The sequence below is a fragment of the Streptomyces sp. NPDC031100 genome, from assembly GCF_055570785.1.
The window spans coordinates 100,914-158,355 of record NZ_JBVIGN010000005.1 but is presented as its reverse complement, the minus strand read 5'-3'; the positions used below and the strand labels follow the sequence as shown (position 1 = coordinate 158,355).

The 57,442-nt window shown below is 71.4% G+C and carries 53 protein-coding genes and 1 pseudogene (1 of these 54 running past the window's edge); 46 read left to right on the top strand and 8 right to left on the bottom strand.

The features are described from left to right. A protein-coding gene (locus ACZ5DS_RS16490; protein ID WP_468238558.1) for an ATP-binding protein crosses the window boundary here: on the bottom strand, nt 1-2,096 show its 5' portion. 70 nt of this gene lie to the left of the window's left edge; 2,096 of the gene's 2,166 nt are visible here — the first part of the coding sequence; it begins with the start codon at nt 2,094-2,096; its stop codon lies off the left edge, out of view. A 153-nt stretch (nt 2,097-2,249) separates the two neighbouring features. Between ACZ5DS_RS16490 and ACZ5DS_RS16485 the strand changes: the two genes are divergently transcribed. From ACZ5DS_RS16485 to nusB, 13 genes are all read left to right on the top strand, one after another. Continuing rightward, on the top strand, nt 2,250-2,696 hold the full coding sequence (locus tag ACZ5DS_RS16485) for a DUF948 domain-containing protein (protein ID WP_468238556.1): 447 nt from the start codon (nt 2,250-2,252) through the stop codon (nt 2,694-2,696). Between the two features lie 12 nt (nt 2,697-2,708). Continuing rightward, nucleotides 2,709-3,056, top strand: coding sequence for a hypothetical protein (locus ACZ5DS_RS16480; RefSeq protein WP_468238554.1), 348 nt, complete (start codon nt 2,709-2,711; stop codon nt 3,054-3,056). Further along, nucleotides 3,056-5,728: an alanine--tRNA ligase gene (gene alaS / locus ACZ5DS_RS16475; protein ID WP_468238552.1), complete on the top strand. Its 2,673-nt coding sequence runs from the start codon at nt 3,056-3,058 to the stop codon at nt 5,726-5,728. Before ACZ5DS_RS16480 ends, alaS begins: the two co-directional genes overlap by 1 nt. Before the next feature lie 25 nt (nt 5,729-5,753). Further along, nucleotides 5,754-6,218, top strand: a complete 465-nt coding sequence (gene ruvX, locus ACZ5DS_RS16470) for a Holliday junction resolvase RuvX (RefSeq protein WP_468238550.1) — start codon at nt 5,754-5,756, stop codon at nt 6,216-6,218. A gap of 122 nt (nt 6,219-6,340) precedes the next feature. Continuing rightward, nucleotides 6,341-8,014, top strand: coding sequence for an endolytic transglycosylase MltG (gene mltG / locus ACZ5DS_RS16465; protein WP_468238548.1), 1,674 nt, complete (start codon nt 6,341-6,343; stop codon nt 8,012-8,014). 2 nt (nt 8,015-8,016) lie between these two features. Further along, a complete protein-coding gene (locus ACZ5DS_RS16460; protein WP_468238546.1) occupies nt 8,017-8,856 on the top strand; it encodes a shikimate dehydrogenase in 840 nt (279 codons plus the stop codon). A 175-nt stretch (nt 8,857-9,031) separates the two neighbouring features. Beyond that, nucleotides 9,032-10,216, top strand: a complete 1,185-nt coding sequence (gene aroC, locus ACZ5DS_RS16455) for a chorismate synthase (protein ID WP_468238544.1) — start codon at nt 9,032-9,034, stop codon at nt 10,214-10,216. A 5-nt stretch (nt 10,217-10,221) separates the two neighbouring features. Then, entirely contained in the window at nt 10,222-10,731 is a 510-nt protein-coding gene (locus tag ACZ5DS_RS16450; protein ID WP_468238541.1) for a shikimate kinase, read from the top strand. Continuing rightward, nucleotides 10,728-11,819, top strand: a complete 1,092-nt coding sequence (gene aroB, locus ACZ5DS_RS16445) for a 3-dehydroquinate synthase (RefSeq protein WP_468238539.1) — start codon at nt 10,728-10,730, stop codon at nt 11,817-11,819. Before ACZ5DS_RS16450 ends, aroB begins: the two co-directional genes overlap by 4 nt. Before the next feature lie 165 nt (nt 11,820-11,984). Then, nucleotides 11,985-12,854: a Pro-rich N-terminal domain-containing protein gene (locus ACZ5DS_RS16440; RefSeq protein WP_468238537.1), complete on the top strand. Its 870-nt coding sequence runs from the start codon at nt 11,985-11,987 to the stop codon at nt 12,852-12,854. Nucleotides 12,855-13,021: 167 nt separating this feature from the next. Then, entirely contained in the window at nt 13,022-14,128 is a 1,107-nt protein-coding gene (locus ACZ5DS_RS16435) for an aminopeptidase P family protein (protein ID WP_468238534.1), read from the top strand. 49 nt (nt 14,129-14,177) lie between these two features. Further along, a complete protein-coding gene (gene efp, locus ACZ5DS_RS16430) occupies nt 14,178-14,744 on the top strand; it encodes an elongation factor P (RefSeq protein WP_468238532.1) in 567 nt (188 codons plus the stop codon). 2 nt (nt 14,745-14,746) lie between these two features. After that, the gene (gene nusB, locus ACZ5DS_RS16425; RefSeq protein WP_468238530.1) at nt 14,747-15,178 is read left to right on the top strand and encodes a transcription antitermination factor NusB; all 432 of its coding nucleotides are present in this window, start codon (nt 14,747-14,749) and stop codon (nt 15,176-15,178) included. A gap of 167 nt (nt 15,179-15,345) precedes the next feature. Here nusB and bldD read toward each other — a convergent pair whose 3' ends face one another. Further along, nucleotides 15,346-15,849 carry a transcriptional regulator BldD gene (bldD, locus tag ACZ5DS_RS16420; protein ID WP_014671524.1) on the bottom strand — a complete coding sequence of 168 codons (504 nt, stop codon included), beginning with the start codon at nt 15,847-15,849 and terminating at the stop codon, nt 15,346-15,348. Between the two features lie 251 nt (nt 15,850-16,100). Between bldD and pyrR the strand changes: the two genes are divergently transcribed. From pyrR to metK, 13 genes are all read left to right on the top strand, one after another. Further along, nucleotides 16,101-16,673 carry a bifunctional pyr operon transcriptional regulator/uracil phosphoribosyltransferase PyrR gene (pyrR, locus tag ACZ5DS_RS16415; protein ID WP_468238528.1) on the top strand — a complete coding sequence of 191 codons (573 nt, stop codon included), beginning with the start codon at nt 16,101-16,103 and terminating at the stop codon, nt 16,671-16,673. 92 nt (nt 16,674-16,765) lie between these two features. Continuing rightward, a complete protein-coding gene (locus tag ACZ5DS_RS16410) occupies nt 16,766-17,764 on the top strand; it encodes an aspartate carbamoyltransferase catalytic subunit (RefSeq protein ID WP_468238527.1) in 999 nt (332 codons plus the stop codon). A 5-nt stretch (nt 17,765-17,769) separates the two neighbouring features. Next, complete coding sequence (locus tag ACZ5DS_RS16405; RefSeq protein ID WP_468238526.1) at nt 17,770-19,056, top strand: dihydroorotase; 1,287 nt, start codon at nt 17,770-17,772, stop codon at nt 19,054-19,056. Further along, nucleotides 19,053-19,613: a PH-like domain-containing protein gene (locus tag ACZ5DS_RS16400; RefSeq protein ID WP_468238525.1), complete on the top strand. Its 561-nt coding sequence runs from the start codon at nt 19,053-19,055 to the stop codon at nt 19,611-19,613. Before ACZ5DS_RS16405 ends, ACZ5DS_RS16400 begins: the two co-directional genes overlap by 4 nt. Continuing rightward, nucleotides 19,610-20,752 (top strand): glutamine-hydrolyzing carbamoyl-phosphate synthase small subunit, encoded by a 1,143-nt coding sequence (carA, locus tag ACZ5DS_RS16395; protein WP_468238523.1) that lies wholly within the window; start codon nt 19,610-19,612, stop codon nt 20,750-20,752. The genes ACZ5DS_RS16400 and carA overlap by 4 nt, the downstream gene beginning before the upstream one ends. Further along, nucleotides 20,745-24,053, top strand: a complete 3,309-nt coding sequence (gene carB / locus ACZ5DS_RS16390; RefSeq protein WP_468238521.1) for a carbamoyl-phosphate synthase large subunit — start codon at nt 20,745-20,747, stop codon at nt 24,051-24,053. Before carA ends, carB begins: the two co-directional genes overlap by 8 nt. A 51-nt stretch (nt 24,054-24,104) precedes the next feature. Further along, entirely contained in the window at nt 24,105-25,211 is a 1,107-nt protein-coding gene (locus ACZ5DS_RS16385; RefSeq protein ID WP_468238519.1) for a quinone-dependent dihydroorotate dehydrogenase, read from the top strand. Then, nucleotides 25,208-26,053, top strand: a complete 846-nt coding sequence (gene pyrF / locus ACZ5DS_RS16380) for an orotidine-5'-phosphate decarboxylase (RefSeq protein ID WP_468238516.1) — start codon at nt 25,208-25,210, stop codon at nt 26,051-26,053. The genes ACZ5DS_RS16385 and pyrF overlap by 4 nt, the downstream gene beginning before the upstream one ends. Nucleotides 26,054-26,352: 299 nt before the next feature. Further along, entirely contained in the window at nt 26,353-26,676 is a 324-nt protein-coding gene (locus ACZ5DS_RS16375) for an integration host factor (RefSeq protein WP_003977346.1), read from the top strand. Nucleotides 26,677-26,736: 60 nt separating this feature from the next. Further along, nucleotides 26,737-27,294, top strand: coding sequence for a guanylate kinase (gene gmk, locus ACZ5DS_RS16370; protein WP_468238514.1), 558 nt, complete (start codon nt 26,737-26,739; stop codon nt 27,292-27,294). 38 nt (nt 27,295-27,332) lie between these two features. Beyond that, a complete protein-coding gene (rpoZ, locus tag ACZ5DS_RS16365) occupies nt 27,333-27,605 on the top strand; it encodes a DNA-directed RNA polymerase subunit omega (protein ID WP_003982715.1) in 273 nt (90 codons plus the stop codon). Nucleotides 27,606-27,703: 98 nt separating this feature from the next. Continuing rightward, on the top strand, nt 27,704-28,906 hold the full coding sequence (gene coaBC / locus ACZ5DS_RS16360; protein ID WP_468238510.1) for a bifunctional phosphopantothenoylcysteine decarboxylase/phosphopantothenate--cysteine ligase CoaBC: 1,203 nt from the start codon (nt 27,704-27,706) through the stop codon (nt 28,904-28,906). A 261-nt stretch (nt 28,907-29,167) separates the two neighbouring features. Continuing rightward, on the top strand, nt 29,168-30,391 hold the full coding sequence (metK, locus tag ACZ5DS_RS16355; RefSeq protein WP_468238508.1) for a methionine adenosyltransferase: 1,224 nt from the start codon (nt 29,168-29,170) through the stop codon (nt 30,389-30,391). Nucleotides 30,392-30,455: 64 nt separating this feature from the next. Here metK and ACZ5DS_RS16350 read toward each other — a convergent pair whose 3' ends face one another. Then, nucleotides 30,456-30,710 carry a S1 RNA-binding domain-containing protein gene (locus ACZ5DS_RS16350; RefSeq protein WP_468239296.1) on the bottom strand — a complete coding sequence of 85 codons (255 nt, stop codon included), beginning with the start codon at nt 30,708-30,710 and terminating at the stop codon, nt 30,456-30,458. Further along, a pseudogene (locus ACZ5DS_RS16345) lies at nt 30,705-30,914 on the bottom strand (S1 RNA-binding domain-containing protein); the annotation flags it as partial. The pseudogene ACZ5DS_RS16345 and the gene ACZ5DS_RS16350, both read right to left, overlap by 6 nt. A gap of 345 nt (nt 30,915-31,259) precedes the next feature. Between ACZ5DS_RS16345 and ACZ5DS_RS16340 the strand changes: the two are divergent. Next, the gene (locus ACZ5DS_RS16340; RefSeq protein ID WP_468238505.1) at nt 31,260-33,407 is read left to right on the top strand and encodes a primosomal protein N'; all 2,148 of its coding nucleotides are present in this window, start codon (nt 31,260-31,262) and stop codon (nt 33,405-33,407) included. A gap of 96 nt (nt 33,408-33,503) precedes the next feature. On the opposite strand, the gene ACZ5DS_RS16335 is transcribed toward ACZ5DS_RS16340, so the two are convergent. Further along, nucleotides 33,504-34,046, bottom strand: coding sequence for a hypothetical protein (locus ACZ5DS_RS16335; protein WP_468238503.1), 543 nt, complete (start codon nt 34,044-34,046; stop codon nt 33,504-33,506). 347 nt (nt 34,047-34,393) lie between these two features. Between ACZ5DS_RS16335 and fmt the strand changes: the two genes are divergently transcribed. The 9 genes from fmt (at nt 34,394) to ACZ5DS_RS16290 (ending at nt 43,548) form a co-directional block, all read left to right on the top strand. After that, nucleotides 34,394-35,326 carry a methionyl-tRNA formyltransferase gene (gene fmt, locus ACZ5DS_RS16330; RefSeq protein WP_468238501.1) on the top strand — a complete coding sequence of 311 codons (933 nt, stop codon included), beginning with the start codon at nt 34,394-34,396 and terminating at the stop codon, nt 35,324-35,326. Nucleotides 35,327-35,430: 104 nt separating this feature from the next. After that, entirely contained in the window at nt 35,431-36,858 is a 1,428-nt protein-coding gene (locus ACZ5DS_RS16325; protein WP_468238499.1) for an RsmB/NOP family class I SAM-dependent RNA methyltransferase, read from the top strand. 132 nt (nt 36,859-36,990) lie between these two features. Further along, complete coding sequence (gene rpe, locus ACZ5DS_RS16320; RefSeq protein WP_468238496.1) at nt 36,991-37,677, top strand: ribulose-phosphate 3-epimerase; 687 nt, start codon at nt 36,991-36,993, stop codon at nt 37,675-37,677. A gap of 90 nt (nt 37,678-37,767) precedes the next feature. After that, nucleotides 37,768-38,811: a sugar-binding transcriptional regulator gene (locus tag ACZ5DS_RS16315; RefSeq protein ID WP_468238494.1), complete on the top strand. Its 1,044-nt coding sequence runs from the start codon at nt 37,768-37,770 to the stop codon at nt 38,809-38,811. 82 nt (nt 38,812-38,893) lie between these two features. After that, complete coding sequence (locus ACZ5DS_RS16310; protein WP_468238492.1) at nt 38,894-39,367, top strand: guanyl-specific ribonuclease; 474 nt, start codon at nt 38,894-38,896, stop codon at nt 39,365-39,367. Further along, on the top strand, nt 39,364-39,693 hold the full coding sequence (locus tag ACZ5DS_RS16305; RefSeq protein WP_468238489.1) for a barstar family protein: 330 nt from the start codon (nt 39,364-39,366) through the stop codon (nt 39,691-39,693). The genes ACZ5DS_RS16310 and ACZ5DS_RS16305 overlap by 4 nt, the downstream gene beginning before the upstream one ends. Before the next feature lie 134 nt (nt 39,694-39,827). Continuing rightward, nucleotides 39,828-41,270 (top strand): GuaB1 family IMP dehydrogenase-related protein, encoded by a 1,443-nt coding sequence (locus tag ACZ5DS_RS16300; protein WP_468238487.1) that lies wholly within the window; start codon nt 39,828-39,830, stop codon nt 41,268-41,270. Between the two features lie 345 nt (nt 41,271-41,615). Further along, complete coding sequence (locus ACZ5DS_RS16295) at nt 41,616-43,085, top strand: amino acid permease (RefSeq protein WP_468238485.1); 1,470 nt, start codon at nt 41,616-41,618, stop codon at nt 43,083-43,085. Between the two features lie 10 nt (nt 43,086-43,095). Continuing rightward, nucleotides 43,096-43,548: an Lrp/AsnC family transcriptional regulator gene (locus tag ACZ5DS_RS16290; RefSeq protein ID WP_046726552.1), complete on the top strand. Its 453-nt coding sequence runs from the start codon at nt 43,096-43,098 to the stop codon at nt 43,546-43,548. 4 nt (nt 43,549-43,552) lie between these two features. Here ACZ5DS_RS16290 and ACZ5DS_RS16285 read toward each other — a convergent pair whose 3' ends face one another. Beyond that, on the bottom strand, nt 43,553-43,996 hold the full coding sequence (locus tag ACZ5DS_RS16285; protein ID WP_468238481.1) for a hypothetical protein: 444 nt from the start codon (nt 43,994-43,996) through the stop codon (nt 43,553-43,555). Between the two features lie 11 nt (nt 43,997-44,007). Next, nucleotides 44,008-44,748: a GntR family transcriptional regulator gene (locus ACZ5DS_RS16280; RefSeq protein WP_468238478.1), complete on the bottom strand. Its 741-nt coding sequence runs from the start codon at nt 44,746-44,748 to the stop codon at nt 44,008-44,010. Between the two features lie 215 nt (nt 44,749-44,963). On the opposite strand from ACZ5DS_RS16280, the gene ACZ5DS_RS16275 reads away from it, so the two are divergent. The 8 genes from ACZ5DS_RS16275 (at nt 44,964) to ACZ5DS_RS16240 (ending at nt 53,858) form a co-directional block, all read left to right on the top strand. After that, complete coding sequence (locus ACZ5DS_RS16275) at nt 44,964-46,124, top strand: ABC transporter substrate-binding protein (protein ID WP_468238475.1); 1,161 nt, start codon at nt 44,964-44,966, stop codon at nt 46,122-46,124. Beyond that, nucleotides 46,121-47,020, top strand: coding sequence for an ABC transporter permease (locus tag ACZ5DS_RS16270; RefSeq protein WP_468238472.1), 900 nt, complete (start codon nt 46,121-46,123; stop codon nt 47,018-47,020). Before ACZ5DS_RS16275 ends, ACZ5DS_RS16270 begins: the two co-directional genes overlap by 4 nt. Next, nucleotides 47,005-47,823, top strand: coding sequence for an ABC transporter permease (locus tag ACZ5DS_RS16265; RefSeq protein ID WP_468238469.1), 819 nt, complete (start codon nt 47,005-47,007; stop codon nt 47,821-47,823). Before ACZ5DS_RS16270 ends, ACZ5DS_RS16265 begins: the two co-directional genes overlap by 16 nt. Nucleotides 47,824-47,840: 17 nt before the next feature. Beyond that, nucleotides 47,841-48,899 (top strand): ABC transporter ATP-binding protein, encoded by a 1,059-nt coding sequence (locus ACZ5DS_RS16260; protein ID WP_468238467.1) that lies wholly within the window; start codon nt 47,841-47,843, stop codon nt 48,897-48,899. A 14-nt stretch (nt 48,900-48,913) separates the two neighbouring features. Beyond that, entirely contained in the window at nt 48,914-50,380 is a 1,467-nt protein-coding gene (locus tag ACZ5DS_RS16255; RefSeq protein WP_468238465.1) for an HAD-IA family hydrolase, read from the top strand. A gap of 92 nt (nt 50,381-50,472) precedes the next feature. Then, the gene (locus ACZ5DS_RS16250; RefSeq protein ID WP_468238462.1) at nt 50,473-53,040 is read left to right on the top strand and encodes a sensor histidine kinase; all 2,568 of its coding nucleotides are present in this window, start codon (nt 50,473-50,475) and stop codon (nt 53,038-53,040) included. Next, nucleotides 53,030-53,467 (top strand): roadblock/LC7 domain-containing protein, encoded by a 438-nt coding sequence (locus ACZ5DS_RS16245; RefSeq protein ID WP_468238460.1) that lies wholly within the window; start codon nt 53,030-53,032, stop codon nt 53,465-53,467. Before ACZ5DS_RS16250 ends, ACZ5DS_RS16245 begins: the two co-directional genes overlap by 11 nt. Before the next feature lie 7 nt (nt 53,468-53,474). Further along, nucleotides 53,475-53,858, top strand: a complete 384-nt coding sequence (locus ACZ5DS_RS16240) for a DUF742 domain-containing protein (protein ID WP_468238458.1) — start codon at nt 53,475-53,477, stop codon at nt 53,856-53,858. A gap of 59 nt (nt 53,859-53,917) precedes the next feature. Here ACZ5DS_RS16240 and ACZ5DS_RS16235 read toward each other — a convergent pair whose 3' ends face one another. Beyond that, nucleotides 53,918-54,469 carry a Repetin gene (locus tag ACZ5DS_RS16235; RefSeq protein ID WP_468238455.1) on the bottom strand — a complete coding sequence of 184 codons (552 nt, stop codon included), beginning with the start codon at nt 54,467-54,469 and terminating at the stop codon, nt 53,918-53,920. A 306-nt stretch (nt 54,470-54,775) separates the two neighbouring features. Here ACZ5DS_RS16235 and ACZ5DS_RS16230 point away from each other — a divergent pair, with 306 nt between their 5' ends. After that, on the top strand, nt 54,776-55,564 hold the full coding sequence (locus tag ACZ5DS_RS16230) for a carbon-nitrogen hydrolase family protein (RefSeq protein ID WP_468238453.1): 789 nt from the start codon (nt 54,776-54,778) through the stop codon (nt 55,562-55,564). Nucleotides 55,565-55,616: 52 nt separating this feature from the next. Continuing rightward, the gene (locus ACZ5DS_RS16225; RefSeq protein ID WP_468238451.1) at nt 55,617-57,314 is read left to right on the top strand and encodes a flavin monoamine oxidase family protein; all 1,698 of its coding nucleotides are present in this window, start codon (nt 55,617-55,619) and stop codon (nt 57,312-57,314) included. Nucleotides 57,315-57,442 lie beyond the last annotated feature (128 nt).

The window sequence follows — 57,442 nt, the reverse complement described above, 5'->3', positions numbered from 1 at the left end:
GCGTGCGGCACCGGCCCGCGCAGGGCCGGCAGCCCCTGCAGCGGCCGTACACCGTCATGGCCCAGCGCCCGTGCCACGGCCGCCTCCCGGTCCAGCCGCGCCCCCTCGCGCACGCACTCCGCGTACCGGTCGTCGCCCAGGGCCTGCCGGGCCGTCGCCTCGCACAGCTCGTGCGGGGCGTTGAAGTAGGCCGAGCCGAACAGCGGCAGCCCCACCGACGGCCACAGCCGCTCCGCGGCACCCTGGAGGACCGCGGCCTCGGCCGGTTCGCCCTCGGACGCCGCCACCAGGGCCAGCAGCTCCAGGGCCAGCACCGAGCCGAGCAGATCGCGGAACGCGTGCGCATGGCCCAGACACTCCGCGAGCAGCTCCCGCGCCCCGCACGGATCCCCGTCCCGCCAGGCCGCGTACGCCAGCACGTACAGCGCGTACGACCGGGCCCACCGCTCCCCGCGGTCCTCGCACACCCGGCGCACGTCCTCGCACAGCCCCACCGCCTCCGCCAGGTCCCCCTGGAACGCGCGGGCCATCGCCAACTCCACCTGGGCCATCAGGACGTTGCTGTTCAGCTCGCCGATCTCGCGATAGCGGCCCAGCGCCGAGCGCAGCAGCGTTTCTGCGCGCGCCATGTCGTCCGTGACCAGGGCCAGACAGCCGGTGCGGTGCTCCGCGTACGCCACCGCCGTCGCATCCGCGACCCGCTCCGCCTGCTCCCGGCACTCCCGCAGCGCGGCCAGCGCCGGCACGGTGTCACCCTGCAGGATCGCCACATAGCCGAGCACCCACAGCGCCTTCAGCCGTGACTGGTCGTACTCCGAGTCCAGCTCCACGCTGCGCTCCAGCCAGCGGCGCCCCTCCGACAGCCGCCCGCAGCCCGCCCAGCAGAACCACAGCGAACCCGCCAGATACTGGCCGAGATACGCCTCGTCCGGCTCGGTCAGACAGAACTCCAGCGCGCCCCGCAGATTCGGCAGCTCGGCCTCGACCCGCGCGGCCACCTCCCGCTGGCGCGGCGAGAACCAGTCCAGCTCGCACCAGGTCGCCAGCCCGAGATACCAGTCGCGGTGCCGCCGCCGCAGCCGCGGCGCGTCCCCGATCGCCTCCAGCCAGTCGGCGCCGTAGGCCCGGATCGTGTCCAGCATCCGGTAGCGGGAGCCCGTCGGGGTCTCCTCGCGGGAGAGGACCGACTGGGCGAGCAGCTCCGTGAGCACGTCCAGGACGTCCTCGGCGGGCAGCCCGTCCCCGCTGCACACGTACTCGGCCGCCTCCAGATCGAAGGTCTGCGCGAACACCGAGAGCCGTGCCCAAAGCAGCCGCTCGCCGGGCGTGCACAGCTCATGGCTCCAGCCGATCGCCGTGCGCAGTGTCTGATGGCGGGGCAGAGCGTCGCGGTCGCCGCCGGTCAGCAGCCGGAACCGGTCGTCCAGCCGCTGCAGCAGCTGCTGCGGGGACAGGGCCCGCAGCCGGCCCGCGGCCAGCTCCAGCGCCAGCGGGATCCCCTCCAGCCGGGCGCACAGCTCCCGCACCGCAGGACAGTCGGCCACCGCCGGGCCGTGCTGCCGCGCCCGGTCCGCGAGCAGCTCCACCGCCTCGTCCTCGGCCAGCGGAGCCAGCGGGAACAGCCGCTCGCCCGCCAGCCCCAGCGGGCGCCGGCCCACGGCCAGCACCCGCAGCCCCGGCAGCTTGCGCAGCAGCTCCGCGACCAGCTCGGCACAGGACTCCACCAGGTGCTCGAACCCGTCCAGCACCAGCAGGACACGGCGGTCGGCGAGATGCCCGAGCAGCGTCTCGACCGGCAGCCGGGTGGTGTGGTCGGTCAGCCCCAGCGCCTCCACCACCGCGTACTCCACGAACTGCGGATCCCGCACAGCCGCCAGCTCGACGCGCCACACCCCGTCCCGGGGCGCGGACCGTGCCGCCGCCCGCGCGGCCAGCCGGGACTTGCCCACACCGCCGACGCCGGTCACCGTCACCAGCCGGGCCGCCTCCATCGCCTGGGCCAGCTCGGCGAGTTCGGCCGAGCGCCCGACGAATCCGGTCGGTTCAAGGGGCAGATTGCCGTCCGCGGAGGGGCCGGGGCGCTGAGGACCTCGCATGGGACACGGAGCGTACTGAACCGCTTTCGTTCCGTACAATCGCTTCTCGTAACTCCACCGCTCGCCGACCGTAATCCGGTACGGAGCCCCACCCCCGGCGCGATAGGCTCGGTGCACGACTTTTTCGATGTTCAGGCACGTTTCAGGGAGCGGGTGCGCACAGTGTCCGGTGGAGAGGTGGCCGGGATTCTGGTGGCCGTCTTCTGGGCGATCCTGGTCTCCTTCCTCGCCGTCGCGCTGGCGAGGCTGGCCCAGACGCTCAAGGCGACCACCAAGCTCGTCGCGGACGTGACCGACCAGGCTGTCCCGCTGCTCGCCGACGCCTCCGCGGCCGTGCGCTCCGCGCAGACCCAGATCGACCGGGTCGACGCGATCGCCACCGACGTCCAGGAGGTCACGTCGAACGCCTCCGCGCTCTCCACCACCGTCGCCTCCACCTTCGGCGGCCCGCTGGTCAAGGTCGCGGCCTTCGGCTACGGCGTCCGCCGGGCGCTGGGCGGCCGCAAGGAGGACGTGCCCGCGAAGGCGCCCAGGCGTACCGTGATCGTGGGCCGGACCGTCCCGGCCGCGCGGCGGAGCAAGCGGAACCGCGGAGAGTAGGGGCCACAGCAGATGTTCCGCCGTACGTTCTGGTTCACCACGGGCGTCGCCGCCGGTGTGTGGGCCACCACCAAGGTCAACCGCAAGCTGAAGCAGCTGACCCCCGAGAGCCTCGCCGCGACCGCGGCCAACAAGGCCCTGGAGACCGGTCAGCGCCTGAAGGACCGCGCGGTCGGCTTCGCGCTCGACGTCCGCGACAACATGGCGCAGCGGGAGGCCGAGCTGGAGGAGGCGCTGGGCATCCACGACAGCCCCGAACTCCCCGCGCCCCGGCGGCACGCCGCCATCGAGAACAACCGCAGCACACCGAAGTACATCGAGAACACGACGTACTCGTACAACCGGAATGAGGACCACTGATGGAGTCGGCCGAGATTCGCCGCCGCTGGCTGAGCTTCTTCGAGGAGCGCGGGCACACCGTCGTCCCTTCGGCGTCGCTCATCGCGGACGACCCGACTCTGCTCCTCGTCCCCGCCGGCATGGTGCCCTTCAAGCCCTACTTCCTGGGTGAGGTCAAGCCGCCGTTCCCGCGCGCCACCAGCGTGCAGAAGTGCGTGCGCACCCCCGACATCGAAGAGGTCGGCAAGACCACGCGCCACGGCACGTTCTTCCAGATGTGCGGCAACTTCTCCTTCGGCGACTACTTCAAGGAAGGCGCCATCAAGCTCGCCTGGGAGCTGCTCACCAGCCCCCAGGACAAGGGCGGTTACGGCCTGGAGCCGGAGAAGCTCTGGATCACCGTCTACCAGGACGACGACGAGGCCGAGCAGATCTGGCACGAGGTCGTCGGCGTGCCCAAGGAGCGCATCCAGCGCCTGGGCATGAAGGACAACTTCTGGTCCATGGGCGTCCCCGGCCCCTGCGGCCCCTGTTCCGAGATCAACTACGACCGCGGCCCCGAGTTCGGTGTCGAGGGCGGCCCCGCCGTCAACGACGAGCGGTACGTGGAGATCTGGAACCTCGTCTTCATGCAGTACGAGCGCGGCGAGGGCACCGGCAAGGACAAGTTCGAGATCCTCGGGGACCTGCCGAGCAAGAACATCGACACGGGCCTCGGTCTGGAGCGGCTCGCCATGATTCTGCAGGGCGTGCAGAACATGTACGAGATCGACACCTCCATGGCCGTCATCGGCAGGGCCACCGAGCTGACCGGCGTCCGCTACGGCGACGCCCACGACTCCGACGTGTCCCTCCGCGTGGTCACGGACCACATGCGCACGGCCACGATGCTCATCGGCGACGGCGTCACCCCCGGCAACGAGGGCCGCGGCTACGTCCTGCGCCGCATCATGCGCCGCGCCATCCGCAACATGCGCCTGCTCGGTGCCACCGGTCCGGTAGTCAAGGACCTGATCGACGTCGTCATCGGCATGATGGGCCAGCAGTACCCGGAGCTGGTCACCGACCGCGAGCGCATCGAGAAGGTCGCCCTCGCCGAGGAGAACGCCTTCCTCAAGACGCTGAAGGCCGGCACCAACATCCTCGACACGGCCGTGACCGAGACCAAGCAGGCCGGCTCCACGGTCCTGGCCGGCGACAAGGCCTTCCTGCTCCACGACACCTGGGGCTTCCCGATCGACCTCACCCTGGAGATGGCCGCCGAGCAGGGCCTCTCCGTGGACGAGGAGGGCTTCCGCCGCCTGATGAAGGAGCAGCGGGAGCGCGCCAAGGCCGACGCCCAGGCCAAGAAGACCGGCCACGCCGACATGGGTGCCTACCGCGAGATCGCGGACACCGCCGGCGAGACCGACTTCATCGGCTACTCCGACACCGAGGGCGAGACCACGATCGTCGGCCTCCTGGTCGACGGCGTCTCCTCCCCGGCCGCCACCGAGGGCGACGAGGTCGAGGTCGTCCTCGACCGCACCCCGTTCTACGCCGAGGGCGGCGGCCAGATCGGCGACACCGGCCGGATCAAGGTCGACTCCGGTGCCGTCATCGAGGTCCGCGACTGCCAGAAGCCCGTCCCGGGTGTCTACGTCCACAAGGGCGTCGTCCAGGTCGGCGAGGTGACCGTCGGTGCCAAGGCCCACGCCTCCATCGACTCCCGCCGCCGCAAGGCCATCGCCCGCGCCCACTCGGCCACCCACCTGACCCACCAGGCCCTGCGCGACGCCCTCGGCCCGACAGCCGCCCAGGCCGGTTCCGAGAACCAGCCCGGCCGCTTCCGCTTCGACTTCGGCTCCCCGTCCGCCGTCCCGACCGCCGTGATGACCGACGTCGAGCAGAAGATCAACGAGGTGCTCGCCCGCGACCTCGACGTGCACGCCGAGATCATGGGCATCGACGAGGCCAAGAAGCAGGGCGCCATCGCCGAGTTCGGCGAGAAGTACGGCGAGCGGGTCCGCGTGGTGACCATCGGCGACTTCTCCAAGGAGCTGTGTGGCGGCACGCACGTGCACAACACCGCCCAGCTGGGTCTGGTGAAGCTGCTCGGCGAGTCGTCGATCGGCTCGGGTGTGCGCCGTATCGAAGCTCTCGTCGGTGTGGACGCCTACAACTTCCTGGCCCGCGAGCACACGGTCGTCGCCCAGCTCCAGGAGCTGATCAAGGGCCGTCCGGAGGAGCTTCCGGAGAAGGTCTCCGCCATGCTCGGCAAGCTGAAGGACGCCGAGAAGGAGATCGAGAAGTTCCGCGCCGAGAAGGTCCTGCAGGCCGCCGCCGGTCTCGCCGAGTCCGCCAAGGACGTCCGCGGTGTCGCCGTGGTGACCGGCCAGGTCCCGGACGGCACGACCCCCGACGACCTGCGCAAGCTGGTCCTCGACGTGCGCGGCCGCATCCAGGGCGGCCGGGCCGCCGTGGTCGCCCTCTTCACGGTCAACAACGGCAAGCCGCTGACCGTCATCGCCACCAACGAGGCCGCCCGCGAGCGCGGCCTCAAGGCCGGTGACCTGGTCCGCACCGCCGCCAAGACCCTCGGCGGCGGCGGTGGCGGCAAGCCGGACGTCGCCCAGGGCGGCGGCCAGAACCCGGCCGCCGTCGGCGAGGCCGTCGAGGCCGTCGAGCGGCTCGTCGCCGAGACCGCCAAGTGACAGCCAAGTAAGGAAACGGTCGGAAATGCGCAGAGGACGTCGACTCTCGATCGACGTCGGGGATGCCCGGATCGGGGTCGCCTCGTGTGACCCCGACGGGATCCTCGCCACCCCGGTGGAGACCGTCCCCGGCCGGGACATCCCGGCCGCCCACCGCCGGCTGAGGCAGCTGGTGGAGGAGTACGAACCGATCGAGGTCGTCGTCGGACTCCCTCGCTCCCTCAAGGGGGGCGAGGGCCCGGCCGCGCTGAAGGTCCGCACCTTCGCGCAGGAACTCGCCAAGGGCATCCATCCCGTGCCGGTCCGGCTGGTGGACGAGCGGCTGACGACCGTGACGGCCAGTCAGGGACTCCGCGCTTCGGGGGTGAAAGCGAAGAAGGGCCGCTCGGTCATCGACCAGGCCGCCGCCGTCATCATCCTGCAGCAGGCCCTCGAATCCGAACGGGTGTCAGGTAAAGCACCCGGCGTGGGCGTCGAAGTGGTCATCTGATCGCGATACGGTAACGTTCCGCGCGATGCGGCGGTGTTCGAACAGCCACCGCACAGCAAGAGGCGGAACGGAAGCCGGTCCACGGGCCGCGCGACCGTCGGCCTCGCGGCTCTAGGGGATAGATGACTGAGTATGGCCGGGGCTCTGGCTCCGAACCGTGGCATCTGGAGGACCCGTTGTTCGGGGACGGCGGATGGGGAGGACAGCAGGCCCAGTCGGGTCAGCCGTCCCCCTACGGCGGCCAGCCACAGCAGCACCCGCAGCCGCAGTACGGCGACTGGGCCCAGGGGCAGCAGCCCGGGTACGACCAGCAGCAGTACCACCAGTACTACGACCAGCAGGGCCATCCGCAGTACGCCGGCCAGGACCCGCAGTACGCGGCGCACGTCCAGCAGCAGTACCAGCACCAAGGCGGCTGGGACGCGACCGGCACCCACGGCCATGTGCCGTACGCGGCCGACCCCGGCGACCCGTACGGCCAGCAGCCCGTGGCCTACGGTGCCGAGCAGCCCGACACGTACGGCACCGAGGACGCCTACCCGCCGCCGCAGCCGCCCGGCCGCAGGCGCCCCGAACCGGAACCGGAGCCGACGGCGCCTGCCGAGGAGGAGCACGCCTTCTTCGCGGGAGGCGGCGGCGATGACGAGGACGACGACGAGGCCGAGAGCCGGAGCGGCCGCAGTGACCGCCGTGGCCGCAAACCGGTCAAGGACAAGAAACGGCGCACCGGCTGCGCCTGCATGGTGGTGGTGCTCGTCTTCGGCGGCGGCCTCGGCGGAGTCGGATATTTCGGGTACCAGTTCTACCAAAATCGTTTCGGCGCGGCCCCGGACTATGCGGGCAGCGGCAACGGCGAGCAGGTCACGGTCGCCATCCCGCAGGGCGCGGGCGGCTGGGCGATCGGGGAGAAGCTGAAGGAGGCGGGCGTCGTCGAGAGCGCGGCCGCATTCGTCTCCGCGCTGCAGGCGAACCCCAGGGGCAAGTCGCTCCAGGACGGTGTCTACACCCTGGAGAAGCACATGTCCGCCGCGAGCGCGGTGGAACTGATGCTCAGCCCGAAGAGCCGCAGCAACCTGATCATTGCCGAGGGTCTCCGCAACACCGCGGTGTACAGCCTGATCGACAAGCGCGTCGGAGTGGCGACAGGCACCACGGCGCGCATCGCGAAGAAGGAGTACAAGCACCTCGGCCTGCCCGCCTGGGCGCTGAACCACCCGAGTCTCAAGGACCCGTTGGAAGGCTTCCTCTACCCCTCCAGCTATCCGGTCACCAAGGGGCAGAAACCCGAGGTCGTCCTCAAGGACATGGTGTCCCAGGCCACGGCCAAGTACCAGGAAATGGGCCTGGAGAAGAAGGCCAAGGCCCTCGGCCTCGACGGTCCCTGGCAGCTGCTCACCGTGGCGAGCCTGGCGCAGGCCGAGGGCACGAGCCACGACGACTTCCGCAAGATGGCCGAGGTCGTCTACAACCGCCTCGAGCCGGACAACCCGCAGACCTACGGGCGGCTGGAGTTCGACTCGACGTACAACTACGTGAAGAACCAGAGCAAGATCGATCTGGGCATCGCCGAGCTGCGCAAGTACAACAACCCCTACAACACGTACTTCTCCAAGGGGCTGCCGCCCGGCCCGATCGACAACCCCGGCGAGGAGGCGCTCAGGGGCGCGCTCGACCCGACGGACGACGGCTGGTACTACTTCATCTCGATGGACGGCAAGACCAGCAAGTTCACGAAGACGCTCGCGGAACACGAGAAGCTGGTCAACGAGTGGAACGCGGCGAGGAAAAAGAACTGAACATGGTATCGAAGGTAGGTGGCGCCCGCCGGGCTGCCGTGCTCGGTTCGCCCATCGCCCACTCCCTCTCCCCGGTGCTGCACCGGGCGGCCTACGACGCACTCGGGCTCACCGACTGGTCGTACGACCGCTTCGAGGTCGACGAGGCCGCCCTGCCCGGCTTCCTCGAGAAGCTGGGGCCGGAGTGGGCGGGGCTGTCGCTGACCATGCCGCTGAAGCGGGCGGTCATCCCGCTGGTGGACGAGATCAGCGAGACGGCCGCCTCGGTCGACGCCGTCAACACGGTGGTCTTCACCGAGGACGGACGCCGCGTCGGCGACAACACCGACATCCCGGGCATAGTGGCCGCCCTGCGCGAGCACGGCATCGAACAGGTCGACTCCGCGGCGATCCTCGGCGCCGGCGCCACCGCCTCCTCGGCGCTGGCCGCGCTCGCCCGGATCTGCACCGGTGAGGTCGTCGCCTATGTGCGCAGCGAGACCCGCGCCGCCGAGATGCGCCAGTGGGGCGAGCGGCTCGACGTGGACGTCCGCACGGCCGACTGGTCGGACGCGGGGCAGGCCCTGCGCGCCCCCCTGGTGATCGCCACCACCCCCGCCGGCACCACCGACGCCCTCGCCGCGGCCGTCCCCGAGCGCCCGGCCACCCTCTTCGACGTGCTCTACGACCCCTGGCCCACCGAGCTGGCGGCCCGCTGGTCCATGTTCGGCGGTGCCGTCGTCAGCGGCCTCGACCTGCTGGTCCACCAGGCCGTCCTCCAGGTCGAGCAGATGACCGGCCGCTCCCCGGCGCCCCTGGAGGCCATGCGGCACGCCGGCGAAAAGGCGCTCGCGGCTCGCTGAACCCCCTGCCGTTCCGCCTCTCCGTCCCGTCTGCTGGACCAGCGGCCGGACACCCGCCCCGGACGTGGGAGGATCGGAGGTGGCGGGCCGGGGTCGCGCATCCGGTCGCGCCGTCGCCGTACGCGAGGATGCGCGTACGCAGGGCAGTACCGGACGCGAACACGGAGGAGCACCGTTGAGCAGGCTGCGTTGGCTGACCGCGGGGGAGTCCCACGGTCCCGCACTCGTCGCGACGCTGGAGGGCCTCCCCGCCGGCGTGCCGATCACCACGGAGATGGTGGCGGATCACCTGGCGCGGCGGCGGCTCGGCTATGGCCGCGGTGCGCGGATGAAGTTCGAGCGGGACGAGGTCACCTTCCTGGGTGGTGTCCGGCACGGGCTCACGCTCGGTTCGCCGGTCGCGATCATGGTGGGGAACACCGAGTGGCCGAAGTGGGAGCAGGTCATGGCGGCCGACCCGGTGGATCCCGAGATCCTCGCCGGTCTTGCCCGCAATGCCCCGCTGACCCGGCCGCGCCCTGGTCACGCCGACCTGGCGGGCATGCAGAAGTACGGCTTCGACGAGGCCCGTCCGATCCTGGAGCGTGCGTCGGCGCGTGAGACCGCGGCCCGTGTGGCGCTGGGCGCCGTCGCGCGGTCGTACCTGAAGGAGACGACCGGTATCGAGATCGTCTCGCACGTGGTCGAGCTGTGCTCCGTGAAGGCTCCGCAGGGTGTCTACCCGACGCCGGCCGACGTCGAGAAGCTGGACGCCGACCCGCTGCGCTGCCTGGACGCGGACGCGTCGAAGGCGATGGTCGCGGAGGTCGACCAGGCCCACAAGGACGGCGACACGCTCGGTGGCGTCGTCGAGGTGCTGGCGTACGGCGTTCCGGTCGGCCTCGGCTCGCATGTGCACTGGGACCGCAAGCTGGACGCCCGGCTGGCGGGCGCGCTCATGGGCATCCAGGCGATCAAGGGTGTGGAGATCGGCGACGGCTTCGAGCTGGCGCGGGTGCCGGGCTCGAAGGCGCACGACGAGATCGTGAAGACCGACGAGGGCCTCAGGCGCACCACCGGCCGTTCCGGCGGCACCGAGGGTGGCCTGACCACGGGTGAACTGCTGCGCGTGCGTGCCGCCATGAAGCCGATCGCGACCGTGCCGCGGGCCCTGCAGACCGTGGACGTGACCACCGGCGAGGCCACCCAGGCCCACCATCAGCGCTCCGACGTCTCCGCGGTGCCGGCCGCCGGCATCGTCGCCGAGGCCATGGTCGCGCTCGTGCTCGCGGACGCGGTCGCGGAGAAGTTCGGCGGCGACAGCGTGGCCGAGACCCGCCGCAACGTGCAGTCGTACCTCGACAACCTCCAGATCCGGTGACCGCGATGCCTGCGGTCGTACTGGTCGGCCCGATGGGCGTGGGCAAGTCCACCGTCGGGCGGCTGCTGGCCGAGCGGCTCGGGGTGGGTTACCGGGACACGGACGACGACATCGTGGCCGCCGCGGGGCGGAGCATCGCCGAGATCTTCGTGGACGAGGGTGAGCCGGCCTTCCGCGCGCTCGAGAAGCGCGCGGTGCGCGAGGCCCTGGCCGAGCACGAGGGCGTCCTCGCGCTGGGCGGCGGCGCGATCCTCGATGCCGACACGCGGGCGCTGCTCGCCGGGTACCGCGTGGTCTACCTGTCGATGGACGTGGAGGAGGCGGCCAGGCGCACCGGTCTCAACGTGGCCCGGCCGCTGCTCGCCATCAATCCGCGCAAGCAGTGGCGCGAACTGATGGAGGCCCGGCGGCACCTGTACGAGGAGGTCGCCACCGCCGTCGTGCCGACCGACGGACGCACCCCCGAAGAGGTCACCCAACAGGCGCTCGACGCACTGGAGTTGAAGGAAGCATGAGCGAGGCAGTCACCCGGATCCAGGTCGCCGGCACCGCGGGCACCGACCCGTACGAGGTGCTGGTCGGCCGGCAACTCCTGGGCGAGCTGGCCGGGTTGATCGGCCCGAGGGCCAAGCGTGTCGCGGTGATCCACCCCGAGGCGCTGGCCGAGACCGGTGACGCGCTGCGCGCCGACCTGGCCGAGCAGGGCTTCGAGGCGGTCGCCGTCCAGGTGCCCAACGCGGAGGAGGCCAAGACCGCGGAGGTCGCCGCCTACTGCTGGAAGGCCCTCGGCCAGTCCGGCTTCACCCGCACCGACGTCATCGTCGGCGTCGGCGGCGGTGCCACCACCGACCTCGCCGGTTTCGTGGCCGCCACCTGGCTGCGCGGGGTGCGCTGGATCGCCATCCCCACCACCGTGCTCGCCATGGTGGACGCGGCGGTCGGCGGCAAGACCGGCATCAACACCGCCGAGGGCAAGAACCTGGTGGGCGCGTTCCATCCGCCGGCCGGTGTCCTGTGCGACCTGGCCGCGCTGGACTCCCTCCCGGTCAACGACTACGTCTCCGGGCTCGCGGAGGTCATCAAGGCCGGCTTCATCGCCGACCCGGCGATCCTGGACCTGATCGAGGCCGACCCCGAGGCCGCCCGCACGCCGGCGGGCCCGCACACGGCCGAGCTGATCGAGCGTTCGATCCGGGTCAAGGCCGAGGTCGTCTCCTCCGACCTGAAGGAATCCGGGCTGCGGGAGATCCTGAACTACGGCCACACGCTCGGCCACGCGATCGAGAAGAACGAGCGCTACAAGTGGCGGCACGGCGCGGCGGTCGCGGTCGGCATGCACTTCGCCGCCGAACTGGGCCGTCTGGCGGGCCGGTTGGACGACGCGACGGCGGACCGCCACCGCACCGTCCTGGAAGCGGTGGGCCTCCCGCTGCACTACCGCTACGACCAGTGGCCCAAGCTGCTGGAGACGATGAAGGTCGACAAGAAGTCCCGCGGCGACCTGCTGCGCTTCGTCGTGCTCGACGGGCTCGCCAAGCCGACCGTCCTGGAGGGCCCGGACCCGGCCGTCCTCCTGGCCGCCTACGGAGAAGTGGGCCAGTAAGTACCCCGCTGTTCCTTCCGTCCGATTCCCTTTCGGTGCCGGGCACTTCGGAGGGCCCCCGGTCGTTTCACCAATCGACGGCCGGGGGCGGTACCGTTCGGTAGGGAGCGGGCTCCGTACCCGCCTGCCAGCGCCAAATGTGTGTACGAGACGGAGTGGCAACGGATGCAGCACGCAGTGGGGTCTCCGCTGCCGCCGCCCCACCAGCCGGGGCAGGGACCGCACGGCGGCTGGGCGCCGGCCGCCCATCACCCGGGAGTCCCACAGGGTCCCGCACCCCTGCCTCCGCCGCCACCCGGCTTCCCGGGAGCAGGAGCGGGGTCCGCACCCCCGTCCGGCCCTGTGCCGCCCGCACCTCCGCAGCACGCCCCCGCCCCGTTGCCGCCCGACACCACAGGTCACGTGCCCCTGCCACCGGGCGGCCCCGTCGGCGTGCCCACGGCACCGCCTGCCGCGGCCACCGTCCCCGACCCGACGGCCACCACCCTCGCCGTGCTGCTGATCGGCCCCGCGGGCGCGGGCAAGACGAGCGTGGCCAAGTACTGGGCGGACCACCGCCGGGTGCCCACGGCCCACATCAGCCTCGACGACGTGCGTGAATGGGTCCGCTCCGGCTTCGCCGACCCCCAGTCCGGGTGGAACGACCATTCCGAGGCCCAGTACCGCCTGGCCCGCCGCACCTGCGGCTTCGCCGCCCGGAACTACCTGGCCAACGGCATCTCCTGCATCCTCGACGACGCCGTCTTCCCGGACCGCCCCGTCGTGGGCCTCGGTGGCTGGAAGCGCCATGTCGGCCCCGGCCTGCTCCCGGTCGTCCTCCTCCCGGGCCTCGACATCGTCCTGGAGCGCAACGCCGAGCGCAGCGGCAACCGCCGCCTCACCGACGAGGAGGTCGCCCGCATCCACGGCCGCATGGCCGGCTGGTACGGCTCGGGCCTGCCGATCATCGACAATTCCCAGCTGGACATCGCGGGCACGGCCCGGGTGCTGGACGACGTACTGGCCAGGGCCATAGCAAGCCCCCCGAGCTGGTGATCAGGCGGAACTGCAAGGTCTTGGGGGCGCGAGGCTGCATCGACATGCGGCTCCGCCGCGTGGGCGCGCTCGGCCCCCACTGACGCGCACCCGAAGACACCGGCGCCCCCACCCCACTCGGCCCCTACCAACCAGCACAACTCGGGCAAAACTCCTACGCTCATCTCATGTCAGAGGTGTACGCGACCCGCCGAGCCCGGCTCAGGGAGCGCTGCAACGCGGCCGGCACCGCGGCAGCGCTCATCTCCCGCCCAGCCAACGTGCGCTACCTGGCGGGCGCCGCCCCCCAGGGTGCCGTCATGCTCCTCGGCAAAAGCCAGGACATGCTGGTGTGTGCCGCTGCGCCGGACGACCGACCGGCAGAGGGCCGCCCCGACGAGACACTGGCGCTGCACGTCCTTCCCTCACCCGGGGGCGATGCCGCCGTAGCAGCCGCTGATCTCGCCGGAGGCCAGGGCGTCGATTCCCTCGCGGTGGAGGAACACCACCTCACCGTCGCCCGCCACCGAGCCATCCACTCCGTCGCCCCCAAGCTGCGCCTCGCCGACCTCGGCTCAGCCGTCGAGCAGCTCAGGGTCGTCAAGGACGAGGAGGAGATCTCCTGCCTCCGCATCGGCGCCGAGATCGCCGACCAGGCCCTCGGGGAGCTGCTGGAGTCCATCCTGGTCGGCCGCACGGAACGGCACCTCGCGCTGGAGCTGGAGCGGCGCCTGGTCGACCACGGCGCCGACGGGCCGGCCTTCCCGACCTCCGTGGCCACCGGCCCGCACTCCGGCCGTCGCGGCCACCGCCCTACCGATCGCCGGGTGGAGGAGGGCGACTTCCTCTCGGTCTGCCTGGGCGCCACCTACCGCGGCTACCGCTGCGAGATCGGCCGTACCTTCGTCATCGGCACCTCGCCCGCCGACTGGCAGATCGAGCTGTACGACCTGGTCTTCGCCGCTCAGCGGGCCGGACGGGAGTCCCTCGCGCCCGGCGCCGGCTACCGCGAGGTGGACCGCGCGGCACGCCAGGTGCTGGACTCCGCGGGCTATGCGGAGGCCCTGCAACCGCTGACGGGACACGGCGTGGGACTCGAAATCGACGAGGACCCGCAGCTGGCGCCCGCGGCAATGGGTAAACTGGACGCTTGCGTGCCGGTCACCGTCGAACCGGGGGTCCACCTCCCGGGCCGGGGTGGTGTCCGGATCGATGACACGCTCGTCGTACGCCCCGAGGCGGACGGCGGACCCGAGCTACTCACCATCACGACCAAGGAGCTGCTCGCCCTCTAGGTAGGTGCGTGCCCCGGGGTCGTACGTCAGTCCAGGAGATTCCGCAACCGTGGCTTCCACGAACGACCTCAAGAACGGCATGGTGCTCAAGCTCGAAGGCGGCCAGCTCTGGTCCGTCGTCGAGTTCCAGCACGTCAAGCCCGGCAAGGGCCCGGCCTTCGTGCGCACCAAGCTCAAGAACGTGCTCTCCGGCAAGGTCGTCGACAAGACCTTCAACGCCGGCGTCAAGGTCGAGACGGCCACTGTCGACAAGCGCGACATGCAGTTCTCGTACATGGACGGCGACTACTTCGTCTTCATGGACATGGAGACCTACGACCAGCTGATGGTCGACCGCAAGGCCGTCGGCGACGCCGCCAACTTCCTCATCGAGGGCTTCACGGCCACCGTCGCGCAGCACGAGGGCGAGGTGCTCTTCGTCGAGCTCCCGGCCGCCGTCGAGCTGACCATCCAGGAGACCGAGCCGGGCGTCCAGGGCGACCGCTCCACCGGTGGCACCAAGCCCGCCATCCTGGAGACCGGCCACCAGATCCAGGTCCCGCTCTTCATCACCACCGGTGAGAAGATCAAGGTCGACACCCGTACGAGCGACTACCTCGGCCGGGTGAGCAGCTAACCGTGGCTGCCCGTAATACGGCCCGTAAACGTGCCTTCCAGATCCTCTTCGAGGGCGACCAGCGCGGAGTCGACGTCCTGACGGTCCTCGCGGACTGGATCCGGCTGTCCCGGTCCGACACCCGGCAGCCGCCGGTGAGCGAGTACACGATGCAGCTGGTCGAGGGCTACGCCGAGCACACCAGGCGTATCGACGACCTGATCGCCCAGTACGCGGTGGGCTGGACGCTCGACCGGATGCCGGTCGTCGACCGCAACATCCTGCGCCTGGGCGCGTACGAGCTGATCTGGGTGGACGAGACCCCGGACGCCGTCGTCCTGGACGAGATGGTGCAGCTGGCGAAGGAGTTCTCCACGGACGAGTCGCCCTCGTTCGTGAACGGGCTCCTGGGCCGCCTGAAGGAGCTGAAGCCGATGCTGCGCCGCGAGGCGTAAGCCGGTACGACAAACGCCGGAGGACCCGCAGCGTGCACCTGCTGCGGGTCCTCCGGCGTTCCTGTACGTCCGCGCGCTGCGAGGCGCACAGAACACCGCCGGGGTGGCCCGAACCATGCGGTTCGGGCCATCCCGGCGGCACGTTTCTGCTGAGGCGCTGCAGGCCGTCAGGCCTCTTCGTGGGTGGCCACCGCGCGGCGCGCGTCCGCGTCCAGGACACCCCAGCTGATCAGCTGCTCGGTGAGGACCGAGGGGGACTGGTCGTAGATGACGGCGAGTGTGCGCAGGTCGTCCTGGCGGATCGACAGCACCTTGCCGTTGTAGTCGCCGCGCTGGGACTGGATCGTCGCCGCGTAGCGCTGGAGGGGGCCCGCCTTCTCGGCCGGCACGGTGGCCAGCCGCTCCAGGTCCAGGACGAGCTTCGGCGGCGGCTCGGCCGCGCCGCCCGGCGTGGTGCCCGGCAGGAGCTCCTGAACCGGAACGCCATAGAAATCGGCCAGCTCGGCGAGGCGCTGCACCGTCACGGCGCGGTCACCGCGCTCGTACGAACCGACCACCACGGCCTTCCAGCGCCCCTGGGACTTCTCCTCGACACCGTGGAGGGAAAGGCCCTGCTGGGTGCGGATGGCCCGGAGCTTGGCCCCGAGCTGTTTGGCGTATTCGCTGGACATATAGCTCCCCGGACACTGTGTCGACGCGGTCAGTGTGATTCCCGCCGCGCGGCTGGTAACTCACTGTGAGGTTACGCAGCGTGACTCTCATGCGTCAAGCCGAATGGTCCACACCGACTCTTCCGTGGTAGTGCCGGCCGATTGCGCCGGCCGGGTGATCGAGGACCACCCGGGACCTGCTACGGTGGATGGCGCAAATCCGACGTCCTTTAAGGTCCGTCCCGTGAGGCGGAGAAGGAGGTCCGTTTCGTATGGACACGCAAGCGAACCCGTATGCGTCCGATGCGCGGCCCGTTCTCGAAGGCCCCGACATCGCGCGGGTACTGACCCGTATCGCCCACGAGATCGTCGAACGCGCCAAGGGCGCCGACGATGTGGTGCTCCTCGGCATCCCCACCCGAGGCGTCTTCCTCGCCCAGCGGCTCGCCGCCAAGCTGGAGCAGATCACCGACCGCAAGGTCCCCGTCGGCTCGCTCGACATCACCATGTACCGCGACGACCTGCGCATGCACCCGCCGCGTGCGCTGGCCCGCACCGAGATCCCCGGTGACGGCATCGACGGCCGCCTGGTCGTCCTCGTCGACGACGTGCTCTTCTCGGGCCGCACCATCCGTGCCGCCCTCGACGCCCTGAACGACATCGGGCGTCCGCGCGCGGTCCAGCTCGCGGTCCTGGTCGACCGCGGCCACCGCGAACTGCCCATCCGCGCCGACTACGTCGGCAAGAACCTCCCCACGTCGCTGCGGGAGACGGTCAAGGTCCAGCTCGCCGAGGAGGACGGTCGCGACACCGTGCTGCTCGGTGTGAAGCCGGCCGACCAGTAGCAAGTCAGGCGCGCACGGCCGCTTCGGCGTGCCGACACACGCGCAGGTTTGCCCCAATCCTCCCCATTGAACTGCCTTACGGAGCCTGACAGATGCAGCGTCATCTCATCTCGGCCGCCGACCTCACCCGCGACGACGCCGTCCTGATCCTCGACACCGCCGAGGAGATGGCCCGGGTGGCCGACCGGCCGATCAAGAAGCTGCCGACCCTGCGCGGCCGCACGATCGTCAACCTCTTCTTCGAGGACTCGACCCGCACCCGGATCTCCTTCGAGGCCGCCGAGAAGCGGCTGTCCGCGGACGTCATCAACTTCTCCGCCAAGGGCTCCAGCGTCTCCAAGGGCGAGTCCCTGAAGGACACCGCGCAGACCCTGGAGGCCATGGGCGTCGACGCCGTCGTCATCCGGCACGGCGCCTCCGGAGCGCCTTACCGCCTCGCCAACTCCGGCTGGATCGACGCCGCCGTCATCAACGCCGGTGACGGCACCCACCAGCACCCCACGCAGGCCCTGCTCGACGCCTTCACCATGCGCCGCCGCCTGGTGGGCCGGGACGCCGGCCTCGGCCAGGACCTGTCCGGCAAGCGGATCACCATCGTCGGCGACGTCCTGCACAGCCGGGTCGCCCGCTCCAACGTCGACCTGCTGCACACCCTCGGCGCCGAGGTCACCCTCGTCGCCCCGCCCACCCTGGTGCCGGTCGGCGTCGGGACCTGGCCCTGCGAGGTGTCGTACGACCTCGACAGCACGCTGCCCAAGTCCGACGCGGTGATGATGCTGCGCGTCCAGCGGGAGCGCATGAACGCCGCCTTCTTCCCGACCGAGCGCGAGTACTCGCGGCGCTACGGCCTCGACGGCGAGCGCATGGCGAAGATGCCCGAGCACGCCATCGTGATGCACCCCGGCCCGATGGTCCGCGGCATGGAGATCACCGCCGAGGTCGCCGACTCCGAGCGCTGCACTGTCGTCGAGCAGGTCGCCAACGGCGTCTCCATCCGGATGGCCGTCCTGTACCTGCTGCTCGGCGGCGCTGTGTTTGATTCGAAAAACGTGCCCGCCGTCACCCACGCCCGCACCAACGAGGAGAAGTAAGACCCATGAGCAAGATCCTTATCCGTGGTGCGAAGGTGCTCGGCGGCGAGCCGCAGGACGTGCTGATCGACGGCGCGACGATCGCCGAGGTGGGCACCGGCCTGTCCGCCGAAGGTGCCGAGGTCGTCGAGGCCGCCGGCAAGGTGCTGCTGCCGGGCCTGGTCGACCTGCACACCCACCTGCGCGAGCCCGGCCGCGAGGACTCCGAGACCGTCCTGACCGGCACGCGCGCGGCCGCCTCCGGCGGCTACACCGCCGTGTTCGCCATGGCCAACACCTTCCCGGTCGCCGACACCGCCGGTGTGGTCGAGCAGGTCTACCGGCTCGGCCAGGAGCACGGCTACTGCGACGTCCAGCCCATCGGTGCCGTCACCGTCGGCCTGGAGGGCAGGAAGCTCGCCGAGCTCGGCGCCATGCACGAATCGGCCGCCGGGGTCACCGTCTTCTCCGACGACGGCAAGTGCGTGGACGACGCCGTGATCATGCGCCGCGCCCTGGAGTACGTGAAGGCCTTCGGCGGTGTCGTCGCCCAGCACGCGCAGGAGCCGCGGCTGACGGAGGGCGCCCAGATGAACGAGGGCATCGTCTCCGCCGAGCTGGGCCTGGGCGGCTGGCCGGCCGTCGCCGAGGAGTCGATCATCGCCCGGGACGTCCTGCTCGCCGAGCACGTCGGCTCCCGGGTGCACATCTGCCACCTCTCGACCGCCGGCTCCGTCGAGATCGTCCGCTGGGCCAAGGCCCGCGGCATCCAGGTCACCGCCGAGGTGACCCCGCACCACCTGCTCCTCACCGATGAGCTGGTGCGCACCTACAACCCCGTCTACAAGGTCAACCCGCCGCTGCGCACCGAGCGGGACGTGCACGCCCTGCGCGAGGCGCTCGCCGACGGCACGATCGACATCGTCGCCACCGACCACGCCCCGCACCCGCACGAGGACAAGGACTGCGAGTGGGCCGCGGCCGCCATGGGCATGGTCGGCCTGGAGACCGCGTTGTCAGTGGTCCAGGAGACCATGGTCGACACGGGCCTGCTGGACTGGGCCGGCGTCGCCGACCGCATGTCCGTCAAGCCCGCGCAGATCGGACAGGCCACCGGGCACGGCCGTCCCGTCTCGGCCGGTGAGCCCGCCAACCTCACCCTCGTCGACACGGAATACCGTGGCCAGGTGGACCCCGCGGGCTTCGCCTCGCGCAGCAGCAACACCCCGTACGAGGGACGCGAGCTGCCGGGCCGTGTCACCCACACGTGGCTGCGGGGCAAGGCCACGCTCGTCGACGGGAAGCTCACGTGACACCTGTAATCCTGCTGGCCGAGGCGAAGAAGTCGGCCGAGGTCACCGACTGGGGAGCCCGCATCGGCTGGCTCGTCGGCCTCGCCCTCTTCGTCGCGCTCATCTACTGGCTGATGCGCGAGGGCTGGAAGTGGCGCGGCACGCTCCAGGGCGACCTGCCCGAGCTGCCCAGCGCGCCGGACGAGCCCGGTACGGCCAGACTGACGATGAGCGGCCGTTACCACGGCTCGACCACCGCCGGGCAGTGGCTGGATCGCATCGTGGCCCACGGCCTCGGCACCCGCAGCCGCGCCGAGCTGACCCTCACGGACGCGGGCCTGGAGGTCGTACGCCCCGGGGCGACCGACTTCTTCGTCCCGGCCGCCGCACTGCGCGAGGCCCGGCTGGACAAGGGCATCGCCGGCAAGGTCCTCACCGAGGGCGGGCTGCTGGTGGTGACCTGGGCACACGGGGAGAAGCTGATCGACTCCGGCTTCCGCTCCGACCATGCGGCCGAGCACACCGAATGGGTCGACACCCTGAACCACATGATCAACGACACGGAAGGCGCACGATGACGACCTCCACCAGGGGAGCCGCCAAGGTTCCCGCCGTACTCGTCCTGGAGGACGGCCGCACCTTCCGCGGCCGCGCCTACGGGGCCGTGGGGGAGACCTTCGGCGAGGCCGTGTTCTCCACCGGCATGACCGGCTACCAGGAGACCCTCACCGACCCGTCGTACGACCGCCAGATCGTCGTCGCGACCGCCCCGCAGATCGGCAACACCGGCTGGAACGACGAGGACGACGAGTCGAGCCGCATCTGGGTCTCCGGCTACGTCGTGCGCGACCCCGCGCGCGTGCCGTCCAACTGGCGCGCCAAGCGCTCCCTGGACGACGAGCTGGTCGCCCAGGGCGTGGTCGGCATCTCCGGCATCGACACCCGCGCCCTCACCCGCCACCTGCGCGAGCGCGGCTCGATGCGCGCCGGCATCTTCTCCGGCGAGGCGATCGCCCCCGAGGCCGAGCTGGTCGAGCGCGTGCTGGCCCAGCCGCGCATGAAGGGCCTGAGCCTCTACGAGGAGGTCGCCACCCAGGAGGCGTACGTCGTCCCGGCGATCGGCGAGAAGAAGTTCACCGTCGCCGCCATCGACCTCGGCATCAAGGGCATGACCCCGCACCGCATGGCCGAGCGCGGCATCGAGGTGCACGTGCTGCCCGCGACGGCCACGCCGCAGGACATCTACGCGGTCGACCCGGACGGCGTCTTCTTCTCCAACGGACCCGGTGACCCGGCCACCGCCGACGGCCCGGTCGCCCTGATGACCGCCGTCCTGGAGCGCAGGACGCCCCTGTTCGGCATCTGCTTCGGCAACCAGATCCTCGGCCGCGCGCTCGGCTTCGGCACCTACAAGCTGAAGTACGGCCACCGGGGCATCAACCAGCCGGTGCAGGACCGTACGACCGGCAAGGTCGAGGTCACCGCGCACAACCACGGCTTCGCCGTGGACGCGCCGCTCGACAAGGTCAGCGACACCAAGTTCGGCCGGGCCGAGGTCTCGCACGTCTGCCTGAACGACAACGTCGTGGAGGGGCTGCAGCTGCTCGACCAGCCGGCCTTCTCCGTCCAGTACCACCCCGAAGCGGCAGCGGGCCCGCACGACGCCGCCTACCTGTTCGACCGCTTCGTTTCCCTGATGGAGGGCCAGCGTGCCTAAGCGCACCGATATCCAGTCCGTCCTGGTCATCGGCTCCGGCCCGATCGTCATCGGCCAGGCCGCCGAGTTCGACTACTCCGGCACCCAGGCGTGCCGCGTGCTCAGGGCCGAGGGCCTGCGCGTGGTCCTCGTCAACTCCAACCCGGCGACGATCATGACGGACCCGGAGATCGCCGACGCCACCTACGTCGAGCCGATCACCCCCGAGTTCGTCGAGAAGATCATCGCCAAGGAGCGCCCCGACGCCCTGCTGCCCACCCTGGGCGGCCAGACGGCCCTGAACACCGCCATCTCGCTGCACGAGAACGGCGTCCTGGAGAAGTACGGCGTCGAGCTGATCGGCGCCAAGCCCGAGGCGATCCACAAGGGCGAGGACCGCGACCTGTTCAAGGCCGTGGTCGAGGCCGTCAACGCGAAGATCGGGTACGGCGAGTCCGCCCGCTCGGTCATCTGCCACTCCATGGACGACGTCCTCAAGGGCGTAGAGCAGCTCGGCGGCTACCCGGTCGTCGTCCGCCCGTCCTTCACCATGGGCGGCGCCGGCTCCGGCTTCGCGCACGACGAGGAGGAGCTGCGCCGCATCGCCGGCCAGGGCCTCACCCTCTCGCCGACCACCGAGGTGCTCCTGGAGGAGTCCATCCTCGGCTGGAAGGAGTACGAGCTGGAGCTGATGCGCGACAAGCACGACAACGTCGTGGTCGTCTGCTCCATCGAGAACTTCGACCCCATGGGCGTGCACACCGGTGACTCGATCACCGTCGCGCCCGCGATGACGCTGACCGACCGCGAGTACCAGATCCTGCGGGACATCGGCATCGCCGTCATCCGCGAGGTCGGCGTGGACACCGGCGGCTGCAACATCCAGTTCGCGGTGAACCCCGAGGACGGTCGCGTGATCGTCATCGAGATGAACCCGCGCGTGTCGCGCTCCTCGGCGCTCGCCTCCAAGGCGACCGGCTTCCCGATCGCCAAGATCGCCGCCAAGCTGGCCGTCGGCTACACCCTGGACGAGATCCCGAACGACATCACCCGGGAGACCCCGGCCTCCTTCGAGCCCACGCTCGACTACGTGGTCGTCAAGGCTCCGCGGTTCGCCTTCGAGAAGTTCCCGCAGGCCGACTCCACCCTCACCACCACCATGAAGTCGGTCGGCGAAGCCATGGCCATCGGCCGCAACTTCACCGAGGCCTTCCAGAAGGCGCTGCGCTCGCTGGAGAAGAAGGGCAGCCAGTTCACCTTCGTCGGCGAGACCGGCGACAAGGACGCCCTGCTGCGCGAGGCCGTGCGCCCCACGGACGGCCGGATCAACACGGTCATGCAGGCCATCCGCGCGGGTGCCACGCCCGAGGAGGTCTTCGAGTTCACGAAGATCGACCCGTGGTTCGTGGACCAGCTCTTCCTGATCAAGGAGGTCGCGGACGAGCTGGCCGAGGCGCCCGAGCTGACCCGCGAGCTGCTCGCCGAGGCCAAGCGGCACGGCTTCTCCGACCAGCAGATCGGCGAGATCCGCGGCCTGCGCGAGGACGTCGTCCGCGAGGTCCGGCACGCCCTCGGCATCCGCCCGGTCTACAAGACGGTCGACACCTGCGCCGCCGAGTTCGCCGCGCAGACGCCGTACTTCTACTCCTCCTACGACGAGGAGACCGAGGTCGCTTCCCGCGAGAAGCCCGCGGTGATCATCCTGGGCTCCGGCCCGAACCGTATCGGTCAGGGCATCGAGTTCGACTACTCCTGCGTCCACGCCTCCTTCGCGCTGTCCGACGCCGGGTACGAGACCGTGATGGTCAACTGCAACCCGGAGACCGTCTCCACGGACTACGACACCTCCGACCGCCTGTACTTCGAGCCGCTGACGCTGGAGGACGTGCTGGAGATCGTCCACGCGGAGTCCCTCGCCGGCCCGATCGCGGGCGTGGTCGTGCAGCTGGGCGGCCAGACCCCGCTGGGCCTCGCGCAGGCCCTGAAGGACAACGGCGTGCCGATCGTGGGCACCCCGCCCGAGGCGATCCACGCCGCCGAGGACCGCGGCGCCTTCGGCCGCGTCCTCGCCGAGGCCGGTCTGCCGGCGCCGAAGCACGGCACGGCGACGACCTTCGCCCAGGCCAAGGCCATCGCCGACGAGATCGGCTACCCGGTCCTGGTCCGGCCGTCGTACGTCCTCGGCGGGCGCGGCATGGAGATCGTCTACGACGAGACCCGCCTCGCCTCCTACATCGCCGAGTCGACCGAGATCAGCCCCTCCCGGCCGGTCCTCGTCGACCGCTTCCTGGACGACGCCATCGAGATCGACGTCGACGCCCTGTACGACGGCGAGGAGCTGTACCTCGGCGGCGTCATGGAGCACATCGAGGAAGCCGGCATCCACTCCGGCGACTCGGCGTGCGCCCTGCCCCCGATCACGCTGGGCGGCTTCGACATCAAGCGCCTGCGCGCCTCCACCGAGGCCATCGCGCGCGGTGTCGGCGTGCGCGGCCTGATCAACATCCAGTTCGCGATGGCGGGCGACATCCTCTACGTCCTGGAGGCCAACCCGCGCGCCTCCCGTACGGTCCCCTTCACCTCGAAGGCGACCGCGGTGCCGCTCGCGAAGGCCGCCGCCCGGATCTCGCTGGGCGCGACCATCGCCGAGCTGCGGGCGGAAGGACTGCTTCCGGCGACCGGCGACGGTGGCGAGCTGCCGCTGGACGCGCCGATCTCCGTCAAGGAGGCCGTCATGCCGTGGACGCGCTTCCGCGACATCCAGGGCCGCGGTGTCGACACCGTCCTCGGCCCGGAGATGCGCTCCACCGGCGAGGTCATGGGCATCGACTCCGTCTTCGGCACGGCGTACGCCAAGTCGCAGGCGGGTGCCTACGGCCCGCTGCCCACCAAGGGCCGCGCGTTCATCTCGGTCGCCAACCGCGACAAGCGCTCGATGATCTTCCCGGCCCGCGAGCTGGTCGCGCACGGCTTCGAGCTGCTCGCCACCTCCGGCACGGCCGAGGTCCTCAAGCGCAACGGCATCAACGCCACGGTCGTGCGCAAGCAGTCCGAGGGCACCGGCCCGAACGGCGAGCGGACCATCGTCCAGCTCATCCACGACGGCGAGGTCGACCTCATCGTCAACACCCCGTACGGCACCGGCGGCCGCCTCGACGGCTACGACATCCGTACGGCTGCGGTGGCCCGCTCCGTGCCGTGTCTGACGACCGTCCAGGCGCTTGCGGCGGCCGTCCAGGGCATCGACGCGCTCAACCACGGTGACGTGGGCGTCCGCTCGCTCCAGGAACACGCTGAACACCTGACCGCGGCCCGCGACTAGCAGCCCCGAGGGGGACACCGGAAACGGTGTCCCCCTCTTCGTGAGGACACCATGTACAAGATCTTTTTCAACCTCGTCTTCAAGCGGATGGACCCGGAGCAGGCCCACTACCTCGCCTTCCGCTGGATCCGCCTGGCGGTCCGCATCCCCGTACTGCGCACGTTCGTCGCGGCCGCACTCGCGCCCCGCTACAAGGAGCTGCGCACCGAGGCCTTCGGGCTGCGCATGCACGGCCCCTTCGGGCTGGCCGCGGGCTTCGACAAGAACGCCGTGGCCATCGACGGCATGTCGATGCTGGGCTTCGACCACGTCGAGATCGGCACGGTCACCGGCGAGGCCCAGCCCGGCAACCCCAAGAAGCGGCTGTTCCGGCTCGTCGCCGACCGGGCGCTGATCAACCGCATGGGCTTCAACAACGACGGCTCGCTCGCCGTCGCGGCCCGCCTGGCCACGCGCGAGCCCGTCTTCAAGACGGTCGTCGGCGTCAACATCGGCAAGACCAAGGTCGTCCCGGAGGCGGAGGCCGTCGGCGACTACGTGAAGTCGGCCGAGCGCCTGGCGCCGTACGCCGACTACCTGGTCGTGAACGTCTCCTCGCCGAACACGCCGGGCCTGCGCAACCTGCAGGCCACCGAGGCGCTGCGCCCGCTGCTCACCGCCGTCCGCGAGGCCGCGGACCGTACGGTCGCGGGCCGGCGCGTCCCGCTGCTGGTGAAGATCGCCCCGGACCTCGCCGACGAGGACATCGACGCGGTCGCCGACCTGGCCGTGGAGCTGGGCCTGGACGGCATCATCGCCACCAACACCACCATCGCGCGCGACGGCCTCGGTCTGACATCCGAACCCTCGCTGGTGATGGAGACCGGCGGGCTCTCCGGCGCGCCCCTGAAGGCACGCTCCCTGGAGGTCCTGCGCCGGCTGTACGCGCGCGTGGGCGACCGGATCACCCTGGTCGGCGTCGGCGGCATCGAGACCGCCGAGGACGCCTGGCAGCGCATCCTGGCCGGTGCCACGCTGGTCCAGGGGTACAGCGCCTTCATCTACGAGGGCCCCTTCTGGTCCCGCGCGATCCACAAGGGCCTCGCCGCGCGCCTGCGCACCAGCCCGTACACCACCCTCGCCGACGCGGTCGGCGCCGACGTGAGGAAGACGGCATGACTGCACTGGAACCCTTCGGCGCCCGTCTGCGCCGTGCCATGGACGAGCGCGGCCCGCTGTGCGTCGGCATCGACCCGCACGCCTCCCTGCTCGCCGAGTGGGGCCTGAACGACGACGTGGCCGGTCTGGAGCGGTTCAGTCGCACGGTCGTCGAGGCGGTGGCCGACCGGGTCGCCGTCATGAAGCCGCAGAGCGCCTTCTTCGAGCGGTTCGGCTCGTGCGGCATCGCGGTCCTGGAGAAGGCGGTCCAGGAGGCGCGCGCGGCAGGCACCCTGGTCGTGATGGACGCCAAGCGCGGCGACATCGGCTCGACCATGGCCGGGTACGCGGAGGCCTTCCTGCACAAGGACGCCCCCCTGTTCTCCGACGCTCTGACCGTCTCGCCCTACCTGGGCTACGGCTCGCTCAGCCCGGCCGTCGCGCTGGCCCGGGAGAACGGTGCCGGGCTGTTCGTCCTGGCCCTGACCTCGAACCCGGAGGGACCGGAGGTCCAGCACGCGGTCCGCGCCGACGGGCGCACCGTGGGCGCGACCATGCTGGCCCACCTGGCAGCCGAGAACGCGGGCGAGGAGCCGCTCGGCTCCTTCGGGGCGGTCGTCGGCGCCACGGTGGGCGACCTGTCGTCGTACGACCTCGGCATCAACGGTCCGCTCCTCGCGCCAGGTGTCGGTGCGCAGGGGGCGACGCCGGCCGACCTTCCCAAGGTCTTCGGCTCCGCGGTGCGCAACGTCGTTCCGAACGTCAGCCGGGGTGTGCTGCGGCACGGTCCCGAGGTCGGGGCGCTGCGCTCGGCCACGGAACGCTTCGCCGAGGAGATCCGGGCCGCCGTGAACGGTGCCTGAGAACTCCGGCGGGCGTTCCGGTGGACGGCACCGGGGCGACTTGAGTGTGAATACATCCTCAAATCCAGGGCAGTATGTCTGAAATGTCCGGCCTGACGGCGGCTGACCAGTACTTTTCCGCTGTTCTCGCTGACTCTGGCGGACTTGCCCGCTAGTCTCCGAGCAGTGGGGGCACCTCCCACGCCGTTAAGGCAGTGGGGGAGAACGGGCAGCGTGTTGCTCGTAGCTCCCCAGGTGTGGGGCGACTAGGTTCCTCACCGGTCCGTATCCGACAGTTCGACATCCGAGGTGACGTAGGCGTGGCTCTTCCGCCCCTTACCCCTGAACAGCGCGCAGCCGCGCTCGAAAAGGCCGCCGCGGCTCGCCGGGAGCGGGCCGAGGTCAAGAATCGACTCAAGCACTCCGGCGCCTCCCTGCACGAGGTCATCAAGCAGGGCCAGGAAAACGACGTCATCGGCAAGATGAAGGTCTCCGCCCTGCTCGAGTCCCTGCCGGGCGTGGGCAAGGTCCGCGCCAAGCAGATCATGGAGCGTCTGGGCATCTCCGAGAGCCGCCGCGTGCGCGGTCTCGGTTCCAACCAGATCGCGTCCCTGGAGCGTGAGTTCGGCAGCACCGGCTCCTGAGTCCGGCGCCTGCCGGACCGGGCGTCCCGGGCACCCCGGGATTGCTGGAATAATCGCTGCATGAGTGAACGTCCGCGGCTGACCGTGCTCTCCGGCCCTTCCGGGGTCGGCAAGAGCACGGTCGTCGCCCATATGCGCAAGGAACACCCCGAGGTCTGGCTCTCGGTGTCGGCGACCACCCGCAAGCCGCGACCCGGCGAGCGGCACGGAGTCCACTACTTCTTCGTCACCGACGAGGAGATGGACAAGCTGATCGCCAACGGTGAGCTGCTGGAGTGGGCCGAGTTCGCCGGCAACCGTTACGGCACGCCCCGCGCGGCCGTGCTGGAGCGGCTGGAGAACGGCGAGCCCGTGCTGCTGGAGATCGACCTCCAGGGCGCCCGACAGGTCCGCGAGTCGATGTCCGACGCGCAGCTGGTGTTCCTCGCTCCTCCCTCCTGGGAGGAGCTGGTGCGCAGACTCACCGGCCGGGGGACCGAGCCGCCCGAGGTCATCGAGCGCCGCCTGGAGGCGGCCAGGACCGAGCTGGCGGCCGAGCCGGAGTTCGACGTGACCTTGGTCAACACCTCCGTCAAGGACGTGGCCAGCGAGCTGCTAGCCTTGATGGACGTTGTGTGATCGTGACTGATCTTTTCCCCTCTTTCGGAAGGTAGAGCGTGTCCTCTTCCATTACCGCGCCCGAGGGCATCATCAACCCGCCGATCGACGAGTTGCTTGAGGCCACCGACTCGAAGTACAGCCTCGTGATCTACGCCGCCAAGCGAGCCCGCCAGATCAACGCGTACTACTCGCAGCTCGGCGAGGGTCTCCTTGAGTACGTCGGTCCGCTCGTCGACACCCACGTCCACGAGAAGCCGCTCTCGATCGCCCTGCGCGAGATCAACGCGGGTCTGCTGACGTCCGAGGCCGTCGAGGGCCCGGCGCAGTAGTACTTTCGGATCGCAGTTGCTTTATCCACAGGCCCGGCAGCGCTCTGCCGGGCCTGTGGTGTGTGATGGTCTCGTACGTTCCGAGCCGGGGAGAGACGGTGGACAAGCCCAAAGTCGTTCTGGGGGTCAGTGGCGGGATCGCCGCGTACAAGGCGTGTGAGCTGCTGAGAAGGTTCACGGAGTCGGGTCATGACGTGCGTGTGGTGCCCACCTCCTCCGCGCTGCAGTTCGTCGGCGCCGCCACCTGGTCCGCCCTGTCCGGAAACCCGGTCTCCACCGAGGTCTGGGACGACGTCCACGAGGTCCCGCACGTCCGTATCGGCCAGCAGGCCGACCTGGTCGTGGTGGCCCCCGCGACCGCCGACACGCTCGCCAAGGCCGCCCACGGCCTCGCCGACGACCTGCTGACCAACACGCTCCTGACCGCCCGCTGTCCGGTCGTCTTCGCCCCCGCGATGCACACCGAGATGTGGGAGCACCCCGCCACCCAGGAGAACGTGGCCACGCTGCGCCGCCGCGGCGCCGTCGTCATCGAGCCCGCCGTGGGCCGCCTCACCGGTGTCGACACCGGCAAGGGCCGACTGCCCGACCCCGCGGAGCTCTTCGAGGTCTGCCGCCGGGTGCTGGCCCGGGGCGTCACCGAGCCCGACCTCGAGGGCCGCCATGTCGTCGTCTCGGCCGGCGGCACGCGCGAGCCCCTCGACCCGGTCCGCTTCCTCGGCAACCGCTCCTCCGGCAAGCAGGGCTACGCCCTCGCCCGCACGGCCGCGGCCCGCGGCGCCCGGGTCACCCTGATCGCGGCCAACACCGGCCTGCCCGACCCGGCCGGCGTCGACGTCGTCCCGGTGGGCACCGCCGTCCAGTTGCGCGAGGCGGTCCTGAAGGCGGCCGCGGACGCCGACGCCGTGGTGATGGCCGCCGCCGTCGCCGACTTCCGCCCCGCGAGCTACGCCTCCGGGAAGATCAAGAAGAAGGACGGCCAGGAGCCCGACCCGATCGTCCTGGTGCGGAATCCGGACATCCTCGCGGAGATCTCCGCCGACCGCCCCCGCCCCGGACAGGTCGTCGTCGGCTTCGCCGCCGAGACCGACGACGTCCTCGCCAACGGCCGCACCAAGCTCGCCCGCAAGGGCTGCGACCTCCTCGTCGTCAACGAGGTGGGGGAGCGCAAGACCTTCGGTTCGGAGGAGAACGAGGCCTTGGTGCTGGGTGCCGACGGCAGCGAGACGCCCGTACCGCACGGCCCCAAGGAGGCGCTCGCGGACATCGTCTGGGACCTGGTGGCCGCCCGCCTGGGCTGACCGGGTTACCGCCGTCCGGGCGAAGCGTTTCGGCCGTTTGACGGGTTTTTCCAACACGGCGATGTAGCGTGGTGCCCCCTGGCCAAGGTCACCGGCATTGTGCAGAATGCCCGTGCTGCAGGTCACAGCCCTCCCGAGAGGCGAGACACGTGGGCCGGCGGCATGGTGCGACCCGTAAACTGTTCTCGGACGACGCCAGGCGCAGCCCTGTGCCCGTCCGCAAATGATCAGCCAGCAGCCGCTGCAACCCCAGGGAGCGTTGTGTCCCGTCGCTTGTTCACCTCGGAGTCCGTGACCGAGGGTCACCCCGACAAGATCGCTGACCAGATCAGCGACACCATTCTCGACGCGCTTCTGCGCGAGGACCCGACCTCCCGGGTCGCCGTCGAAACCCTGATCACCACCGGTCTGGTGCACGTGGCCGGCGAGGTCACGACCAAGGCGTACGCGGACATCGCGACCCTGGTCCGCAGCAAGATCCTTGAGATCGGCTACGACTCCTCGAAGAAGGGGTTCGACGGCGCTTCCTGCGGTGTGTCGGTGTCGATCGGCGCGCAGTCCCCGGACATCGCGCAGGGCGTGGACACGGCCTACGAGTCGCGGGTTGAGGGTGCCGCCGCAGGTGGAGAATTCGACGAGCTGGACCGGCAGGGTGCGGGCGACCAGGGCCTGATGTTCGGTTACGCGTCCGACGAGACGCCGACCCTGATGCCGCTGCCGATCTTCCTGGCGCACCGCCTGTCCAAGCGGCTGTCCGAGGTCCGCAAGAACGGCACGATCCCCTACCTGCGCCCGGACGGCAAGACGCAGGTCACCATCGAGTACGACGGCGACAAGGCCGTCCGCCTCGACACCGTGGTCGTCTCCTCCCAGCACGCCAGTGACATCGACCTGGAGTCGCTGCTGGCGCCCGACATCCGCGAGTTCGTCGTCGAGCCGGAGCTGAAGGCGCTGCTGGACGACGGCATCAAGCTGGACACCGAGGGCTACCGGCTGCTGGTCAACCCCACCGGCCGCTTCGAGATCGGCGGCCCGATGGGCGACGCCGGCCTGACCGGCCGCAAGATCATCATCGACACCTACGGCGGCATGGCCCGCCACGGCGGCGGCGCCTTCTCCGGCAAGGACCCCTCCAAGGTGGACCGTTCGGCCGCGTACGCGATGCGCTGGGTCGCCAAGAACGTCGTGGCGGCGGGCCTGGCCTCGCGCTGCGAGGTCCAGGTCGCCTACGCCATCGGCAAGGCCGAGCCGGTCGGTCTGTTCGTGGAGACCTTCGGCACCCACAAGATCGAGACCGAGAAGATCGAGAAGGCGATCGACGAGGTCTTCGACCTCCGCCCGGCCGCCATCATCCGCGACCTCGACCTGCTCCGCCCGATCTACGCCCAGACCGCCGCCTACGGCCACTTCGGCCGCGAGCTCCCCGACTTCACCTGGGAGCGCACCGACCGCGTGGACGCCCTGCGCAAGGCCGCTGGGCTGTAAGCCCGCACGGCTCTCTCGCCGAGGCCCGGTTCCCTTCGGGGGCCGGGCCTCGGCGCGTGACCGGTCACCGGGCGGGCGCCAGCCGGATCCGGCGCCGCACGCGGTCGATCTCCACGATCGTGACCGCCAGCTCCTGCCCCTCGCGGACGACCTTTCCGTCCAGGTCCGAGACATGGACCAGACCCTCTGCCGCCTCCCCGACCCGGACGAACACGCCGAAGGGGACCACCCTGGTCACCGGCCCTGCCACCACACCTCCCGCGCCCGGAGTGAGCCTGTCCCAGGGGTCCTCCTGGAGGGCCTTGAGCGAGAGGACCACCTCCCCCTGGTAGGTGTCGATGATCACAACCTCGCCGGTGACCCGCTGCCCCGGCCGGACCACGTCGTCCGGGTGGCCGATGTGCGCCCAGGTCAGATCGGGGACGCGGATGAAACCCGTCCCCGGATACGCGGGGTGCGGGGGCTCCCCGTCCAGCCGTACGAAAACCCCGAAGTTGTGCACGGCGGCCACCGTCGCTGTGACGACGTCGCCGCGGCGCGTGGTGCGCTGCCCGGCGGATCATGCCGGAGACGCGGGGCCTGGCACGCCCATCTGCCGCGTTGTCGTCAGTTGCCGACTCCCCCACGCTCGGCTGCGCTCGCGCGGGGGGACCCCCATCGCGTCGCCGCCCTCCTCCGCCTTGCAGCTGGACGCACCAGGCCCCGCTCACCTGCGCTGATCAGGCGCCGCTACTTTCCTCCGACCTGATCCGCCCCACAGGCCCTAGGCCTGAACGCATGCGCGCCGGAACGGAAGGGGCCGGGCCCGCTGCCGGTCCGGATCTCGGGCGGGCGTCGGTTGTCGGTGGCGTTTGGTAAGAATGCAAGCGTGAGCAGCGAGAACGGGTCGGGGGGCGGCGGGGCCGAAGGGGCGCCGCCGGAGCAGCTCGCGTTCATTCGGGAGAGTGTGCGGGGCGCCAAGGTGCCGCGGGCCAAGCCGCGGACCTGGCGGGGGGCCGCGCTGGCCAAGGAGCTGCCTGTCGCGCGGGTGCTCGTGGACAAGGGCGTGCTGCATCTCGACCGGTACTTCGACTATGCCGTGCCGGAGGAACTGGACGCCGAGGCGCAGCCCGGGGTCAGGGTGCGGGTGCGGTTCGGGGCCGGACGGCACCGGGTGCGGGAGGGGCGCCGCGAGGGCGGTGGGCTGATCGACGGGTTCCTGATCGAGCGGCGGGCCGAGTCCGACTACTCCGGACCGCTGGCGGCCCTCGCCCAGGTCGTGTCGCCCGAGCCCGTACTGAGTGAGGAGCTGCTGGGGCTCGCACGGGCTGTCGCCGACCGGTATGCGGGGAGCCTCGCCGACGTGCTGCAGCTGGCCGTGCCGCCACGCAGCGCGCGGGCCGAGCGGCGGCCGTCGCCCGCGCCCCTGCCTCCGCCGGCCGCGCCCGACGGCGGATCGTGGGCGCGGTACGAGCACGGCGGCGCCTTCCTGGAGTCGCTGGCCTCCGGAGGAGCGCCCAGGGCCGTGTGGAACGCCCTGCCCGGGCAGGGGTGGAGCGAGGAGCTGGCCCGGGCCGTCGCCGCGACGCTCGCCTCGGGACGCGGCGCGCTGGTCGTCGTACCGGACGGGCGGGCCGCCGCGCGGGTCGACGCCGCGCTGACCGCGCTGCTCGGCGAGGGCCGGCACGCGCTGCTCACCGCCGACGCCGGGCCCGAGAAGCGGTACGCGCAGTGGCTCGCGGTACGGCGCGGGTCCGTGCGGGCCGTGGTCGGCACGCGCGCCGCCATGTTCGCTCCCGTCCAGGATCTGGGGCTCGTCGCCATCTGGGACGACGGGGACGACAGTCACAGCGAGCAGCACGCCCCTCAGCCGCACGCGCGCGATGTGCTGCTGCTGCGGGCCGCACTGGACAAGTGCGCCTTTCTGCTGGGGAGTTGGAGCTGCACCGTCGAAGCCGCCCAGCTCGTGGAGAGCGGCTGGGCGCGGCCCCTGGTCGCCGGGCGGGAGCAGACGCGGCAGGCCGCGCCGCTGGTGCGGACGGTGGGTGACGAGGACCTCGCCCGCGACGAGGCCGCCCGGGCCGCCCGGCTGCCCACCCTCGCCTGGCAGGTGGTCCGCGAGGGGCTGCGGCACGGACCCGTGCTGGTCCAGGTGCCCCGGCGTGGGTACGTGCCGCGCATGGCGTGCGCCCAGTGTCGGGCCCCCGCCCGGTGCCGGCACTGTTCCGGGCCGCTCCAGGCGCAGGCCGCAGGGGCGCTGAAGTGTGACTGGTGCGGGCGCGAGGAGGATGCCTGGCACTGCCCCGAGTGCGGGGGCTTCCGGTTGCGGGCCCAGGTGGTCGGGGCGCGCCGGACCGCCGAGGAGCTGGGGCGCGCCTTTCCTGCCGTACCTGTGCGGACGTCGGGGCGTGAGCAGGTGCTGGACACCGTGCCGGGCACGCCCGCGCTGGTCGTGAGCACTCCGGGAGCCGAACCGGTCGCCGAGGGCGGCTATGCGGCGGCCCTGCTGCTGGACGGCTGGGCCATGCTCGGGCGGCCCGACCTGCGGGCCGGTGAGGACGCGCTGCGCCGCTGGATCGCGGCCGGGGCGCTCGTACGGCCGCAGGGGGAGCGGGGGACCGTGGTCGTCGTCGCGGAGCCGACCCTGCGGCCCGTGCAGGCGCTGGTGCGGTGGGACCCCGTGGGGCACGCGGTGCGGGAGCTGGCCGAGCGGGCCGAGCTCGGGTTCCCGCCGGTGTCCCGGATGGCGGCCGTGTCGGGTCCGGCCGAGGCCGTCGCCGATTACCTGGGTGCCGTCGAACTGCCGTCGGACGCCGAGGTGTTGGGGCCGGTGCCGGTGTCGCCCACCCTGCCCGGACGACCGCGCAGACCCGGGGCGCCGCCGCCCGGCGAGCACTGGGTGCGGGCGCTGGTGCGGGTGCCGCCGGGAAGCGGGGCCGCGCTCGCCGCCGCGCTGAAGACGGCTCAGGCCGCGCGGATGGCCCGGGGGAGCGGGGAAGCGGTGCGGGTTCGGATCGATCCGCCGGACATCGGGTGAGGGGGCCCCGCGAGGGGCGCGCGTGGTGATCGTGGCCCGGCATGCGGCAGCCCTCCCGGGAGGTGTCCGGGAGGGCAGGGGGCGAGGCGGTTCGGGTCAGCCGTTGCGCGGGCCGGGGAAGGCCGTCGGCCGGGCGTCGTCGCGGAGCGTCGGGCTGCCCGCGGTCGGCTGCGTCGGCATGGAGCGGGCCGCGGGCACCGTCGGCATCGTGGGCAGACCGGCGGTCACGTTGAGCGTGCGGGTGCCGGACGGCTCCGTCGCCCGCTCGCTCTCGGCGGCCGCCTGGGTCGTGGCGCGGCGGGCGCCGTAACGGCGGTGCACCGCCTGCTTGGTGACCCCGAGTGCCGAGCCCACCGCGTCCCAGGAGAAGCCGAGTGAGCGGTCGAAGTCCACGGCGGCTGTGACCAGGGTTTCGACACTGTCCCGGAGTTCCTGGGCCAGGCGGACCGTGGGGGCGGGGGCGCGTCCGTAGACGACGAAGCCCGTGGAAGGGCCGGAGCGGCGCGGGCGGTAGACGTTGCCCAACTGGGCGGTGAGCGTGCGCAGTGCGTCCACCTGCCGGCGGACCCGCTCGATGTCCCGCACCAGCAAGTGCAGGCTGGCCCGGGCCTGGGCGTCGTGGGTTGCGTGGTCGGCCATGAACAAGCCTCTCGAACCGGCGTTGAAAGGAATTGGGCCGCGAAAGCGGCCCGGTGTGGTCAACTCTTTCTTGACCAACGCGTCTGCGCTCCGCTGGTCACGGGGTGGGGGCGTACGGGCATATGCGTACGCCTGTCTCCCACCCGCGCACCACCCGTTTCCAGTTGGCAGAGAGACTGGGCGACCTGTGGGGGTGATCGCCGTCGGCGGCTTTCCGTCCGTGGTCGCCATGTCGTCGTCGTAGGCGTCGTGGACGTCGTCCGCGGTCGCCACGCCTTCGTCGTGAGCCTCGGCCTAGACTGGTGTGCTGCCCGTTCAACCCCCGCCCGAGAGGCCCCAACCCACCCATGAAGCTTGTCTTCGCCGGTACCCCCGAGGTTGCCGTTCCCGCTCTGGACGCTCTCATCGCCTCCGGGCGGCACGAGGTGGCCGCCGTCGTCACGCGGCCCGACGCGCCGGCCGGGCGGGGGCGCAGGCTGGTCGCGTCGCCCGTGGCCGAACGGGCGGAGGAGGCCGGGATCGAGGTGCTGAAGCCGGTCAGGCCGCGGGATCCCGAGTTCCTGGAGCGGCTGACGGAGATCGCCCCGGACTGCTGCCCTGTCGTCGCCTACGGCGCCCTGCTGCCCAGGGCGGCCCTGGACATCCCCGCGCACGGCTGGGTCAACCTGCACTTCTCGCTGCTGCCCACCTGGCGCGGGGCCGCGCCCGTGCAGCACTCCATCATGGCCGGCGACGAGATCACCGGGGCCTCCACCTTCCTCATCGAGGAGGGGCTCGACTCCGGGCCGGTGTACGGGACGGTCACGGAGGAGATCCGGCCCACCGACACCAGCGGGGACCTGCTCACCCGGCTCGCCTTCGCGGGTGCCGGGCTGCTCGCCGCGACCATGGACGGCATCGAGGACGGCACCCTGAAGGCCGTACCGCAGCCGGCGGAGGGCATCACCCTCGCGCCGAAGATCACCGTCGAGGACGCCCGGGTGGACTGGGCAGCGCCCGCGCTGCGCGTCGACCGGGTGGTGCGCGGCTGCACGCCTGCGCCCGGCGCGTGGACCACCTTCCGCGGGGAGCGGCTGAAGCTGATCCAGGTCACGCCGGTGTCCGAGCGGACCGACCTCGCTCCGGGGCAGCTGGCGATCGGCAAGAACAGCGTGCACGTGGGCACCGGGTCGTACGCCGTCGAACTGCTCTGGGTGCAGGCGCAGGGCAAGAAGCCGATGCGGGCCGCGGACTGGGCGCGCGGGGTGCGCATCGCCGAGGGGGAGCGGCTCGGGGGCTGAGGCCCTCAAGGGCTCGAGGCGGAGGGCCCGGGAGGCGGGGGTGACGGTGTCCGGACGTACGCTGGGAGTCGCACCCCCTTCTTCACATCCGGAGCACCTTTTTCGTGAGCGAGCAGTCCCGGCGGCCGCGCAAGCCCGCCAAGCCCTACCGCCGTCCCCAGAAGGACCCCGTCCGCATCCTCGCCTTCGAGGCGCTGCGAGCCGTGGACGAGCGGGACGCGTACGCCAACCTCGTGCTGCCGCCGCTGCTGCGCAAGGCGCGGGAGAAGGAGGGACCCGAAAAATTCGACGCGCGGGACGCCGCCCTGGCCACCGAGCTGGTGTACGGGACGCTGCGCCGCCAGGGGACGTACGACGCAGTGATCGCCGCATGCGTCGATCGGCCGTTGCGGGAAGTCGACCCGCCGGTGCTCGACGTGCTGAGCCTGGGCGTCCACCAGCTGCTCGGGACACGGATTCCCACGCACGCGGCCGTCTCCGCCTCCGTGGAGCTGGCGCGGGTCGTGCTCGGGGACGGGCGGGCCAAGTTCGTCAACGCCGTGCTCAGGAAGGTGGCTCAGGACGATCTCGACGGGTGGCTGGCGAAGGTCGCCCCGTCGTACGACGAGGATCCCGAGGACCATCTCGCCGTCGTGCACTCGCACCCCCGCTGGGTCGTCTCCGCGCTGTGGGACTCCCTCGGCGGCGGGCGAGCCGGGATCGAGGACCTGCTGGAGGCCGACAACGAGCGGCCCGAGGTGACGCTCGTGGCGCGGCCCGGGCGGGCCACCACCGAGGAGCTGCTGCGGGAGGACGCCGCCGTGCCGGGGCGCTGGTCGCCGTACGCCGTGCGGCTCGCCGAGGGCGGTGAGCCCGGTGCCGTCGAGGCCGTGCGCGAGGGGCGGGCCGGCGTGCAGGACGAGGGCAGCCAGCTGGTCGCGCTCGCGCTGGCGAACGCCCCGATCGACGGTCCCGACGAGAAGTGGCTCGACGGGTGCGCAGGGCCGGGCGGCAAGGCCGCGCTGCTGGGCGCCCTCACCGCCGAGCGCGGGGCCGCGCTGCTCGCCTCCGAGAAGCAGCCGCACCGGGCCGGTCTGGTGGCCAGGGCCCTGCACGGCAACCCGGGGCCGTACCAGGTCATCGCCGCCGACGGGACCCGGCCGCCCTGGCGGCCCGGCAGCTTCGACCGTGTGCTGATGGACGTGCCGTGCACCGGGCTGGGCGCCCTGCGCCGGCGCCCCGAGGCGCGCTGGCGGCGCCGCCCCGAGGACCTCGACAACTTCGCGCCGCTCCAGCGCGCCCTGCTGCGCACCGCGCTGGAGTCGGTGCGCGTGGGCGGGGTCGTCGCCTACGCCACCTGTTCGCCGCACCTCGCCGAGACCCGGGCGGTCGTCTCCGACGTGCTCAAGCAGCACCCGGAGGCCGAGCTGTTCGACGCCCGGCCGCTGCTCCCCGGCGTCCCCGCGCTCGGCGAGGGGCCGGACGTGCAGCTGTGGCCGCATCTGCACGGCACGGACGCGATGTACCTGGCCCTCATCCGGCGGACCGGCTGACGGACGCGGGTCCTGTCCGGCTCCGCCCAGCGCTGTCCACAGGCGTCCACATACGGTCGTACAAGTATGATCAACGGTCTCGCCTGTGGACGGGCGCGAACATCCGTGCGTCGGACATGGCAGTCTTGGGTCATGGCCGTGCAGATCAACCCCAGCATCCTGTCCGCCGACTTCGCCCGCCTCGCGGACGAGGCGAAGGCGGTCGAGGGAGCCGACTGGCTCCACGTCGACGTCATGGACAACCATTTCGTCCCCAACCTCACGCTCGGCGTGCCGGTCGTGGAGTCCCTGGCCCGCGCGACGGACACCCCGCTGGACTGCCATCTGATGATCGAGAACCCCGATCGCTGGGCACCCCAGTACGTCGAGGCGGGGGCCTCGTCGGTCACCTTCCATGTGGAGGCGGCGGCCGCGCCCGTGCGACTCGCCCGGGAGATCCGCGCCAAGGGCGCCCGCGCCTCCATGGCGCTCAAGCCCGCCACGCCGATCGAGCCGTACGAGGACCTGCTCCCGGAACTCGACATGTTGCTGATCATGACGGTCGAGCCGGGTTTCGGCGGCCAGGCCTTCCTCGACATCATGCTGCCGAAGATCCGCCGCACCAGAGAGCTGATCAGCAAGCACGGTCTCCAGCTGTGGCTGCAGGTCGACGGCGGTGTGTCGGCATCCACGATCGAGCGGTGCGCGGAGGCGGGAGCGGACGTCTTCGTCGCCGGTTCGGCCGTGTACGGGGCCGAGGACCCCGCTGAGGCGGTGCGAGCGCTGCGCGCCCAGGCGGAGTCCACGACGGCCAAGGCCTCCTGGGCATGCGACCACTGAGCCACGGCTACGTGAACGCTTGAGGGGTCGGCGCCCATCAGGGCGGATCAGTCACGCCGAATCTGCAAGGATGAACGGCGAATCCAGAGTGTGAACAGCAGTGAGGAGATCGCCGTGTCGGGTATGTCGGCGGGCCGGTCAGCCATGCGGATGGGACCCGCTGAGCTGGTGCAGGCGGCGGCCATGGCCCGCCGCTTCTACCTCGAGGGGAAGTCCAAGATCCAGATCGCCGAGGAGTTCGGCGTCAGCCGCTTCAAGGTGGCCCGGGTTCTGGAGACCGCCCTCGAACGGGATCTCGTACGCATCGAGATCCGCGTGCCGGCCGAGCTGGACGCAGAGCGCTCCGACGCGCTCCGCGCCCGCTACGGCCTGAGGCACGCCGTCGTGGTCGAGTCCCCGGCCGAGGCAGAGGAGACCCCCGACCCCGAGAACCTCGGCGAGGTCGCCGCCGACCTGCTCGGCGAACTCGTCAACGAGGGGGACGTGCTGGGGCTCGCCTGGGGCCGGTCCACCATCCACATGGCGGCGGCGCTCGACCGGCTGCCGCCGTGCACGGTGGTGCAGCTGACGGGCGTGTACGACGCCGGGACCGCCGAGCGCGGCTCCGTGGAGGCGGTACGCCGTGCCGCCCAGGTGTCGGGCGGTGACGCGCACCCCATCTACGCGCCGATGCTGCTGCCGGACGCGGCCACCGCGGCGGCGCTGCGCCACCAGACGGGCATCGCCCGGGCCTTCGAGTACTTCGACAAGGTCACGGTCGCCTGTGTGTCCATCGGCTCCTGGGAGCCGGGCATCTCGACGGTGCACGACATGCTCAGCGACGAGGAGCGTGCGCACTACGCCTCGCTCGGTGTCGCCGCCGAGATGTCGGCGCACCTCTTCGATGCCGAGGGACGCCGGGTCGGACGGGACCTGGGGGAGCGGTGCATCACGGTCAAGGCCGACCAGCTGCGCCGTATCCCGGAGGTCGTGGCGATCGCCGGCGGGCAGCGCAAGGCGGCCGCGATCGACGCGGTGCTGCGCTCCGGGCTGGTCACCAGCCTGGTGACCGACACCTCGGCGGCCGACTACCTGATGACGGCGGGGCCGACGCCCAAGCCCGCGCTCAGCCGTGCGGACCCGGACGGGGCCTGACCGGGTCCGACCGTGTCCGACGGGGGCCTGACGGCGGGTCGTGACCACGACGTGCCGGGACGGCCGTGGCAGCATCGGCGGCATGCTGCTGCGGTCCGTCCCCACGCCGTTCCTGCGGCGCGTTCCGCGCGCGCTCGCGGGGCCGGCGGCCTGTCTCGGCGTAGTCCTCGCCGTCCTCCTTGCCGTCCTGCTGACGGGGTGCTCGTCGAGTTCGAGTCCGGGTCCGCATGCACGTGGATCGGCGGCGGCCACGGCGTCCACCCCGGCCTGGGCCCACGGCATGGCCACCGTGCAGCTGTCCCGGCTCCCGGTCGAGGCCCGGCAGACCCTCGCCCTCATCGACAAGGGCGGACCCTTCCCGTACGCGCGGGACGGGATCGTCTTCGGGAACTTCGAGGGGCTGCTGCCCAAGCACGAGCGCGGCTACTACCACGAGTACACGGTGAAGACCCCCAGTGCGAGCGACCGCGGTGCGCGGCGGATCATCACCGGACAGGGCGGGGAGATCTACTACACCGATGATCACTACAAGTCGTTCCGGGCGGTGCTGAGATGAGCGAAGACCTGGCGGGCCGGCTCGTGGTCTCCCTCGACCTCGAGGGTGTCACGGACAAGGCGGGCCTGATGGACCGTACGGCCCGGGCACTGGCGCTGCCCGACTGGTTCGGCCGCAACTGGGACGCCCTCGTGGACTCCCTCTCCGACCACACGGTCTGGCCCGAGGACGCCGTCGAGCAGGGGCTGCTGGTCGTCGTACGGGGCTGGCGGCCGTACGCCGAGGCGAATCCCGAGGAGTGGCGCACCGCGCAGGACGTGTTCGCCGAGGCGGTGGACCGTACCCCCGCCCTCGCCGTCGTCCTGGAGCTTGGAGGATCCTCCTAGACCCGCTCCCACCAGCCTGGATGTTCTGTGGGGGCATGGCGGGGGCCCGGGCATGGGACAATGAAGTACGTGCTCTTTTCCCCCTGGCGCACCCGTCGGGGGGGTCACCTCTGATCGACTGGGATGTGCAGCACGTGCGTTTCCTCAATGACATCCAGCCCGCGTACGACCTGACGTACGACGACGTGTTCATGGTGCCGAGCCGCTCCGCGGTGGGCTCGCGTCAGGGCGTGGACCTCAGCTCGCCGGACGGCACGGGCACCACCATCCCGCTCGTCGTCGCCAACATGACCGCCATCGCCGGCCGCCGCATGGCCGAGACGATGGCCCGCCGCGGCGGGCTCGTGGTCATCCCGCAGGACATCCCGATCGACGTGGTCACCGATGTCGTCTCCTGGGTGAAGAGCCGCCACCTGGTGCTGGACACCCCGATTGTGCTGGCCCCGCACCAGACCGTCGCCGACGCCCTGGCCCTGCTGCCCAAGCGGGCGCACAACGCCGGTGTGGTCGTCGACGAGGACCAGCGGCCCGTCGGTGTCGTCACCGACCGGGACCTGACCGGCGTGGACCGCTTCACCCAGCTCGAAGTGGTCATGTCCAAGGACCTGCTGCTCCTCGACGCGGACATCGACCCGCGCGAGGCCTTCAACACCCTCGACCACCACAACCGCCGCTACGCCCCGGCCGTGGACAAGGACGGCAAGCTCGCCGGCATCCTGACCCGCAAGGGCGCCCTGCGGGCGACGCTGTACACCCCGGCGGTGGACGCGAACGGCAAGCTGCGCATCGCCGCCGCCGTCGGCATCAACGGCGATGTGGCGGGCAAGGCCAAGCAGCTGCTCGACGCGGGCGTGGACACGCTCGTCATCGACACCGCGCACGGCCACCAGGAGTCGATGATCAGCGCCGTCAAGGTGGTGCGCGCCCTCGACCCGCAGGTGCCGATCGTCGCGGGCAACATCGTCTCCGCCGAGGGCGTCAAGGACCTCATCGACGCCGGTGCGGACATCATCAAGGTCGGTGTCGGCCCCGGCGCCATGTGCACCACCCGCATGATGACCGGCGTGGGCCGGCCGCAGTTCTCCGCGGTCCTGGAGTGCGCCGCCGAGGCGAAGAAGTACGGCAAGCACGTGTGGGCCGACGGCGGTGTCCGCCACCCGCGCGACGTGGCCATGGCCCTCGCGGCCGGTGCGTCCAACGTGATGGTCGGCTCGTGGTTCGCGGGTACGTACGAGTCGCCGGGCGACCTCCAGCACGACGCCGACGGGCGCGCCTACAAGGAGTCCTTCGGCATGGCGTCCGCGCGTGCGGTGGCCAACCGTACGTCGGAGGAGTCGGCGTACGACAGGGCCCGCAAGGCGCTGTTCGAGGAGGGCATCTCCACCTCCCGGATGTTCCTCGACCCGGCCCGCCCGGGCGTCGAGGACCTGATCGACTCGATCATCGCGGGCGTCCGCTCCTCCTGCACCTACGCCGGCGCCGGCTCCCTGGAGGAGTTCGCCGAGAAGGCCATCGTCGGCATCCAGAGCGCGGCCGGCTACGCCGAGGGCAAGCCGCTGCACGCCAGCTGGAGCTGAGCCGGGTCCCTTCCGTACGGCCCCCGTCGATCCCGATTCCCGGGACCGGCGGGGGCCGTCGGCGTTCCCGGGCGGCCGTACCGGAGAAAGGGTGAAAAGAGGGATCTGCGAGGCCGCCGTGCAACAGTCCGCAGCCCGCGCGCAACGATTTGTCATACCGGCCCGATGAACGCAATGATCATCCGGGGACGCGCAAGGTTGCTGCATTACGCCCGTGAAGGCCCGCCTCATAGGGTGCTGCGCTGTACGTGGCGTGGCGGGGACCCCGCTCGGTGGGTTCCTGCCCTGGCGGGCCCCTACCCGGTCCCCACCCGTCCTGACCGGCATCGAACAAGGAGCCCATGCGTGCTCGACCAAGGCGCACCCCCGAAGAACCAGACAACGGCCGCCCCCGCGTCTCCGGGCGTCGCCGCGCGCCTCATGCGTCGCAAGCCCGTGGAACGCCTGGTCGCGGAGGGCGGCCAGGGTGAGGGAGGGTCGCTGAAGCGGTCCCTCGGGCTGTGGCAGCTGACCATGATCAGCATCGGTGCCACCCTCGGCACCGGCATCTTCGTCGTCCTCGGCGACGCCGTCCCGGAGGCCGGTCCCGCGGTCACCCTGGCCTTCGTGATCGCCGGTCTCACGGCTCTCTTCTCGGCCTTGTCGTACGCCGAACTGGCGGGCAGCATCCCGGTCGCCGGCTCCTCGTACTCGTATGCGTACGCAACGCTGGGTGAGCTGGTCGCCTGGGTCTGCGGCTGGTGCCTCGTGCTCGAGTACGGCGTGTCGGTGGCCGCCGTCGCCGTCGGCTGGGGCGAGTACCTGAACGAGCTGCTCGACGGCACCATCGGTGTCACCATCCCCGCCGCCCTGTCCTCGGCGCCGGGCGAGGGACACGGCATCATCAACCTGCCCGCCCTGATCGTCGTCCTGCTGGCGATGGTGTTCCTGCTCGGTGGCGCACGGGAGTCCGCCCGCGCCAACACGATCATGGTCTGCGTGAAGATCGCCGCCCTCGTGCTGTTCTGCGCGATCGGTTTCATGGGCTTCAAGTCCGGCAACTACGCCGACTTCATGCCGCTCGGCATGTCCGGTGTCAGCGCCGCCGGTGCCACGCTGTTCTTCTCGTACATCGGCTTCGACGCCGCCTCCACCGCCGGTGAGGAGGCGAAGAACCCCAAGCGGGACCTGCCGCGGGCGATCATGCTGTCGCTGATCATCGTGACCGCGCTGTACGTGCTCGTCGCGGGCATCGCCGTCGGCGCCTGGAACTGGAAGAAGTTCGACGGCTCGGAGGCCACGCTCGCCGCGATCATGAACGATGTCAGCGGCCAGACCTTCTGGGGCACCCTGCTCGCGCTGGGTGCGGTCATCTCCATCGCGAGCGTGGTGCTCACCGTGCTCTACGGCCAGACCCGCATCCTCTTCGCGATGTCCCGCGACGGCCTGGTGCCGAAGGCGCTCGGCAAGATCCACCCGAAGACCGGCGCTCCCCGCCTCAACACGGTGATCGTGTCCCTCTTCTGCGGTGTGCTCGCCGCCCTCATCCCGCTCGGCAAGCTCGTCGACGCCACCAGCATCGGCACGCTGTTCGCCTTCGGCCTGGTCAACATCGCGGTCGTCGTCCTGCGGTACAAGCGGCCGGAGCTGGAGCGCACGTTCAAGGTGCCGTTCGGCCCGGTCCTGCCGGTGCTGGGCTTCCTGGCCTGCGCGTACAACATGTTCAGCCTCGACACCGTCACCTGGGTCGTCTTCGGGTGCTGGATGGCAGTCGGGCTCGTGTTCTACTTCCTGTACGGCCTTCGCCGTTCCCGACTCGCAACACCTGAGAGCTGATCAACCCAACGTGCTGAACGATCTCGACGAACGCATCGTGCACGCCCTCGCCGAGGACGCCCGCCGCTCCTACGCGGACATCGGGCAACTGGTCGGCCTGTCCGCGCCCGCCGTGAAGCGGCGCGTGGACCGGCTGCGGGCCACCGGAGCCATCACCGGATTCACCGTCCGGGTCGACCCGGCCGCCCTCGGCTGGGAGACCGAGGGGTTCGTCGAGATCTACTGCCGGCGCAACACCTCGCCGGAGACCATCCAGCGGGGCCTGGAGCGGTACCAGGAGGTCGTGGCCGCGTCCACCGTCACCGGCGAGGCGGACGCAGTCGTCCAGGTCTTCGCGTCCGACATGCGTCACTTCGAGCGGGTGCTGGAGCGGATCGCCGGGGAGCCGTTCGTCGAGCGGACCAAGTCGGTGCTGGTGCTTTCGCCGTTGCTGCGGAGGTTCTCGTCGGGGGCGCCGGGCTAGGTCTTCAGCTCGCCCGGCGGCCGATCGTCCGTAGCAGGCGGCGCATGCCCATCGCGTGCCCGCCGGTGCCGATCACCAGCAGCCGGTACAGCCTCCCGGCCCAGCCGGGGAAGGCGGCCCGGGTCTCCGCGCTCACGCGCGTGCGGCCCGGGCCGTCGGCTTCGAGGCGGAAGATCAGCGCGTAGGCCGAGAAGCGGTGGCGGCCGCTGAGGACCAGGTTCCGGCCCGGGGCTGCGGTGGCCACCCGGAAGCCGGGGATCGTGGAGCCGGCGGCCAGCGGGCGCGGGCCGGAGGCCGTGCGGTCGGCGCAGCCCACCAGGCGGGCGTACCGGGCACCGCCGGCGAAGGAACCGTCCAGGACCTCGCCGATCGCTCGCCACACCGCGTCCGGCCCGGCCCCGACGACGGCCGTGTGCGTGTCGACGTGTGGCAGAGAGACCCACTCCACGGACGTCACCTTCAGTCCGCCGTCTTCCGAGCCAGCGCGTTGCTGCCTATCGAATTGTGCACGCTGAAGCTCACCGCGTCCGAGCGGTAGCGGTCGTCCGACCACTCCACCGGGCGGCCTTCCCTGGTCGTCGTCACCCGCCGCACCCGCAGCAGCGGACTCGTGCGGCGGATGCCGAGCAGTTCCGCGTCCTGCGCACCTGCCGCCACCGCGTCGATGACGTGCTCTCCGTAGGCGAAGACCAGGCCCGTGTCGTCGTAGAGCCGCTGGGTCACCGAGGGGCAGTCGGGCTCGATCGCCTCGACCGCCGGTGAGATCCAGTCCGCGTACACCGTCCGCTCCAGCAGCACCGGCTCGCCGTCCAGGCCGCGGACGCGCAGCACGTGCAACACCTGCGTACCGGCGGACAGTTGAAGTCGTACCGCGTCCTCCTGGGTGGCCGGGCGGTACTCCTGCGCCACCACGTGCCCGGTGGCCTCGCGGCCCATGGCCCGCGCCCACTGGGCGAAGCTGCGCAGTTCCTCGAAGGTCTGGCTGCGGCGGCTGGCGAGCACCACGCGCCGGGCGCCCTGCCGGGAGCCGATCAGACCTTCGGAGGTGAGGGTCGCGACGGCCTGGCGGACCGTGCCGCGCGAGACGCCGTAGTGCGTCGCGAGTTCCGACTCCGAGGGCAGCCGGCTGCCGACCGTGTACTCCTCGCGGTCGATCGCGCGCCGCAGCTCGTCGGCGATCTCCTCGTGTCGCGCCGTCATGCTTCCCCTCTGCGTAGGCCGCTGTGCACAGCGTGACCAGCCTAATCGAGTCCTGAGCGTGATCTGAAACGGTCTGGACTGTGCAGCCAACAACGGTTCAAAGTTTCGCCACGGTTTACGGACAGGACACCTGCGACGGGCGTACTGTGACGCAACTTGTTCAGACAAGTTCTCCGCACATCTCACCCTGCACCGTGCGCACCCCTGGAGAGACCGTGACCGTGTCCCTGCCGAGAAACGCCGTCCTCGGCGGCTCCCTCGCCGTCGTCGCCGCACTCGCGCTGAGCGCCTGTGGCGCCGCCCCCGACAACGCGTCCACCAAGACCAAGGACGGCAAGAACGCCGCCACCGCCACCTCCGCGGCCGACTTCGGCGGTCTCGACGCCCTCGTCAAGGCGGCCAAGAAGGAGGGCACGCTGCACATCATCGCGGTGCCCCGCGACTGGGCGAACTACGGCGCCATCATCGACGGCTTCCAGAAGAAGTACGGCGTAAAGATCGAGGACGAGAGCCCCGACGGCTCCAGCCAGGACGAGATCAACGCCGTGACCTCGCGGAAGGGCCAGGACCGCGCCCCGGACGTCCTCGACCTCGGCTCCTCCTTCGCGCTCAGCGCCGCCCAGCAGGGCCTGCTCGCGCCCTACAAGGTGGCCTCCTACGACGACATCCCCCAGGGCCAGAAGGACCCGCAGGCCCGCTGGTTCAACGACTACGGCGGCTACATCTCCATCGGCTGCGACGCCAAGCGCGTGAAGACCTGCCCGACCACCTTCAAGGACCTCCTCAAGCCGGAGTACAAGGGCCAGGTCGCGCTCAACGGCAACCCGACCAAGTCCGGCTCGGCCTTCGGCGGCGTGTACGCGGCGGCCCTCGCGGGCGGCGGTTCCTTCGACGACATCCAGCCCGGCCTCGACTTCTTCTCCAAGCTGAAGAAGAACGGCAACTACACGCCCGTCGAGTCCACCCCGGCCACCGTCGAGAAGGGCGAGACGCCCATCAGCATCGACTGGGACTACCTGAACGCCGGATACGCCGAGGAGTTCAAGTCCAAGGGCGTCGACTGGAAGGTCTCGATCCCGACCGACGGCCAGTACGCCCAGTACTACTCCCAGGCCATCAACAAGGACGCCCCGCACCCGGCGGCCGCCCGCCTGTGGCAGGAGTACCTCTACAGCACCGAGGGCCAGAACCTGTGGCTCAAGGGCTACGCCCGCCCGGCGCTGATGACCTCGATGGACAAGGCCGGCACCCTCGACAAGACGGCCGCCGCCAAGCTGCCGAAGGTCACCGGCACGCCGTCCTTCCCGACCGAGGCCCAGCAGAGCAAGGCCAAGACGGTCATCGCCCAGGGCTGGGGCAAGGCCGTCTCCGGATGACCACCGCCCTCACTCGTGCGGACGTGGCGCCCGTCGCTTCGGCGAAGCGGCGGCGCCGCGCCCCCGGCTGGCTTGCCGTGGTCCCGCTGCTGGTGTTCACCGCCATCGCCTTCGGCCTGCCCGCCCTCGCCATCCTGAACGGCGCCTTCACGGTCAAGGACCAGACGACCGGCGCCGCCTCCTACACGACCGAGAACCTCTCGACCTCGCTGCAGGGCCCGTACCTCACCGCGCTGGTCGGCAGCGTGAAGCTGTCGGCGATCTCCGCCGCGCTCGGCGCCCTGCTCGGGCTGCCGCTCGCGCAGGCCGTGGTCAGCTCCCGCTCCCGCGCGCTACGCGAGGCCGTGCTGACCGCCTCCGGCGTGCTCGCCAACTTCGGCGGTGTCCCGCTGGCCTTCGCCTTCGTCGCCACCCTCGGCAACGCGGGCGTGCTGACCCTGCACCTAGGCCTGAAGGACAGCGGCTGGGACCTCTACAGCTTCTGGGGCCTGGTCCTCGTCTACCTGTACTTCCTGATCCCGCTGATGGTCCTCACCATCACCCCGGCCCTGGACGGCCTGCGCGTCCAGTGGCGGGAGGCCGCGCTGAACAACGGCGCCACCGGTGTGCAGTACTGGCGCCACGTGGCCCTGCCCGTCCTCGCGCCCTCCCTGCTCGGCGGTTTCGTGCTGCTCTTCGGCAGCGCCTTCGCCGCCTACGCCACCGCCGCCGCGATGGTGGGCAGCGCGGTCCCGCTCGTCACGCTGCAGATCGCCGACGCCCTCTCCGGCAACGTGCTGGTCGGCCAGGAGAACGTCGCCCTCGCCCTCAGCCTCGACATGGTGCTGGTGGCGGGCCTGGTGATGGCCGTGTACCTGCCCCTGCAACGACGGAGCGCCCGATGGCTCGACGCCTGACCCCCTGGCGCTGGGCCGTCCTCGGCCTGGCCGCCCTGTACTTCCTGGTGCCGCTCGCCGCCTCCGTGATCTTCACGGTCGACGTGCCCGGCCAGGGCGTCACCTTCGACGCCTACACCAAGATCCTGTCCACCGCCGGCTTCACCTCCAGCCTGCTGCTCTCACTGGAGCTGGCCGTGGCCACCATCGCGGTGGTCCTGCTGCTGATGGTGCCCGCCGTGGTCGCGCTGCGGCTCGGCGCGCCCAAGCTGCGGCCGGTGGTCGAGGTGGTCTGCTCCCTGCCGCTGGTGGTGCCGCCGATCGCGTTCGTCGCCGGCATCGTGACCGTGCTGAAGTGGGGCCCGGAGCACCTGTCCCGGACGCCGCTGTTCCAGACGTTCGTGGTGATCCAGGACGAGAACTTTCCGATCGTCCTGGTCCTGGCGTACGTCGTGATGGCGCTGCCGTTCGTCTACCGGGCCCTGGACGCGGGCCTGCGCGCGATGGACGTGCGCACCCTCGTCGAGGCCGCCCGCAGCTGCGGCGCCTCCTGGCCGCAGGCCCTCGTCCAGGCCGTGCTGCCGAACCTGCGCGGTGCGCTGCTGAACGCGACCTTCCTCACGCTGGCGCTGGTGCTCGGCGAGTTCACCGTCTCCCACCTGCTCGGCTACGAGCCCTTCGCCGTGTGGATCTACAACGTCGGCGGCTCGCAGGCCCAGATGTCCGTCGCCGTGTCCGTGCTCAGCCTGCTCGTCACCTGGGCCCTGCTGCTCGCGCTCGCCGGTGCCGGCGGACGCACCCGAACCGCTTCCTCCCGGGGATGACACACATGACCGCCACCATGATCAAGACTTCTGAGAAGGCCGCGACCGTCGAATTCCGCGGACTTCGGCGAGAGTTCGGGGCCACCGTCGCCCTCGACGGACTCGACCTGACCGTCCGGCCGGGGGAGTTCCTTGCCCTGCTGGGCCCGTCCGGCTGCGGCAAGACCACCGCACTGCGCATGCTCGCCGGGTTCGAACACCCCGACTCCGGTGCCGTGCTGGTGGACGGCGAGGACGTCACCCACGTCCCGGCCCACCGCCGCGACGCCGGGATGGTCTTCCAGTCGTACAGCCTCTTCCCGCACCTGAACGCCGTCGACAACGTCGCCTTCGGGCTGCGCATGCGCAAGGTCCGTACGGCCGAACGGCGTTCAAGGGCGGCCGAGTTGCTGGACCTGGTCGGACTCGGCGACAAGGGGGAGCGGTACCCGCACCAGCTCTCCGGCGGCCAGCAGCAGCGCATCGCGCTCGCCCGCGCCCTCGCCCTGCGCCCGCGCGTCCTGCTCCTCGACGAGCCGCTGTCCGCGCTGGACGCCAAGGTCCGCCTGACCCTGCGCGAGGAGATCCGCAGGCTCCAGCAGGAGCTCGGCATCACCACCCTCTTCGTCACCCACGACCAGGAGGAAGCCCTCTCGGTCGCCGACCGGGTCGCCGTCATGCGCGCCGGACGGCTCGAACAGTGCGCCGAACCCGCCGAGTTGTACGGCCGTCCCGCCACTGCCTTCGTCGCCGAGTTCGTCGGCACGATGAGCCGGATCCCGGGTGAGCTGAAGGACGGCACCGTCGAGGTGCTCGGGCAGCGGCTGCCGGCCGACGGCGAGGTGCCGGACGGCGCCGTGGACGTGCTGGTGCGGCCGGAGTCCGTCCAGGTGCGGGCCGACGAGCAGGGCGGCGCCCGGGTCGTCGCCACCGCCTTCCTGGGCGCCGTCGTCCGGGTCACCGTCCGCCTCGCCGACGGCACGGAGGCCAAGGCCGACCTGCCCGCCCACGAGGCCACCGGACTCGGCGCCGGATCCGCCGTCGACGTGTCGCTGCCCGAGCGACCGGTGCTGGTGGCCGAACACATCCAGAAGTGAGGAACGACGACAACGTGACCCCCCACAACCCCGTACTCCCGCTCCATGCCGTCCTGTTCGACATGGACGGCACGCTCGTCGACACCGAGCGCCTGTGGTGGGAGGCGGTCGAACAGGTCGCCGGACGGCCGCTGAGCGAAGCCGACCAGCCCGAGGTGCTCGGCCGGCCCGTCGAGCACACCGCCGGCTGGCTCTCCGCCGCCACCGGCCGGACCGAGGCCGACCTCGCGGCCGAGCTGCACCGCGAGTTCGCCGCGCGGGTCCGCACCGGCATCGTGCCCCGCCCCGGCGCCCTGGACCTGCTGGACGCGCTGGACCGGGCCGGTGTCCCCACCGCCCTGGTCACCGCGTCCCCGCGCGCGGTCGCCGACGTGGTGCTCGACGCCCTCGGCGCCGGACGGTTCGCCGTCTCCGTCACCGCCGACGACACCGACCGCACCAAGCCGGCCCCCGACCCCTACCTCGCCGCCTGCCGGGCGCTGGGCGTCGAACCGGCCGCCTGTGTGGCCGTTGAGGACACCGAGACCGGCGTGGCCTCCGCCGAGGCCGCCGGGTGCGCCGTACTCGCCGTGCCGTCCCTCGCGCCGATCGGCACGGCACCCGGGCGGACCGTGCGCGACAGCCTCGTCGGTGTCACACCTCAGGAGCTGTGCCGGATGGTCGCACCCGAACTCCGCGTCATGAGCTGGAACCTGTGGCTCGGCGGCAGCAAGGTCGACGACCACCGCGCCAAGCAGGTCAAGGCCGTCCTGGAGAGCGGTGCCGACGTCGTCGGGCTCCAGGAGACCGCCGGTACGGCCGCCCAGGAGCTGGCGGAGGCGCTCGGCTGGCACCACCACCGGGCCGGCGAGAACCTCGGCGTCATCAGCCGGCACCCCATCACCGCCCGCTTCGCAGACCCCGACGTCGGCTTCTACGGCGCCGCCGGCGTCCGGATCCGGGTCGCGCCCGGCCGCGAGGTCGACGTCTGGACGGCCCACCTGCACTACACGCCGTACGGGCCCTACGAGTCCGCCTTCGACCGGCTGGGGGCGGCCGAGCTGATCGCCCACGAGGACGTGCGGCTCGGACAGATGCGGGACGCGCTGCGCCGGATCGCCGAGTCGGCCGCCGACGGCGTACCGGTCGTCCTCGTCGGCGACTTCAACTGCCCCTCCCACCTGGACTGGCCGGACGTGGCGTGGCCGGTGACGCGCGCGGCGGCGGACGCGGGCTTCGCCGACTCCTACCGTGAGGCCCACCCCGACCCGGCGGCCGAGCCCGGGCACACCTGGTCGCCGATCCACCCGGTCCACGAAGACGGCAGCGGACGGCCCGAACCGCAGGACCGGATCGACTACGTCCTGCATCGGGGACTGACCGTGCGGGACGCGCGGACGCTCGTCGTCGGCAGTCCGAGCCCGTGGCCCCATGTCGCGGGCAACGACTGGCCCTCGGACCATGCAGCGGTGGTGACCACCTTCGCGCTGCCCGGGAACTGACTCCGGGTTACCGCAGGTCACCATTGCGGACCAGGTGACGATCCCGTAGGTTGTGCCCGCTCTTACTGACAGGTAACACGGGCAGGTACCCCATGCGTTGGCCCGTCGGCCGTCCCACCACCGTCCGCGCGCGGATCGTGGCGCTCGCCCTCGCCCCGGCCGTCGCGCTGATGGCCCTGTGGAGCTTCGCCATGGTGTCGGTCACCGCCGAACTGCGGGCGCTGATCCGCCTCCAGGGGGTGTACGAGGACTTCGGCACCCCCGTGGACACCGCGATCGGGCAGATCCAGATCGAGCGCCGGATGTCCGCCGCCTATCTGGGCGCCCGCCTCGACACGGCCACGGCGAGCGAGCTGCTCGGGCAGCAGCGCCGTACCGACAAGGCCGTCGACGCCATGCGGCAGGCGGTCCAGGGCGGGGACCGCGGCCGGCTCACGGACCGGCAGCGGCAGGCCCTGGACACCGTGGTCGCCGCCACCGGGAAGCTGGACGGGCTGCGCGAGCGCGTGCTGTCCAGGGACATCACCTGGGACCGGGCGGTCGACGCGTACAGCACGCTGGTCGAGCCCGGCTTCGACGTGCAGTCCACGCTGACCGCGCTCCAGGCCGGACAGCTCGCGCGGGAGGCGCAGGTCGTCATCGAGCTGGTGCGGGTACGGGAGTTCGTGTCCCGGGAGGACGCCCTGGTCGCCGGGGCGCGGGCGGCCGGGACCCTGACCGACCGGCAGTACGACACCCTGACCGCGACCATCGAGGACCGGCGCGTCTTCGAGCGGACGTACGTACCGGACCTGCCCGCCGACTCGCGCGGCCTGTTCGAGGAGTTCCGGCGCGGCGACCTGCACCGCTCGCTGGTGCGGGGCGAGGACGCCCTGCTGCGGGCCGGTGCCGGGCGGGCCGGGGAGGCCGTCGCCGCGGACACCTGGCGGTCGACCTCCGACCGGGCCGTCAAGCGCTACATGCAGCTGTGCACCCGCTCCGCCGAGAACTCCGCCGCGCGCGGGCGGGCCTTCGCCTACCGCGAGCTGACCAAGTCCGCCGTCGTCGGTGCGGTCGGACTGGCCGCCGTAGCGCTGTCGCTGTGGTTCGCGGTGCGCGGTGCGCGGCGCATCTCGCGGCGCCTGGAGACGCTGCGGGACGCGGCCGACGTGCTCAGCGCCCGGCAACTTCCGGACGTGATGCGGAGGTTGAGTGCCGGTGAGGACGTGGACGCGCTCGCCGAGGCGCCGCCGCTCGCCGCCGACGAGGTCAGGGACGACGAGATCGGCCAGGTCGGCCGGTCCTTCAACACCGCGCGGCTCGCCGCCGTGGAGGCTGCCGTCAAGCAGGCCACCCTGCGCCGGGGCCTGTTCGCGGTGCTGCTCAACATCGCGCGCCGCAACCAGGCGCTGGTGCACCGGCAGCTGAAGCTCGTCGACACGCTGGAGCGGCGCACCGACGACCCGGACGTCCTGCGCGAGCTGTTCCGCATCGACCATCTGACGACCCGGATGCGCCGGCACGCGGAGAGCCTGATCATCCTCTCCGGCGCGGCGCCCGGACGCCGCTGGCGCAGGCCCGTCCCGATCGCGGACGTCGTCGCCTCCGCGGTGGGCGAGATCGAGGACTACGCGCGCGTGGTGGTGCCGCCGATGCCCGAGGTCGGCATCGCGGCGGACGCGGTCGCCGACATCGTGCACCTCTTCGCCGAACTCCTGGAGAACGCCACGGTGTTCTCGCCGCCGCACACCCAGGTCACGCTGCGCACCGGGCGGGTCGGCAGCGGCTTCGTGCTGGAGATCGACGACCGCGGGCTCGGCCTCGACGCCGAGCAGCGCGCCGAGGCCCACCGCACCCTCACCGACACCGACGCCTTCGACCCCACCCGCCACGACCGGCTCGGCCTGTACGTCGTGGGCCGCCTCGCCGCGCGCCACGGCGTCGAGGTGAACCTGCGGGATTCCCCGTACGGGGGTACGACCGCGGTGGTGCTGCTTCCGGAGGGGGTGCTGGCGGAGGTGGAGCCGGCCGGTGCGCCGTCCGCCCCTGCCGACGTGCGGGACCGGGTGGCCGAGCTGCCGAGGCCGGACGAGCGGAGGGCGCCGGTGCTGGAGCTGCCCACCCGGAAGCGGACCGCGTCCCTGTCCGACACCGCGCCTGCGCCCGCGCAGCACACCGCCGAGCGGCACGACAGTCCCGAGCGGCACGACAGCCCGGCGCCGGACACTTCCGCTGCCCCGCCGGACACCGCACTTGCTTTCTTGCCGGGCGCCACCTCCGCGCAGGACCCCGCCCCTGCTCTGCCGGACACCGGACTCGCGCCCTCGCAGCAGCACGCCGCCGAGCGGCACGACAGCCCTGGGCGGTACGACAGCCCTGGGCGGTACGACACTCCGGCGTCGGGCGGCACCCCCGCGCCGGATGCCGCCCCTTCGCCGGACCCCGCCCCCGCCCTGCCCACCCGCACCCGGCAGGCCTCCCTCGTCCGGGAGCTGCGCGACGAGCCGCCGCCCCGGGACGCGGCACCCGAGCGCGAGGTCGACGCCGAGGAGATGCGCGCGATCTTCGGCGCCTTCCAGCGGGGCCTGGACCGCGGCCGCAAGGGCCTGCCCACCGACACCGAGGCCCCTACCCCGACAGTCAACGCCGACGAAGGGACGGACACCGACGATGCACGGTGACGACCAGACCCCCGAGCACCCGGCCCCGCCCGCCGGAGCGCCCGGCACCGATCTCGGCTGGCTGCTCGACGACCTCGTGGCCCGTACCGACCACGTCCGCCAGGCCGTGCTGCTCACCGCCGACGGTCTGCCGCTGAGCTCCTCGGAGGGCATGCGCCGCCGGGACATCGAGCACCTGGCCGCCGTCTGCTCGGGCTTCCACGGCCTCGCCCGCTCGGCGGGGGAGCGGTTCGAGGCGGGAGAGGTGCGGCAGACCATGGTCATGCTGGAGGACGCCTACCTCTTCATCACCCCGGCCGGCCACGGCAGCCGCCTCGCCGTGCTGAGCGAGGCACGGACCGACGTCGGACAGCTCGCCCACGAGATGGCCCTGCTCGTCCGCCGCCTCGGCCGCCACCTGGACGCCGCCACCCGCTCGGCCCCCTGATGCCGCGGTGAGCGACGAGCACTGGTACGAGGACGAGACCGGGTCGATGGTGCGCCCCTACACCGTGACCCGGGGCCGCACCCGGCCCTCGAAACGGCACGCCATCGACCTGATGTCCCAGGTCACCGCGGTGGAACCGGACGCCGGGGCACAGCCGGAGCTGGACCATGCCCGCGCGTCCCTGCTCGACCTGATCCGCCGCGGCCCCCGTCCCGTGGCCGAGCTGGCCGCGGACGCCGACCTGCCGCTCACCGTCGTCCGCGTCCTGCTCGGCGACCTGGCCGAGGCGGGGCTGGTCCGCATCGATGCGCCCCGCGTCCTCCCGGTCACCGGCCCGGCTGCCGATCCGGGTCTGCTGCGGGAGATCGTGGAGCGCCTGAAGGAGCTGTAGTCGAGCCGCAGCTCGCCCGCGACCACCAGTTCATCGAGGGGCGACCCCGGCGCTCCCGCTCAGAGCGCCGGGTTCCACGGGACGACCTTGAAGTCACCGGTGCCCTGCTTCACCTTCTCGAACGGCGCCGACGACACGCACGGCGGCAGGTCCTTGGTGTCCGTGGGGCTGCCGGCCCCGGCCCAGCTGTAGCCCAGCCGGTCGTGCCGGCCGAGGTCGTGGACCGTGACGCCGACCCGCTTGCCCTTGGCCCCCGGCAGGTCCGAGGCCGTGATCACGCCGGACACGACGGCGACCTTCCCTCCGGTGACCAGGCAGTCCACCTTCGCCTTGGCCCAGGCGCCGTTGCCGTGCAGGTAATGGCTGAACTCGAAGGTGCCGGTGGCCCTCCCCGGATCCTTGGTGTCCTTCGCCGCCAGATGCGCGTCGAAGGAGAAGGTGATGTCGTCCCCGGCCGACCGGTACAGCTTGGCCGTGCCGGTGAGCGCGGCGGCCTCGCGCTCGGGACGCTGCGCCCCGGGCGCCGAGGCCAGCGCCGCGCCCGCCGTCCCGGCGGTGATCAGCAGGGCGGTGGCAAAGGTGACGGCGACGATCTTCGTACGACGCTGCATGACGGTCCTTTCCGCAGGTCAAGCGCGTGAACTGAACGCTCACCACTCTCCCGGCGCAGGGGCGCAGGCACATCGCCCCGCAGGCGGCACCCCGCCTCCCCCGTCCGGCGGGGAAACCCCGCCGTGACCTGCGTCTCAGGGCGGACGGGACCTCCGCCGCCGGGCGCGCAACGAATCGCCGCCCGACCCCCTTTCCACGCAACGAACCGCGCACCGGCGCGCAACGGCTCCTGCTTGTCCGGCCGAGCGCGCCGACCGTACCTTCTTTGTGGCCCCCAAAACCCCCCTTTCCGGTGAGGAACCTGCATGCGCACCGCACTGCTCCAGAGCTCCGGCCGCCCCGGCTCGATCGCCGAGAACCTCAAGGTCCTCGACGAGGCCGCGGGCCGGGCCGCCGCCGCGGGCGCCGTGCTGCTGGTCGCGCCGGAGATGTTCCTCACCGGCTACGCGATCGGCGACGCCGTCGGCCGCCTCGCCGAGCCCGCCGACGGCGACTCCGCCGACGCGATCGCCGAGATCGCCACCCGGCACGGCCTGGCCATCGCCTACGGCTACCCGGAGCGCGACGGCGAGACCGTCCACAACTCCGCCCAGCTGATCTCCGCCGACGGCACCCGGCTCGCGAACTACCGCAAGACCCACCTCTTCGGCGGCTTCGAGCGCGACCACTTCACGCCGGGCGAGCAGCCGGTCGTCCAGGCCGAGCTGAACGGCCTCACCGTCGGCCTGATGATCTGCTACGACGTCGAGTTCCCGGAGAACGTCCGCGCCCACGCGCTGGCCGGCACCGACCTCCTCGTCGTGCCGACCGCGAACATGCACCCGTTCGAGATCGTCGCCGAGTCCATGCTCCCGGTGCGCGCGTTCGAGAACCAGATGTACGTCGCGTACGCCAATCGCGTCGGCCAGGAGGGAGAGTTCGAGTTCTTCGGACTGTCCACCCTCGCCGGCCCCGACGGCGTCGCCCGCACCCGCGCCGGCCGCGGCGAGGAGCTGGTGTTCGCCGATGTCGACCCCGCCTTCCTGGCCGCCTCCCGCGAGGCCAACCCGTACCTGAAGGACCGCCGCCCCGGCCTGTACGGGTCCCTGGTCTGACCCCCCGAGCCCTCCCTCCCCGTTCCACCCCCGCGCAAGGAGTCCGTACCCCATGACGTCCACGGTGCCCAACGCCGTCGAGCACGCCGACGAGCAGCAGCCGCCGATCACCATGTTCGGCCCGGACTTCCCCTACGCCTACGACGACTTCCTCGCCCACCCGGCGGGCCTCGGCCAGATACCCGCGACCGAGCACGGCACCGAGGTCGCCGTCATCGGCGGCGGTCTGTCCGGCATCGTGGCCGCCTACGAGCTGATGAAGATGGGCCTCAAGCCCGTCGTCTACGAGGCCGACCAGATCGGCGGCCGGCTGCGCACCGTCGGCTTCGAGGGCTGCGACGAGTCGCTGACCGCCGAGATGGGCGCGATGCGCTTCCCGCCGTCCTCCACCGCCCTCCAGCACTACATCGACATGGTGGGCCTGGAGACCAGGCCGTTCCCGAACCCCCTCGCCGAGGCCACCCCGTCCACCGTCGTGGACCTCAAGGGCGAGTCGCACTACGCCGAGACGATCGCCGACCTGCCCCAGGTGTACCGGGACGTCGCCGAGGCGTGGAACAAGTGCCTGGACGAGGGCGCCGACTTCTCCGACATGAACCAGGCCATGCGTGAGCGGGACGTGCCGCGCATCCGCGAGATCTGGGCGAAGCTGGTCGAGAAGCTCGACAACCAGACCTTCTACGGCTTCCTCTGCGACTCCGAGGCCTTCAAGTCCTTCCGGCACCGCGAGATCTTCGGCCAGGTCGGCTTCGGCACCGGCGGCTGGGACACCGACTTCCCGAACTCCATCCTGGAGATCCTGCGGGTCGTCTACACCGAGGCGGACGACCACCACCGCGGCATCGTGGGTGGCTCCCAGCAGCTGCCGCTGCGCCTGTGGGAGCGCGAGCCGGAGAAGATCGTCCACTGGCCGTACGGCACCTCGCTGAAGTCCCTGCACGTGGACGGCGAGCCGCGGCCGGCCGTGACCCGGCTGCACCGCACCGCGGGCAACCAGATCACCGTGACCGACGCCAACGGCGACATCCGCACCTACAAGGCGGCCATCTTCACCGCCCAGTCCTGGATGCTGCTGTCCAAGATCGCCTGCGACGACTCGCTCTTCCCGATCGACCACTGGACCGCGATCGAGCGCACCCACTACATGGAGTCCTCGAAGCTGTTCGTGCCGGTCGACCGCCCCTTCTGGCTGGACAAGGACGAGGAGACCGGCCGGGACGTCATGTCGATGACGCTCACCGACCGCATGACCCGCGGCACCTACCTGCTGGACGACGGCCCGGACAAGCCCGCCGTGATCTGCCTGTCCTACACCTGGTGCGACGACAGCCTGAAGTGGCTGCCGCTGTCCGCGAACGAGCGGATGGAGGTCATGCTGAAGTCGCTCGGCGAGATCTACCCGAAGGTCGACATCCGGAAGCACATCATCGGCAACCCGGTGACCGTCTCCTGGGAGAACGAGCCCTACTTCATGGGCGCCTTCAAGGCCAACCTGCCCGGCCACTACCGCTACCAGCGGCGCCTGTTCACGCACTTCATGCAGGACCGGCTGCCCGAGGACAAGCGGGGCATCTTCCTCGCCGGCGACGACATCTCCTGGACGGCCGGCTGGGCCGAGGGCGCGATCCAGACCGCGCTGAACGCGGTCTGGGGCGTCATGCACCACTTCGGCGGCGAGACCGACGCGGCCAACCCGGGCCCGGGTGACGTCTACGACGAGATCGCCCCGGTGGAACTGCCCGAGGACTGACCGGGATCACCCCTGTGCCAAGGCGGGGGGGGGGGGGGGGGGGGGCCCCCCCCCCCCCCCCCCCCCCCCCCCCCCCCCCCCCGCCCTCCCCGCCCCCTCACGGGGGCGGTATCCGGCCTTGCAGGAGC

Bases quoted from the DNA above. Each gene is read 5' to 3' on its own strand.
- ACZ5DS_RS16480 (WP_468238554.1), top strand. From the start codon at position 2,709: ATGTTCCGCCGTACGTTCTGGTTCACCACGGGCGTCGCCGCCGGTGTG.
- alaS (WP_468238552.1), top strand. From the start codon at position 3,056: ATGGAGTCGGCCGAGATTCGCCGCCGCTGGCTGAGCTTCTTCGAGGAG.
- ruvX (WP_468238550.1), top strand. From the start codon at position 5,754: ATGCGCAGAGGACGTCGACTCTCGATCGACGTCGGGGATGCCCGGATC.
- mltG (WP_468238548.1), top strand. From the start codon at position 6,341: ATGACTGAGTATGGCCGGGGCTCTGGCTCCGAACCGTGGCATCTGGAG.
- ACZ5DS_RS16460 (WP_468238546.1), top strand. From the start codon at position 8,017: ATGGTATCGAAGGTAGGTGGCGCCCGCCGGGCTGCCGTGCTCGGTTCG.
- ACZ5DS_RS16450 (WP_468238541.1), top strand. From the start codon at position 10,222: ATGCCTGCGGTCGTACTGGTCGGCCCGATGGGCGTGGGCAAGTCCACC.
- aroB (WP_468238539.1), top strand. From the start codon at position 10,728: ATGAGCGAGGCAGTCACCCGGATCCAGGTCGCCGGCACCGCGGGCACC.
- ACZ5DS_RS16440 (WP_468238537.1), top strand. From the start codon at position 11,985: ATGCAGCACGCAGTGGGGTCTCCGCTGCCGCCGCCCCACCAGCCGGGG.
- ACZ5DS_RS16435 (WP_468238534.1), top strand. From the start codon at position 13,022: ATGTCAGAGGTGTACGCGACCCGCCGAGCCCGGCTCAGGGAGCGCTGC.
- bldD (WP_014671524.1), bottom strand. From the start codon at position 15,849: ATGTCCAGCGAATACGCCAAACAGCTCGGGGCCAAGCTCCGGGCCATC.
- pyrR (WP_468238528.1), top strand. From the start codon at position 16,101: ATGGACACGCAAGCGAACCCGTATGCGTCCGATGCGCGGCCCGTTCTC.
- ACZ5DS_RS16410 (WP_468238527.1), top strand. From the start codon at position 16,766: ATGCAGCGTCATCTCATCTCGGCCGCCGACCTCACCCGCGACGACGCC.
- ACZ5DS_RS16405 (WP_468238526.1), top strand. From the start codon at position 17,770: ATGAGCAAGATCCTTATCCGTGGTGCGAAGGTGCTCGGCGGCGAGCCG.
- carA (WP_468238523.1), top strand. From the start codon at position 19,610: ATGACGACCTCCACCAGGGGAGCCGCCAAGGTTCCCGCCGTACTCGTC.
- ACZ5DS_RS16385 (WP_468238519.1), top strand. From the start codon at position 24,105: ATGTACAAGATCTTTTTCAACCTCGTCTTCAAGCGGATGGACCCGGAG.
- pyrF (WP_468238516.1), top strand. From the start codon at position 25,208: ATGACTGCACTGGAACCCTTCGGCGCCCGTCTGCGCCGTGCCATGGAC.
- gmk (WP_468238514.1), top strand. From the start codon at position 26,737: ATGAGTGAACGTCCGCGGCTGACCGTGCTCTCCGGCCCTTCCGGGGTC.
- ACZ5DS_RS16335 (WP_468238503.1), bottom strand. From the start codon at position 34,046: ATGGCCGACCACGCAACCCACGACGCCCAGGCCCGGGCCAGCCTGCAC.
- fmt (WP_468238501.1), top strand. From the start codon at position 34,394: ATGAAGCTTGTCTTCGCCGGTACCCCCGAGGTTGCCGTTCCCGCTCTG.
- rpe (WP_468238496.1), top strand. From the start codon at position 36,991: ATGGCCGTGCAGATCAACCCCAGCATCCTGTCCGCCGACTTCGCCCGC.
- ACZ5DS_RS16310 (WP_468238492.1), top strand. From the start codon at position 38,894: ATGCTGCTGCGGTCCGTCCCCACGCCGTTCCTGCGGCGCGTTCCGCGC.
- ACZ5DS_RS16305 (WP_468238489.1), top strand. From the start codon at position 39,364: ATGAGCGAAGACCTGGCGGGCCGGCTCGTGGTCTCCCTCGACCTCGAG.
- ACZ5DS_RS16280 (WP_468238478.1), bottom strand. From the start codon at position 44,748: ATGACGGCGCGACACGAGGAGATCGCCGACGAGCTGCGGCGCGCGATC.
- ACZ5DS_RS16270 (WP_468238472.1), top strand. From the start codon at position 46,121: ATGACCACCGCCCTCACTCGTGCGGACGTGGCGCCCGTCGCTTCGGCG.
- ACZ5DS_RS16265 (WP_468238469.1), top strand. From the start codon at position 47,005: ATGGCTCGACGCCTGACCCCCTGGCGCTGGGCCGTCCTCGGCCTGGCC.
- ACZ5DS_RS16260 (WP_468238467.1), top strand. From the start codon at position 47,841: ATGATCAAGACTTCTGAGAAGGCCGCGACCGTCGAATTCCGCGGACTT.
- ACZ5DS_RS16250 (WP_468238462.1), top strand. From the start codon at position 50,473: ATGCGTTGGCCCGTCGGCCGTCCCACCACCGTCCGCGCGCGGATCGTG.
- ACZ5DS_RS16245 (WP_468238460.1), top strand. From the start codon at position 53,030: ATGCACGGTGACGACCAGACCCCCGAGCACCCGGCCCCGCCCGCCGGA.
- ACZ5DS_RS16235 (WP_468238455.1), bottom strand. From the start codon at position 54,469: ATGCAGCGTCGTACGAAGATCGTCGCCGTCACCTTTGCCACCGCCCTG.
- ACZ5DS_RS16230 (WP_468238453.1), top strand. From the start codon at position 54,776: ATGCGCACCGCACTGCTCCAGAGCTCCGGCCGCCCCGGCTCGATCGCC.
- ACZ5DS_RS16225 (WP_468238451.1), top strand. From the start codon at position 55,617: ATGACGTCCACGGTGCCCAACGCCGTCGAGCACGCCGACGAGCAGCAG.